This is a genomic window from Sorangium sp. So ce887 (genome assembly GCF_051521455.1).
GTDB lineage: Bacteria > Myxococcota_A > Polyangia > Polyangiales > Polyangiaceae > Sorangium.
In genome coordinates, this window is the sequence record NZ_CP150354.1 from 12247720 (window position 1) to 12304764 (window position 57045).

A 57045-nucleotide genomic window follows, 5' to 3' on the forward strand; every position below is an offset into this window, starting at 1 on the left:
CCCCGAGAAGTACCTCGCGGGCGAGCCACCGCGACCGTTCGCCGATCCGAGGCCGCCTCCGGGCTACGCGCTGTCCGCCGCCGACACGCTCGGCGAGCTCGACACGCGCATCCTCCTCGAGCGCTGCGTCGACGCGGAGATCGCCGAGCGCGCGGCCGCGGGCTGGGCGGGCGATCGCTTCGGCGTGTTCGCCGGGCCGGAGCGGCGCCTCGCGACGGCGTGGATCAGCGGGTGGGACACCGAGAAGGACGCGGAGGAGCTCGAGGCGACGCTCGGCCAGAGCGCGGCCTGCTGGCAGAAGAACGCGCTCGGTCTCGAGCAGGGCGACTACACGATCGCCGCCAGCATCGCCGTCCGCCGGCAGGGCAAGCTCGTCGCGTTCGTGCGCGGCTTTCCCGAGGGCGCCGGAGCCGCGCTCGCGTCGCAGCTCTTCACGCTCGCCGGGCCGGAGCCGAAGCCCACGCCGCTCACCGATCTCCCGATCCCGCCGCGCGTCCGCCTCCCCGAGCCTGAGCCGGGCCGCATCGAAGGCGACGTGTACCGCAACGGCTGGCTCGATGTCGTCGGCCGCGTGCCGCCGGGCATGCTTGGCCATGTGGGCGGCGACGTCGACTTCGTTGTCGAGCGGCCCGGCACGCTCGTGCGCGGCGGCATGTCGGTGTCCACGCGCATCACCAGCGATGCCGAGAACGAGAAGGCGTTCGGCGAGGTGCAGGAGTCGTTCGTCCGCGATATCGCCGCGCTCTCCATGCGCGTCGAGGCGCTCGGCGGCGGCCCGATGACGACGGCGCTCGGCGCGGGCGTCGCGCGAACGTGGCGGGTCGCCGGCACGCCGGTGGAGCTCCGGCTCGTGCTCGTCCCGATCTGCGCCGGTACCGGGTCGATCGTGTTCGTCCAGGCCTATGGCGATCCCTATGCGCGCGGCGTGCTCGACGGATGGATGGACAGCTTCCGCTGGACCGACGGGCGCAACCTCACCGCGTGTGACTTTCTCGATCCGAAGTAGCCTCCGCGCGGCCGCGGCGAGGCTGCGGGCCTCCTCACTCTTGCTCGGGCACACCCCCCGGGACGCGCGCGGGCAACGGGAGCTTGACGCCCTCGGACAGGTTGCCCTTGCCGGGGACGTGGTTGATCTCGATGCGGATGCCGTCCGGATCCTCGAACAGGATCGAGGTGTAGCCGGGCGCCCACGCGCCCTCCTGCGGCGCGTGCACGAGCTTGCCGCCGAGCGCGGCCAGCGTGCCCTCGAAGAACTCGTGGAACGCGTCGATATCCTCGCGGCTGCGGGCGCGGAAGCACAGGTGGTGCAGGCCGGGCTTGTACTGGTGAAAGCGGGTGCCGGCGTGCTCCGGGTTCACGGGGCGAATCAGCAGGCCGGTCTTGCCGCCGATGTAATAGAGCATGGGGCGTTCGTTCTCGTCGCCCGGATCGTCGTACTGGCACTGCATCTCGAAGTGCTCGCACAGCGCGCGATAGAACGCGCGGCTGCGCGGGAAGTCAGTGACCGAAAGCTGGATATGGGCAATTCCGGCGATGTTCATGGCGATCACTGTAGCCAGGATCTCCATCGAGTCGCCGGGGAAGATCGTGAAGTGGCCACGCGCTCCCGGAGGCGACTGTGATGAGCGCGAAGGACATGGCCCACGCGGAGCTCCCGGAGGCTCGGCCTGCAACAAACGAACAGAATAATTCCCATATATTGGCGTGAAGTCCAGCCTGCGGGAGGCGCTGCTGCACGTTCCTCTCCGGATGCGCCGGGCCGGAGGCGCCGAGCGCGGCGGAGCAGAAATCAACAAGCGGCTGGAGCGCCATGTGAAAGCGTTCCAGCAGGGCGCGGCGGCAGCTCGCGAGGGAGAAGAGAGCATGGCATCGAGACCGAAGCGGATCCTGGTCATCGGCAAGAGAGTCGATATCCTCGAGCGGGGCGTGGCAGCGCTGAACAAGCAGGGGTACGCGGCGGTCGGCACGGTGAGCGAGGCACCGGACACGGAGTTCCACGCCGGCGACTTCGACCTCATCACCCTCGGTGGCGGCGTGGACGCCGCCACCCGGGAGCGCCTCCACGCGCGCTTCAAGGAGCAGAACAAGGACGTGATGGTGCTGGACGTGTACGCCCCGATCGCCGCCCAGCAGATCGCATGGGCGCTCAGGAGATCTTCCGTCGAGGGAGAGCTCGGGAGCGCCTTCTCGGTGACGGAGGGGGATGACGCGATCGTCGCGCGCGCGACGATCGAGCACGCCTGTACGCTGCGCCTCGACGTCTACAGCTACCCCGGCTCCGCCCTGGAGCCGGAGGTCGCGCGCATCGTCGACACCTCCGTCTCCCCGGGAACGCACGAGTTCAGGTTCGAGAGCGAGCGGACGCGTGACGGCTTCATGGCGGTGCTGACCTTGAACGGCGAGGAGCACCACCTGCACCGCCTGCGATAGCGCCCGCGATGAGCGGGGCCCGCACCCCGCGTGCTCGCCGGAGCATGGATGCACTGGCTGAGCCCGTTGTCGCCCCGCCGGGGACCCGTTGAACATGCCGCGCTCCGGCGCCGTGGAGCTCGCGCCCGCGCGAGGCCACGGCGACGAGATGCACAGGATGCATGACGGACATGCAGCTTTTAATTTGGCAACACTATTTACAATGATCCAGATGTCCGTCGGATCGACGCCGAGCGCCGCGCCCCTGCGGGCGAGCTGGCTCGCCGCGATGGGCCTCTCACGCCGCACGCCCGCCCCGCGTGCGCGTGGGGCCCAGCATCTCCGAGAAAGGCAGTATGTTGGACAACAGCATCTCATCGACGCAAGTCACGTCTCGTCGCGCCCGGCGCGCCGCCCGTCACGGCGACGCTCTGGCCCTCTTGCTCCTCGGCGCCCTCGGCCCGGCCGTCGGATGCTCCGACGACGAGCTCGCGCTCGAGACGCCGGTCGAGGCCTCCGCTCAGGAGCTCACGAGCATCCCCAATATTTCGGACGAAGCGCTCCAGAAGACCCTGGCGCCCATCCGAGCCCTCGAGGTCCCTGGCAGGGTCTACATGAAATCCGTCGAGGAGACGTTCACCGGATCGGGGACCTTCTCGCAGGTCGTTCACGTCTATCAACCCGACGCGAACGGAGAGAGGATCCGGTTCGACCTCGCCGCGAAGACAGCGACCGGGCAGGTGGACACGAGCCACAGGTTCGAGTCCGTCAAGGTGACCTCGCGCCCGGGAGAGCCGGACCAGACCGAGCAAACGCTGTCGAACAGCAGCGGCCAGCGCGTGTACGAGCTCTCCAGCTCACGCCAGGGCTGGTATCGCTTCGAGCTCAGGTACGTCGCCCCGAACGCGGGTCGCACCCTGAGCTTCAAGGCCACCGACGTCTCCGGGAGCTCCTTGAAGATCGTCTGGGTCGACCCCCCGAGCGCCGCCGTGCAGGTCCGCGCCAAGGTCGCCGTGGACGGCTCGGCGTCCCCGGTGTTCCTCAAGGGAGGCGCCTACCGGAACACGGACCCCAACCAGTTCGCCTATGCCGACAACGTGAAGGTGAACGGCAACCTGCTCTATCGTCGCGGGTTCGATCAGGGCCGTTACAACTTCCCGCTCGGGCAGCTGAACGCAGCGGAGCATACGCTCGAGTTCTCGCTGACCGCCAGCGGCTACGATCCTGCCAAGTTCTGGTTCGGCGTCAGCGAGAAGAGCTTCGCGCCGACGGTCGCCAAGACGAGCTGGGACCGGGTCCAGCTCCTCTACCACGGCGCGATGCGCACGGGCGACTATGACGCCTGGAGCGAAGGAGTGGCCTTCGCGCAGGGCGCCACGGTCACGAATGGGGTCCGTCCTCCGCCCGTCCGCCGCGGCACGACGTTCTCGGTGGCCGTCGAGGACTCCAGCCTGAACGGCGCCACGCAGAACGCGACGCTGCGGATCCTCTCGGACGCCACGGGCGCCGAGGTCCCCTGGGCGAAGTCACTGCCCGCCGAGGTCGACTACAGGGGAGGGATCTTCACGAGCGGCGCGTTCTCCAGCCGGAACCGCGAGCACTGGCGGATCACCGCTCCGAGCGACGCGCCCGTCGGACGCTACCTGGTGCGCGCCTTCGCCCCTTCGGGCGCCAGGATCGGCCAGGACGTCGTGTTTTACGTGATCCACAACCCCTATCCGCTCGTCGCCAGCGGCGCCATCTCCAAGGCAGAGCTCGAGACGTACGGCTACGACGAGGACGAGGACGGCGTCACTCTGCACGGCGGGTACGGCAGCGATCAGGACAGCATCCGCGACCACTTCACGGTGCTCTACGAGTGGTCGCCGCCGTACGACGTGCACACGAAGCTCACCGCGGCGTTCCGCCGGACGGCAGACGAGTCGACGTTCTCGTTCCTGGATCACGCCGTGGCGGCGGCGCAGGGGACCACGAGCGAGTTCGAGTCCATGCGCCGGCTCTATCGCCTCGTCACGCAGCGTTACCGGTACAGCCAGGCGACAAACCAGGGCGACGTGTCGTCCATCTTCCTGAGCGATGGACTGGATCCCGCTGAATCGTTCCAGTACGGGAAGCCGGGCTCGCAGCTTGGCTGGGAGGACGGAATCAACGGCGCCCAGTGCTACGACTACGCTCCGGTCCTGGCGGCCATCGCCCGCAGCGCGGGTGTCCTTTCCCGGGTCGTGTCGAGCGACGGCTCCCTCGGCGGCTGGGGAAACCATTTCTTCACGGAGGCGTACATCCCGAGCGTGCCCCATCACGGCGGCAAGACGGAGAACAGCAGCTCGAGCCCGGACAGCGACGCCGATCCCTGGTACGCGTTCGATGCCACAAATCCGGATGCCTCCGGCAACACCCCGTATCAATTCCTCTGGGAGCGCTACTCGGAGGGGATCGCGCCGAGGGCGCAGTACGGCAGGGCGGCGTTCGTGCTCTCGGGGTACAAGCCTGGCGGCACGACGACGAATACCGTCACCTGGGATCCGCTGGGCCCCACGGACGACGTCGGCGCGGACGACGTCCTGTCCCTTCAGGCCGAGTACGAGTCCGGACCGGACTTCTGGCTGACGCAGAGCGGCGTCACGGGCTTCCTCGGGCGCGGCGAGAAGGACGTCTATCGCATCAGCAAGGCGACCACCGGGGCAAGGGCGGTCTCCGTCAGGACGCTCCCGGGTGGCGGGGACACCCTGCAGCCCTCGCTCTGCGTGGGACCCTACGTCGATCCCAGCGGCCCCCCCGTCGAGAACGAGCCCGGCATGGCGCCCAGGTGGACCGCCTCCGTGCCGGCGCGTTGCGCGGATCGGGCGACGACCTATCCGCTTCCCGAGGGGGAGTCGTACGTGGTCGTCTTCCACGACCATGGTCAGCCGGAGGACGCCTATCCCAACCCAGAGGACAGGCTCAAGCTGGGAGACTCTGTCCAATACGTCCTCGAGCTTCAGTACTGAACCTGCCGGGCGTTCGTCGTGGGCCCGCGTCCGCACGGCCGCCATCGCCGCCGTGGTGCCGTCGAGCACCAGCCCGCGGGCCTCGAGGAAGGCGAGTACTGCCCGCGCCGGTGGCTCAGGAGCCGGTCGTCGCGAGCAGCTCCCTGGCGTCGCCGACGGCGGCAGCGCGGCGGATCCAGCGGTCCAGCTCGGCGAGGTCGGTGCTCGCGAGGACGCGCTCCCGCACCTCGGCAGGGACCTCCAGCCCGCGGGCCTCGAGGACGGCGAGCACGGCCTGTGCCTTGGCCTCGAGGAGCCCCTGCTGTCGGCCCTTTTCCACGCCCTGCTCCACGCCCTTGGCCACGTAGCTGCGCGCGAATTCACTCTGAAACTCGTATCCGCTCTTCATCATCGCCTCCAACGTCCGCCTCGCCGCACCATTCAGCGAGGATAGCACCAGGTCCCCGTAGACGGCGCGGCGCTCCTCATCGAGCCCGGCGGCCGCCCCCAGGAACGCCACGCCGATCGCCTCCCCGGCCGCGCCCTGCCCGTGCGCCATCGCCGAGAGCACGACCACCTCGGGCGCCGCCCTCGCCTGCTCGGCATCGGTGACGACCGGGACGCCCGCCGGCCCGAGCACCAGCGGCGTCAGCGTCAAGCCGGGGTGGCCCGCGTTGATCGTGGTGGGCTTGGAGCTCTTCTTCTTCGTCGTCGTTCGGGGGGCCATGGAGTCCTCCTGGCTGGTTCAAGGTCGATGATGGGCTCGCCACCGCGGAATGATGGGTCGGCCATCATTCCACGGTGGAACGTCGTATCGGAGCCTGTTCGACCAGCGGCTGGTGGTAGGCGAGGAAGGAAAGCGCGGCAAGTTCGGGAACTTCCGGCGAAGATGACGTATCATCCCCGTGTTGAGGTGAGCTCGATGGAGGGACAGTTCTTTGGTGAAGGCCAGTCCAGGGCGTTCGAAGCGCTGCGATCCTGGCGCGAAGCGGGGCGCCCCTCGGCGTGCGTCGTCCATGGTCCCTCCGGCGCAGGGAAGAGCACGGTGGTTGAACGCTTCTTCTGCTCGATCACGGGTCCTGGCACCCTGAAGCTCCTCGTCCACGCCGGACGCGTGTTTGGCGCGGCCTTCGAGGAGGAAGCGCTCGCGCGGCTCTCAGCCGGCCCGTGGCCCGAAGGCACGGGATATGACGAGTTTCACTTCGGTGTCCGCACGAGCCTCGTGCACCGCATCATGAACTGGGACGGCGAGGACGGCCAGCCGCAGCTCTTGATTGGCTTGATCGCGCCTGACGCTTGTGTGGACTGGCCGGACGACCCTCGCCGCTCGGTGCTGGACGAGCCAGGCCCCGCCGCGCGTGTGCTGGTGGCGGTCTCCGGCACGCGCGACGTCGCCGAGCGGTGGGCAGAGCGGCTTGGTCTCCGCGCCGCGCACGTGATGTATGTTTCGGTCGACGGATTTCGCCTGGAGGACATCGGTCCATCTCTCCGCGACCCTCTCGCCTGGGCGGCGGTCGACGGTCCAGGTCCACGCGCCCATGTGGACGCGATCGCGAGATCGCTCCGCGATCGCGGCGCGGCGCCGCTGGAAGCGCTCATGACGACCCTCGCGTGCGCATTCGCGCCGCTCGACGTTACCGAGCTGGCGCCGCTCCTCGGCGCGCAGGTCGCCGAGGTGACCGGTTGGCTCGACACGCACCGCGAGGCCGTCGAGCCGGTTCTGCAGTGGCGTGAAGAGGGTCACCGGATTCGCTTTCGTCATGAAACCCTGCGCGCCGCCTGGGCGGACGGGCACCAGGAGCACGTCGCGCTCGCTGAGCAGCGGTTCGCCGAGGCTGCCCGAGCGCTCGTTCGCACCTGGGAGAGCGTCGACACAGCCGCGAGGGGCGCGGTCACCTACCTCCGCCGGTACGCCGGCGACCACCTCGTCTCCTCCGGCGCACCGCGCGCCGATCTCCTTCCGCTCTGCGCACCGCGGTGGGCATGGCCGCGCTCGCGCGAGGATCTCGCTGCGCGTCGGGCGGAGCTGGGTCGCGTGCGACGCTCGATGTCGGCGCCGCTTGGCGCCTCGGACGCCACGGAGATCCCGCCCGACGCGCTGTCGAGCTTCGTGAGGGTCGCGCTCGCGCAGGGCGCGCTCGCAACGCTGCACCGCGCGTGGCCTCCTGAAGCCGACCAGGCCGATGAGGAGGCGTGGAACGACACGACGCGGGCGCTCGCCGTCTCGCTCTTCGCTGTCGCGGCGCGCGCCTCTCCCTCGCTGCGCGCCAGCATCGAGGCGCGCGCGCTCGACGTCGTGCGGCGGACAGGCGCGGCGTGGCGCGGCGACGGCTGGGAAGATGCGCTCGCATGGCTCAACGCGGCGCGCCCTGCATCGGGCGACGAGGCGTCGACGTTCGCGCGGTGGGCGGTCTCGGCCACGTGGCGCGCAGAAGGAGGGCCCGACAGCTCCTTGAGCGCGTGGCTCACGGCCGCCGACTTCCTGCCGCAATCCGAGGCTGAAGCGCTCGTCCAGCAAGCCGTCGAGCGCGCGCTGTCGAGCGCGAAGCCGGGGCAGGCGCTCGCGCGGCTCGCCGCGGCGGAGGGGATCGGCCAGAACCAGGCGCTCGCGCGGCTCGCCACGGCGGCGGTGTCTCTTCCGCCGACGTCCCGAGCGAACGCGCTGGCGCCCCTCTTACCGGTGCTGCCCGAGGAGGAGCGGGCCCGCGCTGTCTCGATGTCCTTCGATGCGTTCCTTGCCGACTACGACGAGGACGCCGAGAGGCACGACACCGACGCGTGCACCGCGGCCCTGCTTCCCTTCCTCGGGCAGGCGGAGCTCTCCAGGCTGCTGGACGAGGCCCTCCCGCCCCCTTCCGCGCTGGCTGTGCGGTTTGCCGAGCTCGGCGCTCCGGAACGCGCGCTCGGCATCATCCGAGAGCTCTGTGGCAGCGGCATCTTCGCCGCTCGTCCGCTGCTCTGCGCCGCAGCGGCCGAGGGAGGCCGCTCCTTCGTGCAAGCGGCGCGCGACGCCGTGGCATCGCTGGATCCCCCGTGGGCCGCCGCGGGGCTCGTGTGTGATCACGCGGCCGAGGCGATCCAGGTGCTCGGGCTCGATGCCGCGGTGGAGATCGCCGAGCGAGGCGGCGGAGGTGGCTCGGAGGCCGCTCGCATCATGGCCCTCGCGGCGCTCTGTCTCGCCGCCCCCGAGCCGTCGCGCCCCGCGCTCGCCGCGCGTGCTGTCGCTGCTTACCAGGACGACCGGGGTACCGAGGGTCTGGAGAGCGTGGTGCGCTGCGCTCCCTGGATGTCGCTCGCGACGGCGGCAAGGCTGTTCGTCGTGAGCCTCGGGGACGCGGCGGAGGACGTCACGCTCGTCTCGACCCTGAGCCGCTGGGGCGGCGTGGAGCAGCTTGCGCCCCTCATCGCGCGCGTCGGCGGAGATGACGTGCTCGCCGCCGTCGCCAGCGTCCTCCCCGAGGCGCTCCGGTGGATCTCGCGGAAAAAGGGCGATTAGAAGGCGCCCTCTGGACGAGCTCCCGGAGGCTGACTGTGCAGTGAAGGCGGCATCCTTCGATGCACGGGTAAGTGGTTGATGTGTAACGCTTTCCAGGAGGCTCGGACGCCCGACCACCATCGACGCCTGCCGGACCTTTCAAGCGCGCGTCGCGGCGGACGTGCACCATCGTGCCCGCCGCGATGCCGCTGAACCCGTGCTGAAGGTTGGCCGGGCCTTGCTCCGGGGTTGACCCCGCAGGCTTCGACGATGGACGTTCCAGGATGGAATGGTGGCCGACCCATCATTCCACGGTGGCGAAGCCATCATCGACCTTGAACCAGCCAGGAGGACTCCATGGCCCCCCGAACGACGACGAAGACGAAGAGCTCCAAGCCCACCACGAAGCCGAGCAGCACCAGGCCGCCCAGGCCGCCGAGCACCCGCGAGGTGGCCGATATGCTGGGTGTGACGCTCTCGTCGCCGCCACGCCCGAGCGAGGTCAGCGGGGCCATGAACCCGCAGAACCCGACGTACCACAGCAACCCGAGCAACCGCCTCACACGACCGAACCGCCCGGGAGGCATCCAGAACGTGGGTACCTGGAGCGTGGTGGGCGATCGGTTCCAGAGGGTTACCTAGCGATGAGCGCCGTCCATGGCTTCTCCGAGGCCCTCTCCGCGCTGGCCGACCGCGCGCCCATCCGCCGCGCCTGTGACCGCCGCACGCTCGCGAAGCTCGCGCCGCCCGGCTGCCCGCCCCGCTGGACCGACGCGGCGGACCTGCTCTTCGCGCTGACCCAGGGCCGTGGCCTGCCCCTCCTTGGCGACTACGACTTCGGCGCCCTCGCCGAGTTCGACTGCAGCGTCCGCCGCCGCCGCTCTGGCCCGCCCGACCTGGTGATCGCAAGGCACGCCTCGGGCCGGCGCGTGCTCCTGACCCAGCGGGAGGGCGCTGTGTACCTCGGCAGGTACGAGAAGCTCCTCTGCAACGATCTGCGCGCGTTCCTGGAACGCATCGCCGCCGAGCTCTCGCCCACGCCCGCCCTGTACGGCTTCTCGATCCACTGGCGCGCAGGCGACGAGGCCAGGAAGCTCGCGACCAAGCTCCGCGTCACGGAGAACGGCGCCGCATCGGCGCCGCACGACGCGTGCTGGTCGGACGACCGCTGGTTCATCGTCCGGGATCGCGCCGCCGCCCGCCGCTTCGAGGACCTGCCCGCGCTGCTCGCCGCCGCCCGCGCTGCCGGCGCGGAGATCGGCCTGCACGACGGCCGCGCCGGGGCGATGCTCGTCGAGGATCTCCAGCGCGTACCTCCGGGTGCCCAGCTCCACCAGGCGATCGGCATCGCGGAGATCTCCATTCGAATCGCCGAAGGCCGGCGGATCGAGCAGGCCCTCCATTACGGGGACGTCGCCACCGAGCGAGCGGAATGGGAGGACGGCGAGCTCCTCGTGCAGCGCACGCGTCCGGCGACCGAGCTGTTTGCCCCGATCCCCGAGCTGCAAGAATACCTGTTCGCCCGGCGTATCCACCGCCTGGATCGCTTCCGGCGCTCCGAGGAGGACCTGCGTAGGCTCTTCAGCGACGACCTTTGGCCGATCCTCTCCTCGGTGGAGCGGGACCACGGCGGCGTCATCGCGGAAGATGATTTCGCGCCGTGGAGTCTGCTCGGCGTGGCGCCGCTCATCGCGCCTGGATATGTCGCGGCGACCGTCCCGGGCAACCAGCGGATCAAGGACATCCAGGGCAAGCCGGTGCGCCAGATAGGCAAGGTCGACAAGATGCGCTGGCTCTGCATCGACGAGGAGGGGCGCTGCTACGTGACAGGAAGCCTCGGCGAGGACCTGGAGCCCGGCGGCGACGACCTCGAGTCGACGTTGCTGCGCCTCGCGCTCGACTGGAAGCTCCAGCGCTGGCGCACCGAGACCAGCATGGGCGGGTTCCTCCAGCCCGCCGACGCCGAGCGCCTGCTCAAGGAGCTGCATGGCGCGGTCGAGCGAAAGCTTGACACCTTCGGGCACACCCATCATGCCGGCCCCGGCTTCGTGCTGCGGCACCGCAAGGCGGCGCTGGGCCAGGGCCCCTACTTTCAGCTCATCGCCACCTCGACCAAGCGCTTCTGCGAGCTACTGCACCCACTCGCCGCCGAAGGCCGTCCCGTGCGCGTCCTGCAGGACACTGAGTCCTTCCCGACCGACGAGGAGCTCGCCGCATGCGCCCGCGCAGGGGTGGTCATCTCCGATCACTAACCCAGGGCAGGTCCCGCAGTTGGGGCTTGACGCCTCCCAAGCGCCTGGACTTGCTTAGGCGCCAAACCCCCGCAGCCGAAGGATTTCAGCGTGTCGATCAAGGACCATCTCTCCCTCTCGCCCAAGGTCAGGAAAGCGCTCACCGACGGCCGGCCGGTGGTGGCGCTGGAATCGACCATCATCACGCACGGCATGCCTTATCCGCAGAACCTCGAGATGGCGCAGCGCGTGGAGGCGGTAGTCCGCTCGAACGGGGCCGTGCCGGCGACGATCTCCATCATGGACGGCGAGCTCAAGGTGGGCGTGAAGGCGGAAGAGATCGAGCGGCTGGCCAAGGTGGGCGGCAAGGCGGCGAAGGCCTCGCGGCGCGACGTGGCGGCGCTTCTGGTCTCGGGCGCGATGGCCGGAACGACGGTGGCGACCACGATGATGACGGCGGCCTGGGCCGGTATCCGGGTGTTCGCCACGGGTGGCATCGGCGGCGTGCATCGCGGGGCGGAGACGACCTTCGACATCTCCGCCGACCTCGAGGAGCTGCGTCAGACGCAGGTGGCGGTGGTCTGCGCGGGGGCCAAGTCGATCCTCGACATTCCCAAGACGCTGGAGACGCTGGAGACCCATGGTGTGCCGGTCCTGGGCTACAAGACAGAGGATTTCCCAGCCTTCTGGGCGCGGCAGAGCGGGCAGAAGGTGGACCACAGGGTCGCGAGCGCCAAGGAAGCGGCCAAGGTCATCGCGCTGCAGTTCGAGCTCGGCATGGGTGGGGTCCTGGTGGCCAACCCGATCCCCGAAAGCCATGCCATGGACGCCAAGGCGATGGAGGCGCGGATCGAGGAGGCGATCAAGGGCGCCGAGGCAGAGGGCGTGAGCGGCAAGGACCTGACGCCGTTCCTCTTGAAGCGCATCTTCGAGCTCACCGAGGGCAAGAGCCTCATCGCCAATATCGCTCTGGTCGAGAACAACGCGGCAGTGGCGGCGGAAATCGCGGTGGCGATGAGCAAGCTCGGGGCCAAGCCCAGGGCAAAGCCGAAGGCCAAGGCATGAGAGAGGCCGACCGCGTGCTCGTGGTGGGCGACGTGATGACGGACGTGATCGTCCGTCCCGAGGGGCCGCTGGTGCGCGGCTCGGACCGGCGCGCCAAGATCGAGAGCCGGCCGGGAGGTTCGGGGGCGAACCAGGCCTGAACTCCACCGACCGATCCGCGACGCGAAAGCCCGGCGATGATCCAGCCGCGGAGAGGATCCGGTCGGCCCCGACGGGGTTGACTCCTGCCCCAGCCCGGCGACGATGCTGGCATTGCGCTCCACCTGGTCACAACCTGATTCGAGAGGAATGATGAAGCAACATGAACGCCTGGGCCCGCGCTTTGCTGCTATGGCGTGCCTGGCCACTGCTCCGGTACTGGCTTGCTCCAGCACGACAGAAAGCGGAATGGCCCAAGTTGCCAGTCCGCCGGCCGCTTCCCCAGCTCAAGTCGCCTCATCGACGGCCGATAAATCCGTCTGTGCTGCGCCGCTTCGAGTGCTTCTCTTTCCCTACGTTCCTTCATGCAAACCCAACGATTCGTTTGTTCACATGCGACTCCGCATGGAGCGCGAGTTTTTCGAAACGACGAAGCACTGCGTGAGCATCACGGTGGCCGACCCGAACGACGCCCTTTACTCGCCGGACGTCTTGGTCAAGTACATGGGAACCAACGAACCGCATTTTGACGTCGTTGAGCTGGACACCATTGTCCTTGGTGAAGTCAAGGACCGCGACGTCATCAAAGCCTGGCCAGCAGATGTCGATACTGGGGACTGGCTCGCGCCGGCGAAGGAAGCTTCTACCGTCGATTCTCAGATGTACGGGGTGCCCCACCTGATGTGTAGCGAGTTCATCCTCTCTCGAAGCAGGCAAGTCCTCGAGGCAAAGACGGCGAGCGATCTCGTGAAGGCCCTCAAGGCATCTGGCGGCGCAGCGCCTTCATTGGTCGGAGATGCGGCTGGAAGTTGGACGTTGCCCAGCCTCTACCTCGACGCATGGCGGGACACATATCCCCAAAGAAATATGGCGAACGCGATATCCGCAACGCTGGACATGTCTGTCATCGGATCCCTGAAGAGCACGCTCGGTCAATGCGAGGCCACCGGTTCCAACGTGTGTATCACCGCGGCCGGCAAGTACGACGACACCACCAAAGCTGCCGAGGAATTTGGCCAAGGCCAGGTCGCGGCGACCTTCGGTTACTCGGAACGTCTTCACGCTGCGCTCCGAGTCGCCAAGGACCCGGAGAACATTGGCATCGCGCCGGCGCCCTTTGGCAATGGTCGTAATCTTCTGCTGTTCACGGACGCCTTCGTGGTTCGAAAGGGTTGCAGCGACGAGTGCATGGCCGCCGCGCGAAATTTTGTAAAATACATCAACGAACCTGCTACCATGAAATGGTATTTGTTCGCGGAGGAGTGTGCCGAAAAGGTCCCTCCACGATATCTCATTCCTGCGACGAGGTCGGCCTTCGAGTTGCCGGAGGTGAAGGGTGACAGGCACTACTCTTCGATTCGAGGTGCTATTGAAGCCGGTGCGCCCTTTCCAAACCGTGGTCTCTACGCGGTCAGGAAGAAGATGCGAGACGACCTCCTGAAGCAACTGAACGTCTCATTACCGCCCTGATGGGAAAGACCATGTGATGGCTCTCCTCCTCGGGTCGGGAGGACTGCGCAAGAAGCCGAGCCGCGCCAGGCCGGCCAGGCCGCCGCGCACCCGCGAGGTGGCCGACCTGCTGGGTGTGACGCTCTCCCCGGGGGGACGACGATCAACGGTCAACGCTCGCAACTCATCCCTTCGGCGTCACGAAGAAGGGGGTCACGACTGACGACAAGGTCACCTGTTCCGGGCACAGGTCCTCGTCCAGGCGTGGAGCGTGAAGGAGCTGCTCCGCGTCCGTCGTGTCCGCCGCCTCTACGACTGCGACGCGCGCCGCTGGATCGACTACCATGGCAACCCGATGTGGAGTGCTGGACGAGGGGGCATGAGCGCGGCGCCGCGATCGCGCTCCGTTCACTGGCTCGATCACGCGGCCGCCGTCCTGTCGCGCCGCCGCCGGCTGTTCGCGGGCGGCTGGGGAGACGAGGGGGTGCTCGGCCGGGTGCCGGCCGTCGCGCGGTTCGCGGAGCCGCCGCGCGCGGCGGACGTCACCTGGGGTCGGGGGCGGCGGGCAGGGCCCCTCGAGGTGACCGACGGCTGGTTCGCGGCTGCGTGCCCCGGGCTGCCGCCCTGCGCGAGCACGGCGTTCGTGCGCCGCATCGCGCCGGCGGCGCCCGAGCGGGGCCGCCGGCGGCCGGTCTACGTGGCGCTGGCGGCGTCCGGCGAGGAGGGCTTCGCGGCCCGGACGCGGCTGTGGCGGCCGCTCGCCGCGCGCGAGGGCATCGAGGTGATCCTGCTGGAGAACGCCATGTACGGGCTGCGCCGGCCCGCGGGGCAGCGCGGCACGGCCATCCGCACGGTGGCCGAGCATCTGCTGATGAACCTCGCGACGGTGGAGGAGACGCGGGCGCTCGTGGAGCACCTCGCCTGCGAGGGGTACGAGCGCATCGGCGTCGTCGGCTTCAGCATGGGCGGGGTGTCGGCCGCGCTGGCGGCGGCGGTGACGGCGCGGCCGCTCGCGGTGGCGGTCCTCGGCGCGGGGCGCAGCGTCGTGCCGGTGTTCACCGAGGGGATGCTGTCGGTCAGCATCGAGTTCGAGGCGCTGGGCGGAGCGTCGGCGGCGCGGGCGCGGCTCGGAGCGCTGTTCGGCGCCGCGGATCTCGACCGCCACCCGGCGCCGCGGCGGTCCGATGCCGTGGTCATCGTGGGCGGGCGCCACGACGGGTACGTGTTCCCCGAGCAGGTCGAGGAGCTCCACGCGCTCTGGAGGGCGAGCGAACTGCGGTGGCTCGACACCGGGCACGCGGGTGCGGTCGTCTATCAAGGGGAGGCGCTCCGGCGCGCGGCGGTCGACGCGATGGAGCGGCTGGGGCCGTAGTGTCGGAGCGACAGCGCGAGCCGACCCAGGTTGGGTCGCGCCTACTCCAACCCGGGTTGGTTCACCATTGACAGGTTTTCACCATGGGGATGTTCGACTGGTATACGCCGGTAAACGCTGGCGATCTCGTGGCCGCAGTCTTCACCGATCACCCCCGCCCAATCAGAGCCCTCCGAGCGCGGTCGTCGCCACGCACCGCCCGTTCCTGCACGTCGCGCCCACGGCGGGCTCGAAGGCGCAGCCGACGACCGGGCAGCGCGGCGGGCGCGTGCAGGTCTTCTCGAAATTCGCCTCGAACGCGGCGCGATGGTCGCGGTGGATCGCGTGCCGGCATCCGCACGACCACCCGCAACAACCCGCAGGCTCCGGGCACGACAGCACGCAGTCGGTGGGGCTCTGGCAGGCATAGGGGTCGCTCGACGGGGGCGTGCTCTGCGAAGGGACGGAGGGCGGCGGGGAGCTCGGCGGTGACTGCGGGCGCGCAGCCCCAGGCACATCGAGGACAGCCTCCGCGGTGCAGACGGACACGGTCGCGGTGCGCACGCCGGCGTGCACCACGTGCTGGCCCGGCGGCAGCGCCGAGGTGCACGGAGGCGCGCCTCGGAGCGCGATCGTCGCTTCCGCGATCGGCCGCGCTTCGCCGGGGCCGAGCTCTATACGACGCGCCGAGCTCACGCCCAGGCACGGCCCCGCGTTGCACGTCCCGTAATAATCGTAGCCCGGCCCGAGCCCCTCGAACTCGACGAGCCCGTTCGGGCATCGCTCCGGCAGATCGAGCGCGAGCGGCTGACCGGTCGCGTTCTCGGCCACCACGCGGAGCAGCCGTCGCTCCCCGGCGACCGGCGTGATGTCGAGGCGGAGCCTCACCGCGCATCGAAGCCCGTGCGCGCCGCCCGGATCGATCCTCATCGGCAGGGCCGGAGGCGCGTGGGGCTCCGGCGGCTCCTCCGGCATATACGCCCCGGCGCTCCCGCCCAGGTTGGGGCCGCCCGCATTGGGGGTGCCCGGATAGACCACGCGGCCCGACGGGGGTTCTTGAACGCACCCCAGGGCCGAGGAGAGGATGAGCAGCGAGAGAATACGAGTCGATTGATGGATGAGCATCTGCGCCTCTTCGCCCGATCGGCGAGCGGGCCGCCGTGCGCGTCCCTGCGGCCGTCGCCGGCTCCCCGCCGTTCGGTTCGTCGCGTTCGACGCGAGCATACCCAAGAACGGCGCCGATTTGCCGCTGATGCCTTCTGAGCCGGTATTCTATTGTGATTCTCGTTCCTTACGGCCGCGCGCGTTCGGCGCCGTCGGGTCGGACGGCGTAACGCCCGGCCCTCCGCGGCCGCCGGACCGATGCCGCGAGGCCCGCCGATGATCAGGGCTACTCCCTCGGCACCCGCAGCCAGAGCAATACCCTGCGCTGCGATCCGCGCTGTTCATCGCCGCTCAGCGCTGGTAGACGCGCACGTAGTCGACGAGCATCCGCTGCGGGAAGGACGTGGACCCGTTCGGCGATCCCGGCCAGTTGCCGCCGACCGCCACGTTGAGCAGCATGACGAAGGGGTGATTGTACACCCAGGGGGCGCCGGCGGGCACGTCCGCGGGAGTTCGCGTCTGATAGAGGTTGCCGTCCAGATAAAAGCGGATCGCGTTCGGCTCCCATTCCACCGCGTACGTGTGGAAGGCGTCCGCCAGCGCCGCCCCGCCCGGGAGGTTCGTCCAGCCCGTGAGCGGATTGCCGCCGGAATACCCGGGACCGTGCAGGCTGCCGTGGAGCGTCGACGGCTCGTAGCCGACGTTCTCCATGACATCGATCTCGCCGCAGCTCGGCCACCCCGCCGAACCGATATCGTTCCCGAGCATCCAGAACGCCGGCCACAGCCCCTGCCCGCGCGGGACCTGGATCCGCGCCTCCACCCGGCCGTACGTGAACTCGAACTTGCCCCGGCTCACGATGCGCGCCGAGGTGTACTGGCAGGCGCCATACCAGCAACCGTATTGATCGGCGCCCTGCGGCGTCGCGGTGATCACCATCGCCCCGCTCTCCTGGCGCACGTTCTCGAGCCGGTTCGTGTAGTGCTGCAGCTCGCTGTTGCCCCAGCCGTGGCCGCCGGTCTCGGCCGACCACTTCGAGCCGTCGATCGCCGACCCGCTCGGCCCGTTGAACTCGTCCGAGAAGACGAGGCGCCAGCCGTCGACCTTCTCGAAGCTCCAGCGCTGGTTGGCGCTGCCGAACCAGGTCCATTGCTGGATCCGCGCGCCCGCGGCGGTGCTGACGTCCTTGACGTCGAGGACCTTGCCGCTGTGCCGCGCCCGGATGCCGTACTGGCCGCTACCGGCGTCGAAGGCCTCGAACTGCTGGTTGGCGCCGCCCCCGTACCCCCACTGCTGGATCGGCGCGCCGTCGGCCGTGCTCACGTCGGTGACGTCGATGGCCCTGTTGCTGTTCACGTTCTCGATCTTGACGAAGCCGTCGCTCACGGAGCTGACGCGGAACTTCTGGGCGTCGGTCCCGTTGCAATCCCACTGCTGCACGGCCACGCCGTCCGCGGTGCCGGACGACCGCACGTCCAGGCATTTGCCGCTGTGCACAGCCTTGATGACGTAAACACCCTCGGCGATGGCCGTGACGCCTTGCTCGAGCACGTCCAGCCCCTCGTCGTCCTCCAGGGCCCCATCGTCGATTCCACCGCAACCAGCGAGAAGGAGAGAGAAGGCGGCAGCGTAGGTGTTCTTGGCATTCATCTTCGATTCTCCTCGAAAGGTGAGCGTGGGAGCGAAGTGAATTCGGACCCCATGGCCCGACGAGGTTCGCCCGTGGTTGGCCCATGGCCAGAGCACGACCCGTTCCATCACCGGTTGACGCGAGAGAAGGCGGGATCTGCCGCGAATTCGCCGTGTCTCGCGGCGCCGCCGCGAGGAGGGGCGATCCGACAGATCACCCGTGCGGTGAGCGACGAGGACGCGGGCGATCACGGAGATCACCCCCGGGGGATCGCGGGCGGCGCGCGCCCGGAGGCCGTGCCGCGGTGGCCACGCCTCGGCGGGGCGCGCGATCGCCTCGAGCGCCCTCCGGGCCTGCGCGGAGCGGACCGGCGCCGTGAAGGGCACGGACAGGGGCTCCGGGCTATGCTGCTGCCGCGACGCCAGCACGAGAGCTCATGACCCACCCCACGACAGCCTCAGCACCGATGGGCCCCGGCGCGCCCGCCCTGCGCCCTTACCAGCGCGCCGCCGTCGACGCCGTCCTCGCGGCCCGCAGGCGCGGCGTCCGGCGCATGGTCGTGTGCCTCCCCACCGGCGCTGGCAAGACGGTCATCTTCTCCCATCTCGCCCGCCTCGCCAGGCGGCAGGTCCTCGTCCTCGCTCACCGCGAAGAGCTGCTCTTCCAGGCCAAGGACAAGATCGAGCGCGCCCTCGGCGGACAGGCCACGGTCGCCGTCGAGCAGGGCGACCTCCGCGCCTCGTCGGACGCGCGCGTCATCGTCTGTTCCATTCGCTCCCTCCACGAGAAGCGGCTGGAGCAGGTCACCGGCGGCCGCGATATCGGCCTCGTGATCTACGACGAATGCCACCACGCCCCCGCCGAGGACAATCGCCGCGTCCTCCGCCAGCTCGGCGCCTTCGACCCCGCGTGGACAGGCACCCTCCTCGGGTTCACCGCCACGACGGCCCGCGGCGACGGCAAGGGCCTCGACGATATCTTCGAGGCGATCGTCTACAGCCGCACCCTCCCCGAGATGATCGCGGACGGCTACCTCGCCCCCCTCACCGGCTACCGCGTCGCCACCGCCACCGACCTCTCCCGCCTCGACGCCGGCGGACTCGACTTCGCCATGGACGAGCTCGAGGACGCCGTCGACATGGAGGAGCGCAACGCGCTCGTCGCCCGCTCCATTCAAGAGCTCGCCCGCGACCGCCGCACCATCGCCTTCTGCGTCACGGTCGCGCACGCAAGGAACCTCTCGAAGGCGCTCAACCACCTGGGCGTCCGAGCCGCCTACGTCCACGGCGACATGCCCTCCGACCTCCGCGGCCGGATCCTCGCCGATTTCCGGGAAGAGCGCGTCCAGGTCCTCACCAACGTCGCTGTCCTCACCGAGGGCTTCGACGACCCTGGCGTCTCCTGCATCGCGATGGCCCGCCCCACCCGCTCGGACGGGCTCTATGCCCAGTGCGTCGGGCGCGGCACCCGCCTCCATCCAGGCAAGAAGGATTGTCTCATCCTCGATTTCGTCGACCTCTCCTCGCTCCATCTGTGCACGCTCCCCTCGCTCTTCGGCATGCCCCGCGACCTCGATCTCGAGGGCAGGGACGCCGCGGAGGCGGGCCGCTTCTATCGGCAGGTGGCCTTCGACTACCCCGGGTTCGAGGTCGAGGCGGGTCGCATCACGCTGCGCGAGATCCAGGAGCGCGCCGCGCACTTCGATCCCGTGAGCCTCCGCGTCGACCCCGAGGTGCTGGCCATCTCGCGCAATGCGTGGGCCTCTCTCGGCCGCTTCGGCCTCACGCTCCATTTCGAGAGGAAGCCCGGAGCGATCAGCGAGGTCGTCGTCCTTGCCCGCGGGGGTCGCGGCAAGCGGTGGCACGTCCTGCTGGATGGCGAGCTTGTCGAGCGCTTCGCCATCCTCGAGGAGGCGGTGGCCGCGGTCGATTACGAGGTCACGCGCCGCGGCCCCGCGGCCTGCGCTTCGGCGCGCCACGACGCGCCATGGCGCAGGGGAAAGCCCCCCGTGCCCCTGCCGGCCGAGCCCCCGAGGGGCCATGCCCCGCCGAGCACCCTGGAACAGGCCATGATCCTCGCGGTGTGGGCGAGGGTCGCCGCGCCGCGCGAGAAGCGATGAGCCGATCCCCCGGGGCCGAGGAGCTTCAGACGCAGCTGCGCCGCCGCGAGCACGGCGTTGTCAGCGGGTCGGGCACGCCGCGAGGGACGGCGGCACGGACGGAGAGCGGGCCCCGCGGAGCCGCATCTCGGCGGCTCCGCGCGGGGGGTGGCGGGGGATCAAGCTGCCCGGCGCGCCCTCAGTGGGTCGCCGAGCCGCCGAGCGTGGGGGCTCGCTCCGCGCTGCCCAGGGGGGCATCGGCGCTGGCGGCCGAGAAATCGGCGCTGGCGGCCGAGAAATCGGCGCTGGCGGCCGTCGAGGAGCAGGCCTCCGCGCACGCGTGCTCCTCGATGAAGGACGTGAGGATCTGCGCGCGGTGGGGGAGGAACTTGAACTGGAGGGGATCCGAGATGTTGCCCTGCTCGTCGACGTGGACGAACGTGGTGGGCGGGTCGGCCGCGGTGGGCGGGTCGATCGGCGTGAAGTGCGCCGGCCACACGTGCAAGCCGCCGAGGTTGTTGCCGTTGCTCAGCTGGTGGCACCCGGCGCACGACTGGGTGGTGGCGCGATCGGCGGCGTTGTCCGCCGTGACCGTGCCAGGCAGGAGGCCGCGGCTCTGGACGAGCGGCACGAGCGCCGCCTCGATGTCGGCGATGAACGCGGTGTTCCCCTGCAGGTGCACCCTATAGTCGTTCCGGGAGTCGACGATGCTCTCGCCCGCGTTGAAGAGGTCCGGGGAAGGCATCGTGCGGAGCGAGATGTCGTTCTCTTCGTCGCCGAGCGGCACGAGCCCGTCGAGGGCATCGAGGAAGCTGCTCTGGAATGCGTCGCGGGTGTTGCTCGGGGTGAAGGTGGAGGTGAACAGGTCGCGGAACGGGTTGTCCTTCACCGTGACCGGCTGGACGAAGAGCCTGATCGAGCTGTCTTCGGAGTCGGTGCCCAGGTCAAGCTTGAACTCGCGGAGCGTCCACTGTTGAATGCCGAAGGGTCTCAGGCGCATGAACTGGTTCGTGCGGATCTGGCCGGTGGAGGCCATGAAATTGGACGCCTGGATGACCGGCGCGAAGCCGGGCAGGCCGAAGAAATAGAACATCTCGAGCGCGGTGGAGCGCTGGGTCTCGCTCATGGTCGAGAGGCTCGCCCAGAATTCGGCTACCGGGAGGCAGGCGGCGACGCCGCACTCGGGCTGCGGGTTCGGGAGCTGGCCCTCGAAGATGATGAAGTTGCGGTTCTGGTTGTCGGTCTGGCCGGACTTCTTGGCGTAGATGATCCGGTACTCGCCGCAATGCGAGCCGTCCGTCGGCGCGAGGTCGAACCGGTTCACGAGCGCGACCGGCTCCATGAAGTCATCCCCCTCGGGATTGAACGGGTTGCTTTCGGCGAGCACGCCCTCGTTCCTGGGGCACGTGTACGGGAACCCGTTGAGCAGGGGAGCGCCATTGCCGTCGGTCACGTCGTCGCAGTGGATGGCGTCTGGATCCTCGAAGACGGCATTGGCGGCGTCGTTCTGCGTGTCCCACCAGCGCTGATAGAGATCCAGGGGCTCCTGGTCGGAGCCGACGCTCGTGATGAGCCGCTGGAGGACGAAGCTGAGCGTGAACTCGAGCATGACGTTCGGGTCCGTCTCCTTCGTGACGATGAGGGACTTCCGCATGTCGAGGATCGGCAGGGACGCGGGGCACGTCAGCGCCTCCGCGCTCTCCGCCGTGAGCTCCTGGGCCTCGCCGGCGGCGACGACGTCGTCGTCCACCGGATCGGTGCCGCCGCAGGCGCCCAGGGAGACCGACGCCGCGGCGCACATGACCGCGGCGACAAGGGGGAACTTGGAGACATAACGAAGATGCATGATCGCTCCTGTGGCGTGGGGCGGACTTGGATCGCTCCGAAGCGGCTCGCGCTCCTGCCCCAGCTCCGCCTCGCGCAGTACCTGCCGGCCGCTTCCTCGGGGCGAGCCCCGGCCGTCGCAGCCCGGCTGGCAGAGATCCATCGCAAGCGGCATGCCGCGCCGCCGCGTCAGGGCCCTTTCGACGAAATCGTGAGACGCGATGAACCGAGCGCGGCGCAGGAGCGGCTGCCGCCCAATCGAGCTCGCCCGTCAGCCCGGCATGCCGATGGCAAGACTTGCCGTCATGGCAAGACTTGCTAGCTCTGAAAGATGGGGGCATGGCAACGATTGCCGTCGCTCCACACCCCGGCGCTCCGGACACGGACCCCGGTCACATCGAGAATGTTGCTGTCTCGTCGTCGCTCTCGGTGCCGGGTTCTGGCGCCTGCGCCGTGGCGATCGCATAGACATCGCCGGCATTCGCCACCTGCGGCAAGGCACGAATGTGGTCTGCCATCTCTTGCTTGCTGCGCCAGCGCTCGAACGTCAGCTGCTGGCTCTCGCCCAGCGCGATGTCGAAGCGGTACGCGCCGAGGGTCGCGAGGTAGTCCAGACAGCGGTAGCTCACGTCACGCTGAATCGTGGTGAACTCGAAGGAGAGCGCCGGTAGCTGCCGCGTCAGGCCGGCGAGCACCTGGTCTTCGAAGCCCTCGACGTCGATCTTGATGAAGATTGGCGCGCCGTGCGTCGCGATCAGCTCGTCGAGCGTCGTCACGAGGACGTCGATCTGCCGGTCCCACACCTGTCCCTCCCAGCCGGGCTGACCGGCGGCCGCTGCGACGAAGGCTGGCGAGGCGGTGGTCACCGTGGGGTTCGCCGTGTTGACGTACATGGCGAGGCGGCCGGGCGCGGCGCCGCAGGCGGCCTCGACCAAGGTGACGTCGGGATCCGCGCCGTAGAGCGCGCGAAGGGCGCGCGCGCAGAGGGGCTGCGGCTCCAGCGCGACGACGCGCGCGCCGAGGCGGCGGAACGACGCGACGCGGTCCCCGACGTGCGCGCCGATGTCGAACGCGAGGTCGCCGGGCTTGAGAAAGCGCGCGTAGAGGCGATCCATCGCCGCGTCGCGGGCCGGGTCGCCGTAACAGAGCGCGAGCGAGCGGCCGAGCGGGATGAAGGCCGGGTCTGTGCGGAGATCGGCAGGGCTGGGCACGGCTGGGTCTCGGGGGGTTGACTGTAGAGTTTGGGCCGGCGACCGCAAGGGGACCACGTCGGCGGTGTCGAGAGCCGCGGCGGCGACGCACCCCGCGCTCCTCGACCCAGTGACACCCTCGACGTCCAGCCGGCACGCCCGCACGAGTCCATTGTCGCCTATGCTGCCGGATCCATGGTGACGTCGGCGACCTCCGGACACGCCTCGCGTCCGCCGCGGCAACCCCTACGAAGGAATGGAGTTCTTCGACGACGGAGAGCGCGAGACGCCGGCGCGGTGAAGGTGCGCATCTGCGCGGGCCATCATGGAAGTCGGCTCACGTGAGCGGTCACGTGCGCGTCGCCGGCCCGAGTCGGACGATGAGCGCGCCGGCCGCCGTCGACGAGGCGAGAGCCGTCACGGCCAGCCAGCCCCACTGGGCGAAGAGCATGCTGCCCAGCGCGGCACCGAAGGCCATGCCGACGAACATGCCGACGAAGAGCACGGCGTTGAGACGGCTACGCGCGCCGGGCTCGATGCCATAGACAAGGGTCTGATGCGCCACCAGCGCGGCCTGGATGCCGAGATCGAAGGCGACGGCACTGGCGCCGAGCAGCCACAGCCGTCCATGGGCCGACAGCGAGGGCAACAGCGCCATGGCGGCGAAGGCCACGACCGAGAGGCCGGCGCCCATGCGCGTCACCCAGGCGGGCCCGCGACGGTCGGCCATGCGGCCGGCCAGGGGCGCCGCGATGGCGCCGGCCGCTCCGGCCAGCCCAAAGGCGCCCGCCACCGAGCTGCCGAGGTGGAACGGCGCGCCGTGCAACATCACGGCGAGGGTGGACCAGAACGCGCTGAACCCCACCGACAGCAGCCCCTGGGCCAGCGTGGCGCGGCGCAAGGCGCCGTGGCGCTTCCACAGCTTGGCCAGTGAGCCGAGCAGCGCGGCGTAGCTCAGCTGCGTGGTCGGCTCGAAGTGCGGCAGGCTGCGCCACATCGCCGCGCCGAGCAGGGCGATGCTGGCCGCGGCGGCGACGAACACCGTGCGCCAGCCGAAATGCTCCGCCACGAAACCGCTGACCACGCGGGACAGCAGGATGCCCAGCAGCAGGCCGGTCATCACGGTGCCGACCACCTTGCCGCGATGCGCCGCGGGGGCCAGCATCGCGGCGGCGGGCACGATGTCCTGCGCCAAGGTCGCGGCCAGGCCGGTGACCAGGCTGGCGACCAGCAGCGTGCCGATGGCGTGAGCGGCGCCGCCGAGCAGCAGCGCGGCCGCCAGCACGGCAGCCTTGGCCAGGATGATGCGTCGCCGGTCGTAGCGGTCACCGAGCGGCGCAAGCAGCAGGATGCCCAGCGCATAGCCCAGCTGGGTCAGCGTGGGCACGAGGCCGAGCGCGCGGCCTGAGGCGCCGATGTCGCCCCCCAGCACGCCGAGCACGGGCTGGCTGTAGTAGAGCGACGCCACGGCCAGGCCCGCTCCGGTGGCCAGCAGCAGCACCAGGGCGGCGGGCAGGGGTGGCGCGGACGCGGTGGGCGGCGACTGGGTGGCGGAGGTCTTATGCGCCAGCTGCATGTTGTGCATGGTGCACCCAAGATATGAAGCATCATCCTGGCGCTGTAGTAGCGTGGGACGTACGACAGTTATACGGTTGACGTATGACCGTGCCGGCACCGCGCTCCTCCTTGTCGCTGGACCGCATCGCCTTGCTGCAGACCTTCGTGAGGATCGTCGAGGCCGGTAGCCTGTCGGCCGCGGCCACCCTGCTGGGAACGACACAGCCCACCGTGAGCCGCCGGCTGCAGGCACTGGAGCGCTCGCTGGGCCTGTCGCTGCTGCAGCGCTCCACGCACACGATGAAGCTGACCCAGGACGGCGAACGCTGCTTCGAACGAGCGAAGACACTGCTGGCCAACCTGGAGGCGTTCGAGTCGGACATCCAAGGCGACGGCGACCAGCCCGATGGGACGCTGCGCGTGGTCGTGCCGCACGCCTTCGGCCAGCACCAGCTGGTCAAGCCGTTGGTCGACTACCTGCGCCGCTACCCGCGTGTCTCGGTCGAGTGGCTGCTGCACGATGGGCAGCCGAACTTCATTGCCGACGGCATCGACTGCGCGCTCCTGGTCGGCGCAGTGGCCGATCCGGCTGTGGTGGCGATCCGCCTGACCGAGGTGCCGCGCATCGTGGCCGCAGCGCCCTCGGTGCTGGGCCGGGCCGCGCCGCCGGCCCATCCATCGGACCTGGCCGACATGCCGTGGCTGGCGTTGCGGACCTACTACCGCGACACGATCACGCTGACCCACTCGTCGGGGGGTGAGCGGGTCGAGCTCGCGATCCGCCCGCGCATGAGCACCGACAGCCTGTATGCCCTGCGCAGCGCCGCGCTGATGGGCCTAGGCGTCTGCGTGGCCTCGTCCTGGCTGGTCGCCGACGACCTGGCGCAGCGGCGGCTGCTGCACCTCGCGCCGTCGTGGCAGGCGGATCCGCTGCCGTTCCACCTGGTCTATCCCCATGCCCGCTTCTATCCGGCCCGGCTGCGGCGCTTCGTCGAGGCGATGCGGGAGTCCGTGCCGGCGGTGGTCGACGGCGCGGCGGCCCGGCGCGGCTGATCGGCCCGCGATGATCCAGGCGCGGAGAGGATCCGGTCGGACCCGACGGGGCTGACACCTGCCCCCGCCCGGCGACGCTCGATCCGACCTACCACAGCAACCCGAGCAACCGCCTCACACGACCGGACCGCCCGGGAGGCATGGCCGAGAAATTTCGACTCTGCTCGAAGGAGGACGCGTGTCCGTTGAGCCTTGCTCGTGGATGAGTGGATGAGAGATAGCGAATCGGAGAGACGCTCTCGTCGGCCGTCGCCTCAGCGCGACTTCACGGACGCCCCGGGGAAATCCTTGCGCTTGATCTTGGCGCGCCGGCCGTCGGGGTGGTGGAACACGATCCCCTCGGCGAGGTGGCCCGGGGAGAAGCGGCTCTCCAGGTGCGAGAACAGGCTGTGGAGGCCATCATAGGTCCTCGTGACCTCGTTGTAGACGGGGATCTCGAGGTTGAACGGCACGCAGAGGTGCCTGGTCAGCCCGAGCGGGTTGCCCTGAATGCTCGGTCCGAGCGCCTCGGCCGAGTGCTCGCCGTCCGGCCAGCGCTCGAAGTCGGTCTCGCGAACCGCCTCGAAGATCCACTTGTCTTCCGGTCCGTGCTCGTCCGCGTCGACGTACCAGCCGTCGATGATTCCCTGCTGCTTCTGGAGCTTGCTCGGGTTCCTGCGCTTCTCGACCCGGACCACATGGCCCGAGCGAACGGTCAGCCGCACGTTCGTGCCGTCGAGCTTCTCGGTGGGGCGGCCCTCGCCCGCAAAGACCCACTCGCAGCCCTGGCGCGGCCGCGGGAGCACCTTGAAGTCGTCGCCACGATCGAAGATCGTCGGAATCTTTTCCATGACCTGAATGCCCTTTCTCACGTGGCCGAGTAGCTCTTCCGGTGTGATGACGCCCCCGGCGAGGCCGCTCGCCAGGGCGCGGACCAGATCCGCGACAGAGGTGCTCGCCTCGAGCGCCACGCGCTTCAGCGCTTTCCGCTCCTCCGGCGAGACCCACGCGACCAGGCGTGACCAGCCCTCGGGCGGGACCCATGTCGAGAGCCTCTCTGGGTCTTTCCTCGGTCTGCCGCGCGGACGGCCTGGCGCTGCTGTCACGGAGAACAGGATGAGGCGGAATTTCTGTTGTGTCAATTGGCAAAACAGAAAATAGACGCGGCGGTTGGGGCGGGGTCGTGGCGATCGGAGCGCAGCGTGCGCGCTTCGGGAGGCTCACCGGCGCGCGGCCCCGGCGGGCGCGTTCAACCCGCCGGACGTCACCCCCGAGAGCACCAATCATGTTGAAACCGGGAGAAATTTCACAGGGAGGCGGGGAGGCGGGGAGGAAGAAAAAAAAGAATCTCTCCCTCGCCGTCTCTCCCTCCCCGCCTCCCCGCCTCCCTGTGAAATTTCTGCTTTTCCCTGGATTTCAACCCGTTTGTCGCTCGAGGCGCTGCTCGCGGCGCAGGCCGAGCAGGAGTATCTCGCCGCGCGCGAGGGATCCTCTCCGCCCGCTCAGCGCTCTATCCCAGCCTGCCTCGCCCCCTCCGCCTCCGCCGGCCAATACACCTCCTCGCGCGGGATCACGAGCCCTCCAGCTCCCCGGCCGCGCAGCGCCTCCCTCTGCTCCGCCACGAGCTCCGAGATGTCCTCCACGCCCACCGTCCACTCCTCGGCGAACCGCCGCAGCATCGCGCCTCGCAGCCCGAGCTGGATCGCCCTCCGCGCGACCGGCGCGCCCGACGGATGGTGGTCCGGATCCCACTGAAGCCTCACGTCCGAGCGCTGGAGTTCGCTCCTCCACGCCTCCTGGCTCGGGTACAGCTCGGGCACGAAGCCCGACGGCACCGCCGCCGAAAGGATCGCGTCGAACCCCGCGCGCTGGATCCGGATGGCCAGCACCGCCTCCTGGTCGGGCTTCGTGCCCCAGCCCGAGCGGTACATCATCCAGAGGAAGTTCGGCTTGATCCAGCTCATGCGGCCGAAGCTGAACTCCGGGCCTCCGAGCCGCCCGTGCAGCGCCGCGTGGCGCGCGATCGAAGGGCGGTACGCCTGATAGACCACGAGGGTCTCCTCGTCGAACTGCGCGAGGATGTGTCGCCCCGTGGCGGGCCAGCGGGCGGCCTGCGCGTCGTACGGCTCGAGATCGAGCTTCTCCATCACTCCCTCTCCTTGTCTCTCTTCCGGCCCACCGCGAGCGAGCGACGCGGCGACCCGCCACCTCGCGGATTACGTGTACTCCGTCCCCGACGACGAGATCCACCTCGCCCATGTGCGCGATCTCTCGGCGCCGGAAGTCCTCGTGTCGCTCGCGCCCCGAGCGAGCCCCGCGGCAGGGCCGCGTGCTAGAGCTCCTCCATGGAAGCGCTGGATCTCCGCGCGGACCAGCTCGCCTCGGCGGTCGGCGCGCGGCCTCTTCTGCTGCTCGCGCTGCTCCTGGCCGGGACGGTGGGGGTGCTCCTCGGGCTCGTCGCGGTCGCCCGCCTCTCCGAGCGCCACGCGCGGGCGCTGTGGGCGCGGGCCGCCGGGGCCTACCGCGCGGCGGCGGAGCACCCGGTCACGCAGCGGCTCTCGACCCGGTTCCCTGCGGTCGCGCGCGTGCTCCGCGAGCTCTCCGCGGCCGAGTACCTCGTGATCCACCTCGGCCTCGGCCTCGTGCTCACCCTGGGCGCGCTCGTGTTCGTCGCGCTCGCGGAGGCGGTGAGCGGCGGCGCGTCGATCGTTCAGGTCGATCTCGCGCTGGCGCGCGCGCTCCACGCGTCGTCGAGCAGCGCCGGCGTGACGGCGCTCCGCGCCTTCACGCACCTCGGCAGCGGCTGGGCGCTCACGGTGGTGGCGATCGTCGTGGCCGCGGTGCTGCTGAAGCGGCAGCACCGCGTCCTCGCGGTCGGCTGGCTGATCGCCCTCGCCGGGAGCGGGCTCCTCAACCGGGCGCTCAAGGCCCTGTTCGCGCGACCGCGGCCGCTGTTCGACGATCCGCTCGCGGTCGCCCGGGGGTGGAGCTTCCCGAGCGGACACTCGATGGGCACATTCGTGACCTTCGGCATGCTCTCGTACCTCGCGCTCCTGTTCCTCCGGACGCTCCGCGCTCGCCTGGTGTTCGTCGCGTTCGCGCTCGGCTGGACCGTGGCGATGGGCTTCAGCCGGATGTGCCTCGGCGTGCACTACCTGAGCGACGTGCTCGCGGGGTTCGCCGCGGGCGGCGTGTGGCTGGCCGTCTGCATCTCGGGGAGCGAGGTCGCGCGGCGCCGGCCGAGCAGGATCGACGGCCGGCCGCCCCCCGGCTGAACGCCGCGGCGCCCGCCGCCGCGGCTCACCGCTCCACGAGCACGAACCGCGTCTTCCCCTCCCGCCACGCCAGGAGCAGCACCGGCTGCTTCCCGGTCGCGTCGACCTCCTGCTTCAGCTGCTCGGGGCTCGTCAGCGGCTTCCGGTTCGCCTCCAGGACGACGTCCCCCGGCATCAGCCCGGCCCGCGCGGCAGGGCTGCCCGGGCTCAGCCCGAGGACGAGCGCGCCCTTCACGTCGGCCGGGATCTCGAACCGCCGCCGCAGGTCGTCCGAGAGCGCGGCGATCTCGATCCCGAGCGCGCCCGTCGGCGTCGGCGCCGGCGTGGGCGCTTCCGGCTTCGGCTCCGGCAGCTCGTCGAGGGTCGCGGTGAGCTCCAGGTTCCGCCCGTCGCGGAGCACGCGCATCTCCACCGGGGTGCCCGGCTTCGTCTCGGCGATGCGCATCCGCAGCTCGCGGCCGTCGGTCAGGTGCTCCCCGCGCAGCGCGACGATCACGTCGCCGCGCCGGAGGCCGGCCTTGTCGGCGGCGCTCCCCTCGGACACGTCGCTGACCACCGCGCCGCGCGTGTCCGGCGGGAGCCCGAGCGCCTCGGCGAGCGAGGGCGACACGTCCTGGATCGCGACGCCGAGCGCGCCGCGGATCACCCGGCCGTGCTCCACGATCTGCTCCATCACCGCGCGGGCGAGCTTCGAGGGCACGGCGAACCCGATCCCCTGGTTGCCCTGCGCGCCGCGCGCGAGGATGGCCGTGTTGATCCCGATGAGCTCTCCCGCCATGTTGATGAGCGCGCCCCCCGAGTTGCCCGGGTTGATGGCCGCGTCGGTCTGGAGGAAGTCCTCGTAATCGACGATCCCCATGTTGCCGCGGCCGACGGCGCTGATGATCCCCTGGGTGACGGTCTGGCCGATGCCGAACGGGTTGCCGATCGCGAGCGCGAGGTCCCCCACGCGCACCGCGTCCGAGTCGCCGAACGGCGCGAAAGCGAACTCGCCCCCGTCGAGCTTCAGCACCGCGACGTCGGTCTTCGCGTCCACGCCGACGACCGTCGCCTTCATCTCCGGCCTGCCCGGCAGGGCGACGCGCACCTGGCTGGCGTCCTGGACCACGTGCGCGTTGGTGATCACGTGGCCCTCGCGCGACACGATCACGCCCGACCCGAGGCTCTGCTCGCGCTGCACGCGCGGGCCCGGCGGCTGGCCGTCCGGTCCGCGCTGCGCGTCGCCGTCCATCCCGAAGAACTCGCGGAAGTGCGGGTTCGAGAAGAACGGGATGCGCTCGGGGACCGGCGGGCGCACGAACCGCACCGAGGAGACGTTCACGACCGCGGCGCTCACGCGCGACACGATCGGGGCGAATCCCTCCTGGAGCGAGACCGCCTCGCGGGCGGAGGGCGGCACGTCGAGCGGCCCCGGCGCAGGCGGGGTCGCCTCGGCGGTCTGCTCGCCCCGGCGCTCCCCCCGTTCCAGGCAGCCGAGCGGAAGCGCGGTGATCACGGCGAGAGAAAGAGCCCAGCGTGCACGCATGCCGGCGCCGCATTCATCTCCCATGCCCCCGCGCGCCGCGTCCGGCCGCCGGCTCGCCCCCTCGATGAGCCGGCCAGCGGCGACGACGCGCCGGCTCTCTCCACGTCCTCCGCTTCTTCCGGAGCGAGGGCAGCACCGCGGATGTCCATGGCCGCTTCCGCCGGGGCGTTTTGTCTCAGGTCCTCCCCGCGGCGCGCGGCACTGTGGCGGGCGCGCGCCGCGGGGGAGCGGCCGCCGTCACGGCGCCTCCGGCCCCCGCGGCCGCACCGTGGTCTCCCCCGGCGGCTTCTCCAGGAGGGGCGGCCCCCCGACCGGCAGCCAGACCTCGAAGACCGCGCCCCCCTTCTGGGCCTTGCGGTAGCTGATCTCCCCGCCGTGCTCGAACACGATCCGCTGCGCGATCGCGAGCCCCAGCCCCGTCCCCGTCTCCTTGCTTGTCGCGTACGGCTCGAACAGGCGCGGCACCATGTCCTCGGCCACGCCCGGCCCGTTGTCGCGCACCACGATCCGCACGCGGTCGTTCGGCAGCGGGCCGATCGTCACCGAGACGCGCGGATCGCGCCGGATCGCGCCCGCCGCGTCCAGCCCGTTCTGGACCAGGTTCGTGAGCACCTGGATCATCTGGTCCCGGTCCGCCGACACCCTCGGGATCGGGTCGGCCGCGAGCTCCACGCGCGCCGTCGCCGCGCCGCCCGTGCCGCCGCCGCCGGTCGCCTCGCCCGCCGGCGCGGCGTGCAGCGTGACCACCCCGCGCGCGACCGCCACGAGGTCGACCGGCTCCAGGTGGGGCGCGGGCAGCCGGGCGAACCGCGTGAACTCGGTCACGATGTTCGCGATCCGGTGCACCTCGTTCAGCACCGTCGACGTCGCCTCCTCGAAGTAGTCGTCGAACGCCGGATCCTCGCGCTGCCGCAGCCGCCGCAGCGTCTCCACCGCCGCGCGGATGGGCGCCAGCGGGTTCTTGATCTCGTGGGCGATCTGGCGCGCGACCTCGCGCCGCGCCGCGATCCGCTCGGTCGCCGCCAGGCGCTTGCGCATCGCCGCGAGCTCGTCGATGGTCGCGTTGAACGCCGCCGCGAGATCCGCGATCTCCCGCCCCCCGCGCCCCTCCACCCGCCGCGGCGCGCCGCTCATCACCTCGCGCGTCTCGCGGGCCAGCGCCGCGATCGGCCGCGACAGGCTGCGCGCCAGCACCACCGCGATCCCGAGCGCGATCGCCAGCACCGTGGCGCCGGTCAGGGCGATCGCGCGATCGAGCCGGGCCAGCGCCTGCTTCAGCGGCTCGCGCGACACCGAGGCGACCACGTCGAGGCCCGGGATCTCCGTGAAGTCGAGGACGCGCACCACCTCGGCCTCGCCGCTCCGGGGGGCGGGCCGCCCCTCGGTCGTCGCCGTGAGCCGCACGTGATACGCGTCGCCGATCCGCGCGAGCACCGGGCCGATCCGCCGCGCCCCCACGAGGCCGATCGTCACCCCGTGGCGCGACAGGGCGCAGTGGACCTCCAGCGACGGCTCGCCCCCCGCCTTCGCCGGCCGGAGCCGCGGCGCGCCCCCGGGGGCCTTGATCAGCTCCGCGAGCCGCGGGTCGCGGGCGCCGATGCGCGAGGCGTCCTCGGCCGCGAGGACGCTCCCGTTGCTCGCCACGAGCGACAGCTCGTCGAGGCGCAGCGCCTTGGCCTGGCTCGGGACCTGACGGCGCAGCGCGATGCGGCTGCCCGGGTCCATCGCGTCCGGGTCGCCCTTGCCCCGCTCCAGCTCGACGTGGGCCTTGTCGACGAACGTGTCGTGCTGGCAGAGCGGCGGCAGAAGATCGCGCAGCGCCTCGGCCTCCCACACGAGCTGCTGCCGGACGCCGGCGTGCGCCGCGGCGATCCGATCGGCGAAGCCGCTCTCGATGATCTCGCGCGACGCCTCGCGCAGGGTCAGGCCGACGAAGGCCGTCGCGATGATCGCGACGAGCCCGAAGGCGAGCAGGAGGCGAGCGGCGAGGGGCATGACGGGGCGGCCGCGGCCGCATGGCCACCCCGGCGGCCAGGACGGCCGGGCGGCCGCCGCGGTCTGCGGCGGTGTTCAGGGGTCGGGCGTGGAGGGAACGGCGCCCGTGCCGCGCCCCCGCGGCGCGAACCTTCTGCGCCGCATCTCCGTGCATACGCGATCGGGTCGAGGTCGTCCAAGTTCATCGCGACTTCCCCACACGCCGGGCCCTCCCGCGCGGCCCGACCCTGCGCCTCTGCCCAGGAGCGCTCGGTCCGCTGCTCGCCTGCCGGCGGCGCCTCGCCGCGTTTCTGCCGCGCGCTCTCCTTGCACCGGGGGGCACTCGCCTCTTACGCTCGGTCGTCCTCGGGGTCGTCGGGTGCACGTTGGGCCACGCACGCGCCGCTGCTCGATCGCGCTGGAACGCACGAAATGAACTCCAAGCTCTCCATCGCCATCGCCGTAATCCTCCTGCTCATCGGCTTCGGGTTGAGTCTCGCGTCGAAGCCGCTGGCGGAGTTCTCGAGCCAGCTGTTCATGTTCTTCGGCCTCTCCGCGGCGGTGGCGGTGGTGTACGCGAGCCTCGCGGGCAAGGGCGGCGTCCCCCTCGGGGGCCTGCGCGACGCGCTCCGCGCGGCCGCGCGGGGCAAGCGCCCCAAGCTGCCCGAGGACGCCCCCGCCGACGTCGCCGAGACCTACGAGCAGATCGCCGAGATCGCCGGCCGGCAGGTCGAGCTCGCGGAGGAGCGCCACGCGCTCGCGGAGGAGCGCGACAAGCTCGCGCGCGAGCGGGACGGCCTGAGCCGCGAGCGCGACGGGGTCGAGCGGCAGCGCGACGTCCTGGAGCGGGAGCGGGACGCCCTGAGCCGCGAGCGCGACGGGCTCGTGAAGGAGCGCGACACCCTGGAGCGGGAGTGCGCGACGCTCACCCGCAAGGTGAACGACCTCGCGCAGCGGGGCCCCGACATCGACGTCGACGCGCTCGTCGACGCCGTGCTGCGCGCCACCGCCGGCGAGCGGGTGCGCGTCCCTCCGGGCGCGCCGCCAGAGCTCTCGCGCCTCTACACGGAGCTCACCGGCATCGCGGAGCGGATCACCCAGGCCGAGCTGCGCGACAAGCAGCGCCGGACGGAGCTGGCCCAGGCCACCATGCTCCTCGACGAGCTCCTGCCCAAGCTCAGCGACGGCGTGAGCAGCGTCATGCACGCGAGCGAGCAGGCCACCGTCTACATCCGCGAGATGACGACCGCCCTCGCCAACATCGCCCAGTCGGTCGAGTCGCTCGCGTCGAGCGCCGAGGAGTCGAGCTCGAGCATCCTCGAGATGACGGCCACGAACGAGGAGGTCGCCGAGAACGTCGGCGAGCTCGGGTCGAGCGTGCGCGAGACGGTCTCGTCGATCGAGGAGATGGCGTACTCGATCCGCGAGGTCGCGAAGAACGTCGACGCCCTGGCGCTGACGGCCGAGGAGACGAGCTCCTCGATGAACCAGATGGACGTCTCCATCGACCAGGTCCAGTCGAACGCGAACGAGACGGCCCGGCTCTCGGAGGAGGTGGCGACCGACGCCGAGAAGGGCGCCGAGGCCATCCTGAAGACGATCGGCGAGATCTACCGCATCAAGGAGTCGAGCCAGGAGGCCGTGGCCGTCATCTCGAACCTCGGCTTCCGCATCGAGGCGATCGGGCAGATCCTGGCCGTCATCGACGACGTCGCCGAGCAGACGAACCTGCTCGCGCTGAACGCGGCGATCATCGCCGCCCAGGCCGGCGAGCACGGCAAGGGCTTCGCCGTCGTCGCCGACGAGATCAAGGACCTCGCCGAGCGCGCCGGCGGCAGCACGAAGGAGATCGCGGAGCTCATCAAGACGATCCAGTCCGAGTCGAAGAACGCGATCGCCGCCGTGGAGCGCGGCGCGCACAACGTCGACCGCGGCGTCGAGGTGTCGAACGAGGCCGAGCGGGCCCTGAAGAAGATCCTCGAGAGCTCGCAGAAGTCGACCAACATGGTGCGCGCCATCGCCCGCGCCACGGTCGAGCAGGCCAAGGGGTCGAAGCAGGTCACGGACGCGATCGGCCGCATCGCCGAGACGGTGCAGCAGATCGCCGCCGCCACGGCCGAGCAGGCGCGCGGCTCGGAGCTCATCATGAAGAGCGCGGAGAAGATGCGGACCATCACGCAGCACGTGGAGCGGTCGAGCCAGGAGCAGGCGCGCGGCGGGCGCCAGATCACGAGCGCGATCGAGCAGATCTCGAACATGGTCCACAGCCTCAACGCCTCGCACCGGAGCCAGACGCGCGGCGGCGAGCAGCTTGTCGAGGCCGGCAAGCGCATCGAGGAGGCGGCGCGGCAGCAGGATCAGGCGGTGCGGCAGCTCGTCAGCGCCGCCGAGCGGATGCGTCGCACGGCGGCGATTTGACCCTTCGCCGCCCTTCCGCGCAGAGGCAGCGTCGATGGCGTTGACGATCGTGGTGCTGGCGCCCGCCGGAGCGGGGAAGGAGGGCGGGGGCGAGCTCTCCCTGACCCTGGACGCGCCCCGCATCATCCTCGGCCGCGCGGAGGGCTGCGAGGTCCGCCTCCCCGACGCGACCGTGAGCCCCCGGCACGCGTCGATCCGGCAGCGCGGCGCCGCCTACCTGCTCCTCGACGAGGGCAGCGACAACGGCACCTACCTCGGCAAGACCCGCATCGCCCCGCGCACGGCCATGCCGCTGCGCACCGGCGACCGCATCCGCATCGGCCGCGTGTGGCTCGCGCTCCGGATCGAGGCGGCGGTCCCGCAGGGAGCCCCGGCCGCGGCCGCCAGGGAGCTCGCCCTCGAGCTCGTCGCCCGCGGCCTGGCGGCTCAGGACGAGGATCCCACGCCGCGCGTCCTCGTCGTCGACGGCCCGGACCAGGGCCGCGTCCTGCGCCTTCCGGAGTCGGCGCGGCCCTACTTCGTCGGACGCGCCAAGGACACCGATCTTGGCCTCGACGACCCGGACGTCTCCCGCCGCCATGTGGCCATTACGCGCAGGGGCGATCAATTCTCAGTTCAGGACCTCGGATCGCGCTCCGGCGCCTCGCTCGACGGCGTTCCGGTGCCTCAGTTCGATACGATCTGGCGTCCTGGACAGGTGCTCGCGATCTCGGCCGATCGGCTCGTATTCGAGCATCCGGCCGCCGAGGCGCTCGCCGAAATCGAGCGCAGCCCGTGCGAGCCGCTCCGTCCAGACGCGGTGTTCGAGCCCCCTTCGGCCGAAGAGCCCGCTGCGCATTCCACGCCGACGCCTCCGCCTGCCTCCGCGAGCACGTTATCGCCGATCTCGCGGCCTACTGCGGCGGCTCCTCGCGTCGCGCAGGGCGGCGGGTGGGGGTTCACGGAGGCGCTCATTGCGTTGCTCGCGCTGGGTGTGCTGGGTCTCAGCATTGCAGGCCTGATGTGGATGCTTGGACGCGGTTAGCGTCTTGACGTCGCGCGCGCGCAGAGGTCGAAGAGCGCAGTCCCGGAGGGTGCGCATGCGTGCGATCCGAATGAGCGCTGAAGGCGAGATCGAGTACACCGAGGCGGAGCTGCTGGCGGAAGGGATCGGGTGCGGCGCGTTCGACCCGGGCGCAGCCGCGCTGGCCTTGCAGCACATCCATGCGGAGCGTGGATGGACGGACCACGAGGAGGTCCGCCGCGACACGAGCAATCCTCGCGACGAGGCGGAGAGCGCGCGGGAGGCGGACGAGCATTGCCATCTCGGCGACGAGGTGCGGCTGTTCGTCGAGGGGCACGGCCTTTACGACATCCGCTGCATGGACGACGAGTGGCTGCGGATCTGGGTCGGCGCGGGCGATCTCGTGATCGTGCCGGCGCGGCGTTACCACCGCTTCGTGGCGAGCAAGGCCGCGGCGCTCCGCTACCTGCAGCCGTTCGGCGGCCGCCACCTGCTCATGCAGCTCTACCGCGTGTCCGACGATCGGACCCGCGCCTTCTGATCTGGAGGCCCCCGATGGCGCACCCTTACCGTCTCGTCACGTCCGCGACCCGGATCCCTGTCCCTGGTGGCAAGCTGATCGAGGAGCTCTTCGGCCGGGTGAACACCGGCACGGACGGCTTCAGCCTGGCGCACATGGTGGCCCCGCCGGGGTGGAGCGAGCCGGCGCAGACGCCCTCGTTCGGCGAGCTGACGCTCATGATCCGCGGCCGCATGCGGGTCGAGATCGCGGGCGAGACGGTCGACCTCGGTGCCGGCCAGGCCATCTGGACGGAGCCTGAACAGCGCGTCCGCTACAGCAACCCGTTCGACGAGGAGAGCGAGTACTTCGCCCTCTGCATACCGGCCTTCGCGCCGGACCTCGCGCGGCGCGACGCCGGGTGAGCTGCGCCGCGCGGCGCGCGTGCGCGGCGCGAGAGCGCGAGCGGCGCAGATCCTGGATCCCCGGTGCGCGCCGAGCGCGTACTATGTCCTATGCTCTTCGATCCCGCCGAGTTCCGGAAGGTGCTGGGCCAGTTTGCGACCGGGGTCACGCTCGTGACCACGGTGCAGGACGGTACGCCGCAGGCGATGACGGTGAACTCGTTCAGCGCCGTCTCGCTCGACCCGCCGCTCGTGCTCTTCTGCGCGGACCGGCGGTCGCGCACGAGCGCGGCCATCGAGGCGTCGGGGGTCTTCGCGGTGAACATCCTGCGGGAGCAGCAGCGGGACATCTCGGACCTGTTCGCCGGCAAGGGGACGGACATCGATCGGCAGGCGGTGCTCACCGAGGCGCATGTGGCCGACTCCGGCTGCCCGATCCTCAAGGACGTGCTCGCCTTCATCGACTGCAAGGTGGAGCACGCGTACGACGGGGGCGATCACATCATCTATGTCGGCCGCGCGCTCTCGGCCGGGCGGGGCGAGGCGGGCGCGCCGCTCCTGTATTACCGGGGCACGTACCAGGCGCTCGACGACGTCTGGCGGTGGCGTGACCGGTATGCCGCGAAGGAGCAGGCGACCCCGTTCCACGAGCTTGTCGACTTCTTCGATCGCATGCAGGCGGAGGGCCCTTATGCGACGCTCGTCGACGAGCTCGTCACGCTGGTCGATCCGGGCGTGGAGGATCGGTGTCTCGACCTCGGCTGCGGCACGGGCCGCCTGACGCGCGAGATGGGGCGCCGGTGCCACGAGGCGGTCGGGATCGACGCGACGGCGGCGATGGTGGAGCGCGCTGCGCAGCGGGCGAAGGCGCTCGGCCTGGACAACGTGACCTTCCGGGAGGCGCTCGCGACGCGGCTCCCGTTCCCCGACGCCTCGTTCGACGTGGTGACCTCGTCGAACCTGCTCCTGCACGTGCCCGAGCCGGGCCCGGTGCTGGCCGAGGCGGCGCGCGCGCTCCGCCCGGGCGGCCGCGTCGCGCTCCTGGAGCCTGCGCCGGGGATGAGCCGCGTCGCGATGGCCGGCTACCTGCGCAGCCACCGGTACAACCCGTCGACGGCCCACGCGATGCTCGCGTGGGCCGACGCGGCGGAGGCCACCTACCGCCACACCGAGGACCGGCTCAGCGCCGATCTGAGCGGCGCGGGCTTCCAGGTCGATCGCCGCGAGCGCAGGATGAACGGCCTCGCGCTGCTCTGGATCGCGCACAAGGCGTGAGCCGACGCCCGCAGGGGCTCACGCCGCTCGCCGGAGCCCCGCGTCCTCGACCAGCCGGGGCACCCAGTCCTCCGCGCCGATGGAGCGCATGTGGATGCCCGAGAGCCCCGGGATGTCGCGGAGCCCCCGGACGAGCTCCAGCGTGATCCGGTAGCTCTCCCCCTCGGCGTCGCCGCTCTGGCGCACGCGCTCGATCAGGTGTTCCGGGACCACGAGGCCCGGCACCTTCTGCAGGAAGCTCAGCCGATCCACGCCGGCGAACGGGAAGATCGCCGCGATGAAGTGCGCGCGCTCGTGGAGCCCGCGCTCGACCACCGCCGCCATCCAGCGGCGCATCGACGCGAGCTCGAACACCGCCTGCACCTGGATGAAGCTCGCGCCCGCGTCGATCTTCGCGCTGAGCCGGTCCATCGCCCCGGCGATCGCCTGCTCCGCGCACGGGAAATCGATGGTCCCCACGTGGAAGTAAGGCGCCGGCGAGATGACGTCTCCGTTGAAGAGCTTCCCCTCGCGCGTCAGCCGGCGGGTCAGCTCGATCGCCGCGAAGCTGTCGACGTCGCTCACCTCCTTGGCGTCGGGATCCGAGCCGATGGCGCACGGATAGCCGCCCAGGACGATGATGTTCGAGAGCCCGAGCGCCGCCATCCCGAGGAGGTCGCCCTGGAGGGCGATCTTGTTCTTGTGGCGGAGCGAGAACTGGAGCACCGGCTCGAGCCCCTCCTGCTTCACGAAATGGCCGACGGCCATGTTGGCGCAGCGCGCCTGGGAGAGCAGGTGATCGTTGATCTGCACCACATCGACATGTCCCGCCATGTTTCGGGCGTGCTTCAGCAGTTTTTCCAGGTCGTGGTGACGCGGGGGCGTCAGCTCGGCGGACACGAGGAACTGGCGCTCGCTGAGGAGGCGCTCCATCTTCGATTTCGACACCATAGACTGCTCCTTACGTCACTCGACGAACCTGAGGACCCGGACCTTGGCCCCGCTCTGGCCGTGGAATCGCGCGGCCACGCTCGCGATGCGCGCCGCCTCCGCCCGCGCCAGGCTGCAGGGGAACCCGTACTTCTTGAAGACCCGCTCGCTCGCGATATCGAGCGCCTTCCGGCAACGCGCCACGAAATCGTCGATTGTGTAGCTCTCCCCGACGTCGATGTGCTCTTTCACGACGAGCGACGGAGAGTAACAGACCTGGTGCTCGCCGCTCGGCCACTCGATCACGAAGCGCATCTCCGGCATACGTCGCTCTAGCTCCGGCGGGATCCCAGGAACTCACGGTAGACGCCGGCCGCGATGTGCGCCGAGCGCTCCCACGTGTACCGCGCCGCGGCCTCGAGGGCCGCGGCGCGCAGGCGCCGCCTCACGCCTTCCTCCAGGATAGCCTCCATGGCGCGCGCGAGATCCTCTGTTCTCGAGGGATCGACGAGCAGCGCGCTCTCGCCGTCTCGGAGGAACTCGGTGAAGGGAGGTTGAGCAGAGCTCACCACCGGCGCGCCCGAGGCCATCGCCTCGAGCAGGACGAGCCCGAACCCCTCGCGGACGGACGGGAAGACGAACGCGTCGGCCAGGCGGTAGAGCGGCGGGATCAGCGCGTCGGGGAGCACGCCCGCGAGGACGAGCGGCGGCGGCGGCGCGCCCGCCGGCGACGCGCCCGCCGGCCACACGCCGTGCTCCCGCGCGAGCGCCTCGAACTCGCGCTGGTAGGGCGCGTAATCGAACAGCGTCTCTCCGCCCGCGATGATCAGCTGGGCTCCGGGCAGCCGCCTCCGCACCGACAGGAACGCCTTGAGCAGGCCGATCGAGTTCTTGCGCGGCTCGACGCCGCCCACGGTCACGTAGAGCGGCGACCCCGTGGCGTTGAGCCGCGCCCGGAGCTCCGCGTCCCGTCCGTCCGGCGCCGGCGAGTAGCGCCGCAGGCTCACGCCGTTCGGGAGGATCGCCGCGTCGACGCCGAGATCGGCCCGGAGCGTCCTCCGCCACGCCTCGCTGACGACGAGGCACGCGTCCGCCTCGAGCACGGAGCGCTCCTGGCAGGCGCGCAGGTACGGGCTGTCGTAGTCGTCGAGGTGGTGCACCGTCCGGAGGAAGTGGGGGACGCGCCCCTCGGCGCGCAGCGCCGCGAGCGCGTTCGCGCTGATGCAGTCCTGGGAGTGCCAGATGTCGTGCCGCGCCCCGAGGCGGCGCAGCCCGACCTCGAGCTCCGCGATGCGCTGCCTCACGACCGCGTCGATCCCCGCCGGCGGGGGCGCGGCGGGCACGAGGACGGCGGGGCAGCGCAGCGGCCTGTAGAAGCCGCCCTGGTCCTTGTTCAGCGCGTAGATGCAGACCTCCACGCCGAGGTCGTGGAGCGCCTCGGCGAGCTCCACCGTGTGCACGACGCCGCCGCGCGGCTTCGTCGAGTAGGTGAGGAGCGCGACCGAGAGCGGCGCGCCGGTGGCGGCGCCGGCGCTCGTCGCGCCGTCTGAAGCGCCGGCGCTCGTCGCGCCGTCTGAAGCGCCGGCGCTCATCGCGCGCCCTCGCCCGCGAACCCGGTGAGCGGCTCGGCGGCGAGGTCCCAGAGCGTCTGCCGCTCGCCGGCGGCCTCCAGGGTGAGCCGCCGCGAGCCGTCGACGGCGCCGACCGCCGCGCTCGCGATGCCCCGCCGCGCGAACGCCGAGAGCACCTCGCCGGCGGCGTCGGGGCGCACGCTGAGCAGGAAGCCGTAGCTCGGGAACGCGAGCAGCCAGCGCGCGATCGACAGATCGCGCACGTCGCCCGGCCGCGGAACGGCGGCCAGGTCGAGCACCGCGCCGGCGCCGGACGTCTCCAGGAGCATGAGCAGCGTCCCCGCGACGCCGCCCATGCTGATGTCCTTGCCCGCGTCGCAGAGGCCCGCCTCGGCGAGGGCGGGCAGGACCTCGAGGTCGCCGCGGAGCCGCGCCGGGTCCGTTCCCGTCGAGGCGTCCCAGAAGGGGTGCTCCGCGTGCATCTTGCCGCGCAGGTCGATCGCCGCGACGAGCACGTCGCCGGGGCGCGCCGCGAAGCTCGTGATGAGCCGCCGCGCGCGGCCCGCGATGGCCACGGCGAGGGCGTTGTAGGGGCTGCGCGCGCTCGTATGGCCTCCGACGATCGGCACCCCGTAGGCGCGCGACGCGGCGACCATGCCTTCCCAGACCGGCTCCAGCGCGCCGGCCGAGGTCCCCCAGACGACGTCGACCACGGCGATGGGGCGGCCGCCCATCGCGTAGATGTCGCTGATGTTGACCATCACGGCGCTGTAGCCCGCGAACCGCGGATCGCCTTCGAGGAACGCCGGCCAGATCCCCTCGGCGGCGAGGAGCAGGTAGCCGTCTCCGTCGGGGATGGCCGCGCAGTCGTCGCCGAGCGCCGCGGGCCGGTCGGCCGCACCGGTTGCGCTCTTGCCGGACAGGTACCGCGCCGGGATCTGCACGTCCCGCTTCGCGAGGATGCCGAGCGCGCCCCGCAGCTGGGCCGCGATGCCGGCGAGCATCAGCGGAACCTCTGCTCGGGCAGCGGGCGGGGCTCGTCGCTCGGCGGGTAGCTCGCGAGGTCGGCCTCCATCAGGTGGTGCGGGCGATCGCGGTGCGCCCGCTCCTCGAGCGAGCGCCAGTTTTGGCTCTCGAAGAACGGGACGTTGGCCGCCTGGACGAGCGCGAGGAACCGGTGGCACCCCCAGCCGTGGGCGGTGGTGACCGCCTTCTGCACGAGGCCGCGGCCGACCACGCCCTGCTTGCGGTGGGCGCGCTCGACGGCCAGCCGGCCGCCGTACCACAGGCCGGGCTCCGCCTCGTAGATGCGCACCGTGCCGACGACCGCCTCGCCCCCCGGCGCCCCGTGCTGCACGGCGGCGATGGGGAACGCGGAGGCGTCCCAGTCGTCCTCGTCGGTCGTCTTAAACAGCCCTTGCTCGTCGCAGAAGATGGCCCGGCGCAAGCGGAGGTACGCCAGATACGTGTCCCTGCTCTGCACAAGCTCGAAGCTGTAATGTGGCGTCATCGGAGCTCTCCGAGGTTGATGTCCATGCCGCGCCGGCCTCCGGCGGCGCCGCGGCCCGGCCTTCTGCCTCGAAGCCCGAGAGCCCCGAGCAGGCGCCGCAGCGGGCGCAGCCCGCCTTCACGTCGGTCGAGCGCAGCCCCGACCGCGCGAGCAGCGGGCCGATGTGCGCGTAGAGCGCCCGCATGAAGTCCCCCGAGGGCGGCGCGCGATCGGCCGCGGGCGTCCCCGGGATGGGCACGAGCGGGACGAGGAACGGATAGACCCCCATCGCGATGAGCCGCTCGCTCGCGTCGAGCAGCGAAGACAGCGAGTCGCCGAGCCCCGCGATGAGGTAGGTCGACACCTGCCCGCGCCCGAACACGCGCACGGCCGCCTCGAACGCCTCGAAGTACCGGGCCACGCTCACCTCGGCCTTGCCCGGCATCGCGGCCGCGCGCACCTCGTCCTCGACCGCCTCGAGGTGCATGCCCAGGCTGTCGACGCCGGCCGCGCGCATCCGCTCGAACCAGGCGAGATCGTCGGGCGGCTCGCACTGCGCCTGCACCGGCAGGTCGACGCGCGCCTTGATGCCGCGCGCGCAGTCGGCGAGGTGCGCCGCCCCGCGATCGGCCGACCGCGGCGTGCCCGTGGTCAGCGTCACGTGCCGCACCCCGTCGAGCCGCGCCGCCGCCTCGGCGACCTCGCCGAGCTGCTCCGGCGTCTTCTTCGCGGTGGTGCGCCCGGCCGCGAGCGACTGCCCGATCGCGCAGAACGTGCAGGCCTTCTCGCGCTCCGTGTACCGGATGCACGTCTGGAGCACCGTCGAGGCGAGCACGTCCGCCCCGTGCAACAGCGCGATCTTGGGGTAGGGGATGCCGTCCTCGGTCGAGAGGGCATAGAAGCGCGGCGCCTTCACGAGGGCGATCGGCGCGAGCTCCCTGCCGTCCCGCTCGACGGTCCCCGCCCCGTCGCGCCCGATCCGCGCCACGAACGGCGACGCCGCGGCCTGGTCGGTGTGGATCGGGATCATCACGGTGGCGCCGCGGAGCGTCGCGGCCACGTGCTGGGTCGGCCCCGCCCCGCCGCGGCGCGAGGTCCACGCCGCGCGGCGGCCCTCACCCTCGCCGGACGCGGGCTCCTGCGGTGTCGCGGCGCCCGCGCCGGGGGCGCCCTCGGGGGCTTCAGCCAGCCTCAGGCCGAACGACTGGAGCTCGGTGATCAGCGTCTGGGTATCCATGGTCCACCGCCGCAGGATCGAGGGAGGAGGCCTTGGGGCTGCCCGCGCCGATCGTTATCGAGCGCTCTGCCGTGTCCATCCAAAGCCGCAGCAAGTCGGGCCGGGCGTAATGCCCTGCCGCATCCATCATCCGCTTTCGCTTCGTGATCAGGGCGAAGTCGAGGTCCGCGACGGCCATGCCCTCCCCGTCGGTCACCGGCGGGCACGCGTGCGCGCCCTCCGGCGTCACGATCGCCGTCATGCACCCGCCGCGCAGCGCGCCCTGCATCGGCTCGTTCGGCGCGACCTCCCGGACCTGCTCCGGCGTCAGGAAGGCCGTGGCGTTCACCACGAAGCAGCCCGACTCCAGCGCGTGGTGCCGGATGGTCACTTCCATCTGCTCGGCGAAGATGGGCCCGACCAGGGAGCCGGGGAACTGGCTGCAATGGATCTGCTCGTGCTGCGCGATGAGCGCGAACCGCGCGAGCGGGTTGTAGTGTTCCCAGCAGGCGAGCGCGCCGAGCCTCCCGACCGCGGTGTCCACGGTCCTGAGCCCCGAGCCGTCGCCTTGCCCCCAGATCATCCGCTCGTGGTAGGTCGGCGTGATCTTGCGCCGGTGGAGCACCAGGGCGCCGTCCCTGTCGAAGACGAGCTGCGCGTTGTACAGCGTCCCGTGATCGCGCTCGTTCACGCCGAGCACCACGACCACCCCGTGCGCGCGCGCGGCGGCCGCCACGGCCCGCGTCACCGGGCCGGGGACGGTGACCGCCTCGTCGTAAAGGCGCATGTGCTCCTTCCCCATGGCGGGCGGCGGGAGCACGAAGGAGAAGTAGGGATAATACGGGACGACCGCCTCGGGGAAGACGCAGAGCTCGGCGCCCTCCTTCGCTGCCCTGGCGATCGCGGCGACGACTCGCTCGGTCGTCCCGTCCCGGCTGCCGAGGACGGGACTGAGCTGCACCGCGGCCGCCCGGACTTTGCGGTTGTACTCCATGGACGGCGCTCGGGTCAGAGCGTCCAGGAGTGGACCACGAACGCGTCGTCCCGGCGGTGGATCAGCTGGATGTCGAGCACGTCGAGCGGGCTGATGGGCTTGATGCCCGGGATCAGCGCGTGCTCGCCGTGACCGTAGAGCGCCTGCAGCGCGAACCGGCACGCGTACACCTTGCCGCCCTCCTCCATGAACCGGCCGATCTGCTGGTTCACGGCGAGATGCCCGGAGAACGCCTCGCTGCCGAGCTTGGGAAAGCCGCGCTGCAGCCCCAGCGTGACGCCCGGCCCATACAGCAAGATGGATGTCTCAAACCCCTTACGCTGAAGGCGGATCGCCGTCAGCACATTGACGAGGCCGATCGAGCCCTCGAAGGCCACGGTGTGAAAGGTAACCAGCGCCTTCTCTCCCGGCTTCGCCTTGACGTCTTCGAAGACCTTCTCCTCGTAATCAACCAGGAAGTCACCAGCGTTGTAGGCGGGATACGTCGGCTTCGGCATTGGTTACCTCTCTCCTAGAATGAAATAGTTGAGACCATAGCGGTTTTCTGAACGCAAGAAAAATGCAGGAGCCCTCCCCTTTTTGAGCGGGTGTCCGCCGCGGAGGAGGTGCGATTGTGGGTCTCGTGTCGACGCGAGCCGCGCGCGGACCGAGCGGCTCGCGTCGACGCGACGCCTCAACTGTTTCGAGGGCTCGTCTCGGCGATTTCGAGGAGGTTTCGCGCGCTTGTCCGCGCGCGTGAACGTGGCTTGAGAGGTGTTGGGCGCTCGTGTGTCCGAGCGGCAAAGGCCGCGGGGAATGCCGGCGGAGAGTCGCGCCCTCGGGCGCCCTGCTACCGCTGCTTCTTTCGCACCTTGGCGCTCTTGCCGCCCTTGGCGCTCTTGCTGCCCTTGGCGCTCTTGCTGCCCTTGGCGCTCTTGCTGCCCTTGGCGCTCTTGCTGGTCGTGTCCTTGGCGGGCATCGTGCGCTTGCTGGTCTTGACACGACGAGTTGGTCGTGCGTCCGCCGCCTCGCGCCGCGCCCGGCGCGGCTTCGCCTCGTCCGACGCCGCGCCTCCGGCGAGCCTCCGCCCGTAGATGGCGCGCCGGAGGATGGCCACGTCCTCGATCTGCACGAGCATCGCGTCGCCGATGGCGATCCGGTCCCCCGACCGGCGGCCGATGACGCGCAGCCCCTCGTCGTCGATCTCGTACTGATCCGGGCCGAGCGACTCCATGCGGACGAGCACGTCGACGAACGGATCCTCGATGTTGACGTAGACGCCCGTCCCCACGATGGCCGTGACGATGCCCTCGAAGGTGTCCCCGAGCCGGGAGCGCATGAGGAGCGCGCGGTGCAGGTCGACCACCTCGCGCTCCACCTCCATCGCCTTGCGCTCGCGCTCCGACGACGTGGTGGCCGCCTCGCGCAGCCGCTCGATGGCCGCATCGCTCCTGTCGATGCTCTCGCCGCGCAGCACCGCGCGGATCGCCCGGTGCGCCGTGATGTCCGGGTATCGCCGGATGGGCGAGGTGAAGTGCAGGTAAGCGCTCGAGGCCAGACCGAAGTGGCCCACGTTGGCCACGTCGTACACCGCCTGCTTCATCGCGCGGAGCAGGAGCATGTGCAGCACCTGCTTCTGCGGGTGCGCGTCGAGCTTCTTCAGGAACACCGACAGCCGCTTCGGGTCGGTCGCGTCCTCCGGGTCGAACGCGAGCCCGAGCTCCCCGCACATCGTCGCGAAGCGCTCGAGCTTCGCCTGGTCCGGGGGCGCGTGGTACCGGAAGACGGTGGGGATGCTCTGGTCGACCACGAACTGCGCGCAGGTCTCGTTCGCCAGGAGCATCATCTCCTCGATGAGCTGGTAGGCCTTCGCCACCCCGGGGTCGTGGCTGCGCTTCTGCACGTCGACGGGCGCGCCCGTCTCCGGGTCGAGCACCACCTTCGCCTCGGGCAGGTCGAGATCGAGCGCGCCGCGCCGCATCCGCTTGCCGCGGAGCAGCCGGGCGAGGTCCCACATCACCTGGAGCTCGTTCCTGAGTGCCTCGGCCTCCGGGCTGCGCGGCGGCTCGGGCGTGAAGCCGAGCGCGCGCGCCACGCCGGGGTAGGTGAGCTTCGCGATCGAGCGGATGTACCCCTCGATGACGCGGGCGCTCCGCACCGTCGCCGCCGCGTCGAGCTCGACCTCCACGCACAGGCAGAGCCGGATCACGCCCGGCAGCAGGGAGCAGAGGTTCGACGACAGCGCCCGCGGCAGCATCGGGATCGCGCGATCGGGCAGGTAGATCGAGTTGGCCCGCCCGAGCGCCGCCTTGTCGAGCGCGCTGCCCGGCCGCACGTAGTGCGACACGTCGGCGATCGCGATCCAGACCCGGTAAAAGCCGTTCTCCTCGCGGATCACCCAGACCGCGTCGTCGTGGTCGCGGGCGTCCTCCGGGTCGATCGTCGGCATGGGCAGGTGGGTGAGGTCGGTGCGCCCCTCGAGCGCCTCGGCCGGCACCTCGCCCCCGAACGCCTCGGCCTCGGCGATCGCCTCCGGCGCGTGCTCCTCCTCGATCCCCTCGCGCATCAGGATCTTGGCGACCTCCACGTTCGGGTCGCCCGGCGCCCCGAGCACGGCCTCGATCACGCCCTCCGGGTTCTCGTCGGGCAGGTCCGGGAAGCGGACGATCGACGCGACCGCCGCCGCGCCGTCCTCGGCGTCGGGCGGCACGAGCGGCCCGCCCGGCTCGCGCGGCACGATCACGATGGGCCCGCGGACCCGCCCGTCGTCTGGCTCGAGCCAGGCGCTCCTGCCTCGCCGCCGCAGCACGCCCGCTACGCGCACGTGACGCCGCTTGATGACGCGGACGATCTCCCCCTCCACGCCGCGGCGCGAGCGCGTCGCGACGCGCACCGCGACGGTGTCGCCGTGGAGCGCGCCGCCCATCGCCTCGGGCGAGATGTAGACGTCCTCGGCCGCCCCTCCGAGCGCCACGAAGCCGAAGCCGCGCGGGTTCACGGTCAGCGTCCCCTCGTGCTCGGCGCCGCGCGCCTCGACCTGCTGGCGGCTCGTGCTGAACCGCTGGCCGGGGAAGGCGACGATGCTGCCCTCCAGCGACAGCTCCTCGAGCAGCCGCTGCAGCTTCGCGTACCGGCTCGGATCGACCCCGAGGCGCTCGGCGATCTCGTTCGTGTGCAGGGCGCGCTTGAAGGAGGACAAGAGGTCGACCACGGCGACAACGGCTTCCCGGCGACGCGCGCCGGAGCCGGTGGTCGGGGAATCTCCGCGAGATGAGGAACGCATGAAACTCGACTAGCACGAGTCTCCTCTCGCTGGCTGTCTCCGCCCCGGTCCGGTATGCCTCGAGCCCACTTCTCTACGAGCCGCCACGACCGATGCTGCTGAACTCGATCGCCCTGCTCCTCGCGCTGATGCTCCTCGTCTTCCTCGCCGGGAGGGGCAACGTCTTCGCGGTGCGTCCGGCCCGCGACAGACAGGCCGCGAGTGAATCCTTGGACCGGGCGGGCCCCGAGGCGCCTGCGCCCTCGACCGAGCAGCGGCAGGCCGGACGCGCCCGGTTCTTCGTCACGCTCTTCCGGCTCGCGCTGTTCGTCGCCATCGCGGCGAGCGCGGCCCTCGTGGTCGAGTACCAGAACGCCGGCGACCCTGCGTTCTGCGGCGTCAGCTCGGGCTGCTTCGCCGTCCGGGTCTCGCCGTACAGCCGGCTGTTCGGGGTCCCGCTGCCGAACCTCGGCCTCGCCGCCTACACCACGCTGCTCGCCGCCTCGCTGCTCGCGCGGGAGCGCTGGCACCACGTCGCGCTCGCGGCCGCGTCGGCCGCCGGGGGCCTCGGCGCCGCGGTGCTCCTCGGGCTGCAGGCCTTCGCGATCGGCGCGTTCTGCGCGTGGTGCGTCGCGGTCGATCTCGCCGCCCTCGCGGCCGCGGTCACGTCCGCCCTCGTCGCCTGGCAGGCGTGGCGCATGCCGCGCGCGGCGTTCGATCACGCCGCGCAGGGCGGGCTGCGGCGCACCACGGCGTGGGGCGCGGCCGCCGTGGCGGCGATCGGCCTGCCGTTCCTCTGGGGCAACCACCCGGTCGTCCCGCCGCTCCCGCCGGAGCTCGCGGCGCTGCAGGAGCCCGGCAAGATCACGGTCGTCGCGTTCACCGACTTCGAGTGCCCCTTCTGTCGCAGGCTGCACCCCGAGATGACCAAGATGGAGGAGCCCTACGGCGACCGCCTGCGCCACGTGCGCAAGATGGTGCCGCTCCCCAGCCACCCCGGCGCGCTCCCCGCGGCGAAGGCCTACGTCTGCACGCCCGCGGAGAAGCGCGAGCAGGCCGCGGCGCTGCTCTACAGCGCGTCGCCCGGCAGGCTCACCGACGCGCGCGTCGCGTCCGTCCTGGCGCCGCTCGGGCTCTCCGCCACGGAGCTCGCGGCCTGCCTCGCCGCGCCGGAGACGCAGGCCGCCATCGACGCGGACGTCGCGCTGTATGGGCGGATGGAGGCGCGTGGTCTCCCTGCGACCTACGTCGGTCGGCGGCTCGTGGTGGGTTACAACCCCGATCGCCTCCGCGATGCGCTGCGCCGTGAGGCCGCCGGGGATCCGCTCAGCCTGCCGCTTCCGTGGCTCTTCGTCGCCCTCTTCGGGGTCTCCGCGGCCGCCGTGGTCGTCGGCAGCAGGGATCGCCCGGCGGGCCAGGGCAGCGCGCCGCCCTCGCCGCCCGAGCGATCGTGAGCCGCGCCGCGCCCGCTGCTGCCTTTCGCGGCTGGTCGGCGGGTGACAGAATAGCTCATGAGTGATCATCCAGAGCTAACCGCCAGGCTGCCGCTGGAGTTCTTCCGCCAGCTACCCAAGACCGATCTGCACGTCCACCTCGACGGCTCCTTGCGCCTCGAGACGATCATCGAGCTCGCCCGCAGCCACCGCGTCGAGCTCCCGACGTACGAGCCGCCGGAGCTGCGCAAGGTGATGAACCTGGGCCAGAACTGCGGCTCGCTCGTCGAGTACCTCAAGGCGTTCGACATCACGCTGCGCGTCCTGCAGACCGAGGAGGCGCTCTTCCGCGTCGCCTACGAGCTCGCGGAGGACGCCGCGCGCGAGAACGTCCGTTACATGGAGGTCCGCTACTCGCCGATGCTGCACACCCGCCTCGGCCTGCGCCTCACGAGCGTGGTCGAGGCGGTGCTCTCCGGGCTCAGGGCGGCGCGCGACGCGCTGGGCATCGAGAGCAACGTCATCGTCTGCGGCATCCGCAACATCTCGCCCGAGTCGTCGCTCGAGATGGCGGAGCTCGCGGTGGCCTACAAGAGCCGCGGCGTGGTCGGGTTCGACCTCGCCGGGGCCGAGTACGACCACCCGGCGAAGCACCACAAGGCGGCGTTCCAGCTCGTGCGCCAGAACAACATCAACTGCACCATCCACGCCGGCGAGGCCTACGGCCCCGAGTCGATCGCGCAGGCGCTGCACGTCTGCGGCGCGCACCGGATCGGCCACGGCTGCCGCCTGCGCGAGGACGGCGGCCTGCTCCACTACATCAACGATCACCGGATCCCGCTCGAGTGCTGCCCGTCCTCGAACGTGCAGACCGGCGCGGTGCGCGACCTCGCCTCGCACCCGCTGAAGCTCTACCAGAGCCTCGGCCTGCGCGTGACGGTCAACACCGACAACCGGCTCGTCACCGACACGACGGTGTCGCACGAGCTCTGGCACTGCCACACGAAGATGGGATTCGGCCTGAAGGACATCAAGTCGACCATCGTGGCCGGCTTCAAGAGCGCCTTCTTGCCGTTCCACATCAAGCAGGCGTACCTCCGCCGCGTCACCGACGAGCTCGAGCGCTTCTCCGCCGACGGCTCGATCCGCGCCGCCCCGCCCCAGGCGGCCCCTGGCCACGAGGTCCTCGAGGTCGCCTCGCCGGACGGGAAGGACGGCAGGCAGGGGGCCCACGCGTCCGTGGAGAAGGCCGCCAACTGACGCGCCGCCGCCGCCGCCCGGGCGGGGCTCAGCCGCCCTTCCACTCGGTCCGCTGCACCACGGGCAGCTGCAGCGCGCGCTCCCGGTCGAGATCGAGCGACCCGAGGTGAATCGCGATCGGCGACTGCACCCACTTGAAGATCGATCTCGAGAACAGGATCGCGAACTTCTCGGCCCACGCCCCCAGCGCGGCGGGGTCCTTGTCGGGGAACAGGCTGGGGAGCGCGGCCGCCAGCTCGTCGGCGGCGAGCTTCTCCGCGCCGTAGAGGTAGAGGCACGCGTCGAGGACCTCGAACGGCATGAGCTCGGCTTCCCCGGACTGATTCTCGGCGAGCTCGGGCCCCGCGGTCGTGGCGAGCGTCTGCTGGATGCCCTTGAAGCCGAAGCGCTGCGAGAGCCGCTCGAGCAGCGCGATGACCACGGTCTTCGGGACGTTGGCGATGACGCTGAACGCCCCCTCGAGATCGCCGCCCACCGTGGTGTAGCCGAGCGCCTTCTCGCTCATGTTCCCCGTCTGCAGGAACAGCGCGCCGCTCGTGTTCGACCAGTTCCACATGCGCCCGCCGCGGATGCGCGCCTGCACGTTCTGCCTCGTGAGCTCGGTGAGCTGCCGGTCGCCGCCGACCATCGCCTGGGCGGCCTCGAGCTCCCGGGGGAACGCGTCCTCGATCGGGATCACCGCGAACGACGCCCCGAGCTCGTCGGCGATCTGCGCGGCGGCCCGGTGCGTCGCGTCGCTGGAGTAGCGCGAGGGCATGAAGAACGCGTGGAGCGACGTCTTCATCCGCTCGCGCAGCGCCTCGCCCTCGAGATCCGGGTGGAGCAGCTGCACCGCGCGCCAGGCGACGAGCAGCGTGAGGAGCGAGTCGCGGCCGCCCGAGAGCGCGAGGCCGATGCTCCTGAAGGCCCCGATCTTGCGGTAGTAATCGGCGACGCCGAGCGCGAGCACGTCGTAGAAGTCGTCGAGCAGCTCGTCGCGCGCCGAGATCGCCGGCCGCGTCGCCGAGGGCAGGAACGGGGTCGTGCCCGGCGGCGGGGCAGGGTAGGCGAGGCGCGAGCGGTCCGCGGTCTCCCCGCCGATCCGGACCACGTCCACCATGTGCGGGGAGGCGCGGCGGAACTCCTCGAGGTCGCTGCGCCAGGTGCTCGCCTCGCGGCGGCAGCGCGTCGTCCGGTCGAGGTCGACGACCGCCGTGGAGAACCCCTCGCGGAACCGCGGCGCCTCCAGCATCGGGCGGCCGTTCTGGTTGACGAACCCGCCGCCGTCGAAGACGAGCCCGTCGTTGCCGCCGACCAGGTTCGCGTAGGCGATCGTGCACTGGTTGTCCGCCGCGCGGGTCGCGATCATCTCGCGCCGCGTGCCGGTCACCCCGGCGCGGAACGGCGACGCCGAGATGTTGCAGACGATCTCGGCGCCCGCGTAGCAGCGGCGCCGCATCGGCCCGTCGGGCGACCAGATGTCCTCGCACACCTCGACGGCGATCGTCCCGAAATCGAAGGCGAAGATGCGGTCGCCGCAGAACACGCCGTCGGCGTCGAGCTCCATGAACGGCATGCCGCGCGAGAACGTCCGCGCCTCGTAGAAGATGTTGTACGTCGGCAGCTTCTCCTTCGGGGAGAAGGCGAGCACCTCGCCGGCGTGGACGATCGCGCCGGCGTTGAAGAGGTCTCCGCCCACGCCGACGGTCACGCCGATGACGAACACGGTGCGGAGCGACGCGGTCTCCTCGGCGAACCGGCGGAGCTCGCGCTGCTGGCTCGCGACGAACGCCGGCCACTGCACGAGGTCCTCGGGCGCGTAGCCGCCGATCACCTGCTCCGGGAAGACCGCCAGGGTGACGTCGTCGCGTGCCATCGAGCCGGCGAGCGCGAGGCACCGGTCCGTGTTCGAGCGGACGGCGCCGACGGTCGCGTTGACGCTGGCGATTCCGATCTTGACGAGTCGCATCGGGCGGCAGCCTAGCGCGGCAGCACGGCGCTGAGCAGGGTGAAGAGCTTGTCGAGCTCTCCGGGCGTCACGCGCCGGTTCGCTTTCACCCGGTCTTCCTCGGCGAAGAACCCGATCGGATCGACGACCCGGACCGTCACGACGGCGATGCGGAACGAGGTCGTTCGGTCGATCTCCTCGTTGAGGAAGGCCGCGTCGCGGGCGGCGTGCTCGTGGCTCTCGCTCGCGCCGTCGAGCGCGACCAGGGCGCCGCCGTCCTTGGTCAGCGTCACGGTGGCCTCGAGCGACCTCAGGGTGGGCGGCACGCGGGGCGCCTGGCGCGGGCCCTTCAGCGTCCGCGCCGGGTCGATCGCCGCGGCGATCGCGGCCTCCGCGCCGATCGGGTCGGGGAAGCCGCCCGTGCCGATGAAGCGCCGCGCCTCGCGCGCCCGCGTCACCGGCAGCACCACGAGGAAGTTCGGCTCCACGGTCGCCACGACGCGCGTGTGCCCCTTGATGGTCACGCGCACGGCTGGCACGCCGAGCCCGCTCTCCTCGGTGCCCGGCGGCTGGCTGCGCGAGAGGAGCGTGTCGATCCCCGACTCCAGCCTCTCCGGCGGCACGTTGTGCTCGAGGACGATCACCGCCTCATGGGCCGCGTCCGCTCGCGGCGCGGTGATGAAGGCGCGCTCGAGGTCCCGCTCCGGATCGAGGCCCGTGCCGGCGAGCACGGGGCCCCACAGATCGAGGGCCGCGAGCCGCGGCATGATGGGGTGGCCCCGGGTCCTGTCGGCGTAGACGAGCACCGAGACCTTCCCCCGGGCGATCGACTGCGCGATGGCGGCCGCGTTGCGCGGCCTCGGCGGCGGCGCCGTCTCCGCGCTGACCGGCGTCGCCGACGACGCGGAGCCGCACGCGACGACGGCGAGGGCGAGGCCGATGACGATGAGCCGCAGCGGCGGAAGGCGCATCGCGGCGAGGAGCCCTTGACGAACGAACGGCATCACCCGGGCGACGTTACCGGCACCTACTCCATCCTGCCAGCGGGGCAAGCCCTCCCTGCGTGTCGGTGCGCGTCCGCGCGGCGTCGCGTGCCCCTGCGTCGAGCCACCGATGTGCGGCGCACCGCGGCGCGGCGACCCGGCGGCGATGCGAGAACGTGCGCGGGATCGCGGTCCGCCTCGCGCCTCGCGGCGGGGCGGCCATCCCTCTTCCTCGCGTGGGAACCTGGAGTAGGATGCCGCTCCCGCGGTCCACGCCGAGCCGTGCGCGCCGCAAGGATCCGTGTCTCGCAACGCTGCGGACGCGGAGCCCGACCCACGTTGAAGAGGAGTGTCACCCCATGGCGGTCCGTCCTTCCGACCTGCACGCGATCCCCCTGTTCGAGAGAATCACGGAGGACCACCTCGACGAGCTGATGATGGCGTTCCAGCGCCAGGAGGTCCCATCCGGCCAGGTGCTCTTCGAGGCCGGGAGCGCGCCGGCGCACTTGCTCCTCCTGGTCCAGGGCGAGGTCGCGCTGCTCGAGGGGGGCGAGACGCGCTTCCGGCTGAGCCCCATCTCGCCCATCGGCGAGCTCGGCGCGCTGACCGGCTTCCGGCGGACGACGACCGCGGTGACGACGCAGCCCTCGGAGATCTGGCGCATCGGCGTCGCCGAGCTGCGGGACTTCTTCGAGGAGCACGGGGACGTCGCGTACCCGTTCTACAACAACCTGCTCAACGTCGTGGCCGGCAAGATCCGGCGCGACGCGCGGCGGCTCGAGGAGGTGCGCGCGAACCTCATCCGCACGCAGAAGGCGATGAAGCGGCTGCTCGAGCTCGTGCTCGACAGCGAGGAGACGCCGCTGAGCAAGGTCATCTGCGCGACGCTCGAGGAGCTCATCGAGAAGAACCGGCGCTCCCACTACATGGTCGAGCCGGCGCACACGCTGAAGAGCTCCGTCCGGCTCGACAGCGGCGCGCTCGTCCCTGTCGTCGAGCTCTCGGACGGCTGGCTGCGCCTCGCCGGGCTCCGCGACGCCGCGAAGGGCGCCGACTGGAGCGGCGTGCTCGTCCTGCCCGCACGCGAGATCCCGGTGAGCGGGACCATCGATTCGGTCGACAATCACGGCGCGCTGGTGCAGCTCGATCTCCTGATCGACGAGTACGCCGCCGCGCTCCAGGACTACCTGACGCGCCTCCAGATGCTGGATTTCGTGGTGTGAGCTCGCGCCGCGCGGCCTCGGCGCCGGGCCGCGTCGCTCCCTCGCTCTCCTCGCTGCTCCCGGACCGTTCCAGACCGTTGCGTCAGACCGTTGCCAGGGTCGTGCCCGGTGATCTACGGTTCCCGGAGCGCACGGACATCGGAGCGCTGAGCCGAAGTGGCGGAATGGCAGACGCGGCGGATTCAAAATCCGCTGTCCGCAAGGGCTTGTGGGTTCGAGTCCCACCTTCGGTACTGGTACGGAATCCTTGGACGAGGCGCATGAGCGCGGATTTCGTCCGCTGTTGGTGAAATCGCTTGCAGTTCCCGGCCCTTCAGGCGGGGTGGGGTCCGCCGGCGGTCGACCGTTGGGCGTCGTGGTCGCCCGACGGCGCGGCGGGGGCCGGCCGCCCGTGACGCTGCGTGGGCTGGACGCCGCGCTCCGCCGGAACAGCGGGCCGTGAGGCTGCTACGCTCGGCGCGCATGGCGCGTCGGAGCGGAGGTATCGAGCGGCTGGGCGCGATGATCCAGCGGCAGTCCGCGCTCGCGGCGCCGGCGGAGGTCGACACCGCGCCGATGCCGTTCCGCGATTGGGAGGCCGCCGTGGGGTCCCGGATCGCCGCGCGCGCGCGGCCGCTCAAGCTGGAGCGCGGCGTCCTTCACGTCCGTGCGGCGAGCTCGACGTGGGCGCAGGAGCTCTCGATGCTCGGCGATGTCATCACCGAGCAGCTCCGGGCGCGCGGTCTCCCGGTGCAGTCGCTCCGCTTCCGCGTCGGCAAGGTGGAGGCGGTCGCGCGGCCGCCGTGGCGCGAGGAGGTCCGCTCGGCGCCGAAGCAGGCGCCGCTTCCGTTCGAGGTGCGGCGGGAGCTCGGGAAGGTCGCGGACCCCGATCTGCGCGACGCGATCGCGAAGGCCGCCGCGACGAACCTCGGCTGGCAGGAAGCGGAGGCGAGCGCGCGCCCTCGCAACGCGCCGCCGCCGGCCCCCTCTGCGGCCGCGCCGCCGCCCTCGCGTGGGACGGCGGCGCCGGCGGTGGCGGTACGCCCGGCCGTGTCGCAGGCGTCACGCGCGACGGCAACGCCGGCTCCACGCGCGACCGCGTCACGTGGGCCTGCGTCGCCGGCCTCGCGTGCGACTGCGTCGCCTGCGTCACGTGGGCCTGCGTCGCCGGCCTCGCGCGCGACCGCGTCGCCTGCGTCACGTGGGCCTGCGTCGCCGGCCTCGCGCGCGACCGCGCCGCCGGCCCCGCGCGTGTCGCCGCGGGCCGCCGCGGCGGATCCCGCGGCGCCGGACGACGAGGCGGAGGCCGCTACTTCGCCGCGACGAGCCGCTCGAGACCCTCGATCCGCTGCATCAGAAACCGCTCGGTCGGACCGAACGAAGGAGCCATCCGGCGCAGGTCGTCGAGGTAGATCCTGAGCGGCTGGATATCGAGCGTCTTGACGCGGCGGACCACGGTGTAGAGCTCGTCGACGACGGGGCCGGGCAGCGGGCGGCGCGCGATCGTGAAGAGCTCGAACGCGTAGTTGACCCAGGTCCCCTTGGTCGTGGCGCCCGCGAGCCGGGCCGCGTAGCGCGCGGCGAGCTCCGCGGCGGGCATCTCCAGCGGCACGTTCGTCCGCGCGCGGCTCAGGATGTCGATCAGCACGGTCTGCAGGATGCGCTCGGCCTCCTCGCTCCGCCCCATCGCGAGCGCCTTGTCGGCGAGGCTCGCGAGCAGGCGCAGCGACTGGAAGCCCTTCGATCCGCCGTCGCCCGTCGGGCTCGTGAGCTCCGTCGGGTCGTCCGACATCTTGCGCATCTCGGTCAGCGCCATCGCGCCGAGCGTCGCAGTCGCGCGCCGGAACTCGACCCCGTAGGCGTCGTGGGGCCGCGACTCCTCGCCGCCGTAGAGCAGCATCTCCTGGCTGCCGATGATGATGCGGTCGCCGTCGGTCAGCTCGCGCTGGCCGGAGATGCGCGTGCCGTTGACGTACACGCCGTTCCTGCTCTCGAGATCGAGCACGGCCACGCCGTCGTTGCGCACCTGCAGCGTGGCGTGGCGGCGCGACACAAGCGGATCGTCGAGCGAGAGCTGACAGTCGCCGCTCCGGCCAATCACGAAGGGACCTTCGGGGAGCTCGAAATCGTGCGCCAGGTACCGGAGGCGGAAAGGCATGGTCTATTTCAGTGCGCCGAGGCGCTCGAGCCCTTCGATTCGCTGGAGGATGAACCGCTCCGCCGGGGTACGTTCTCCTGCACGCTCGCGGAGCCGCTTCGCATAGCCACGGAGAATGGACATGTCGACGGCCTTCACCTTGCGCAGGACACTATACAGCTCATCGACGAGGTAGGCGGGAAGCAGGAGCTCGAGCCGCGTATTCAGCTCGAAAATGTAGTTGATCCACGCCCCCCGGCCGGTGGCCGCGGCGAGTCGGGTGGCGTACGTGCTGGCCTTCTCGACCAGCTCGGGCTGGACGGCGCCGACGCCCCCCTCCCGCGCCTTGGTGAGGATGTCGGCCAGCGAGCGCTGGAGGATGCGCTCGGCCTCGTCGACCCGCCCCAGGGCGAGCGCCTTGTCGGCGACGCTGCCGATGAGGCTGAGCGCGTGCACGCGCTTGTCCGGGTGCTGCGGGATGAGCCCGGGCAGCGACCTGCGCGAGGCGATGGCCGTCGCGCCGTCGTCCTCGCCCGACGACAGCTCGCTCATGTCGACCGTGCGCGCGTTCTGCTGCCTCGTCCAGAGCGGCGCGCTCCGCGGAGAGTGCGTCGAGCTCGGCTCGATCGCCCCGAGCAGGAACATCTCCTGCCCTCCGATCGCGATCTTGTCGCCGTCCGACAGGAGCTGGCGCCCCGTGATCCGGGTCCCGTTGATGAGCACGCCGTTGCGGCTGCCGAGATCCTCGATCGCGACGCCGCCCTCGCCGACGGTCAAGAGCGCGTGCTTGC

Annotated in this window: 45 protein-coding genes, 1 tRNA gene and 1 pseudogene (2 of these 47 cut by a window edge); 23 read left to right on the top strand and 24 right to left on the bottom strand. The window is 71.0% G+C overall.

What is annotated here, in order from left to right:
• Positions 1-1006, top strand: partial view of a hypothetical protein gene (locus WMF36_RS45950; protein WP_437577210.1) — the 3' portion only. Its footprint begins 872 nt before the window's first position; only the last 1006 of its 1878 coding nucleotides appear in the window; the start codon falls outside the window, past its left edge; the stop codon is at positions 1004-1006.
• Positions 1007-1040: 34 nt separating this feature from the next.
• On the opposite strand, the gene WMF36_RS45955 is transcribed toward WMF36_RS45950, so the two are convergent.
• On the bottom strand, positions 1041-1541 hold the full coding sequence (locus tag WMF36_RS45955; RefSeq protein ID WP_437577211.1) for a VOC family protein: 501 nt from the start codon (positions 1539-1541) through the stop codon (positions 1041-1043).
• A 322-nt stretch (positions 1542-1863) separates the two neighbouring features.
• Here WMF36_RS45955 and WMF36_RS45960 point away from each other — a divergent pair, with 322 nt between their 5' ends.
• Both WMF36_RS45960 and WMF36_RS45965 read left to right on the top strand, forming a co-directional pair.
• Positions 1864-2430, top strand: coding sequence for a hypothetical protein (locus tag WMF36_RS45960; RefSeq protein WP_437577212.1), 567 nt, complete (start codon positions 1864-1866; stop codon positions 2428-2430).
• A 335-nt stretch (positions 2431-2765) separates the two neighbouring features.
• Positions 2766-5396, top strand: a complete 2631-nt coding sequence (locus WMF36_RS45965; protein WP_437577213.1) for a transglutaminase-like domain-containing protein — start codon at positions 2766-2768, stop codon at positions 5394-5396.
• A 115-nt stretch (positions 5397-5511) separates the two neighbouring features.
• Here WMF36_RS45965 and WMF36_RS45970 read toward each other — a convergent pair.
• Positions 5512-6054, bottom strand: a pseudogene (locus tag WMF36_RS45970) (hypothetical protein); the annotation flags it as partial.
• Positions 6055-6420: 366 nt separating this feature from the next.
• On the opposite strand from WMF36_RS45970, the gene WMF36_RS45975 reads away from it, so the two are divergent.
• The 7 genes from WMF36_RS45975 to WMF36_RS46005 all read left to right on the top strand — a co-directional run bounded on the left by WMF36_RS45975 (position 6421) and on the right by WMF36_RS46005 (position 15105).
• Positions 6421-8871, top strand: a complete 2451-nt coding sequence (locus WMF36_RS45975; protein ID WP_437577214.1) for a hypothetical protein — start codon at positions 6421-6423, stop codon at positions 8869-8871.
• Between the two features lie 336 nt (positions 8872-9207).
• Complete coding sequence (locus WMF36_RS45980; RefSeq protein ID WP_437577215.1) at positions 9208-9492, top strand: hypothetical protein; 285 nt, start codon at positions 9208-9210, stop codon at positions 9490-9492.
• A gap of 2 nt (positions 9493-9494) precedes the next feature.
• A complete protein-coding gene (locus WMF36_RS45985; protein ID WP_437577216.1) occupies positions 9495-11102 on the top strand; it encodes a hypothetical protein in 1608 nt (535 codons plus the stop codon).
• 90 nt (positions 11103-11192) lie between these two features.
• Positions 11193-12146 carry a pseudouridine-5'-phosphate glycosidase gene (locus WMF36_RS45990; protein ID WP_437577217.1) on the top strand — a complete coding sequence of 318 codons (954 nt, stop codon included), beginning with the start codon at positions 11193-11195 and terminating at the stop codon, positions 12144-12146.
• Positions 12143-12286 (top strand): hypothetical protein, encoded by a 144-nt coding sequence (locus WMF36_RS45995; protein WP_437577218.1) that lies wholly within the window; start codon positions 12143-12145, stop codon positions 12284-12286. The genes WMF36_RS45990 and WMF36_RS45995 overlap by 4 nt, the downstream gene beginning before the upstream one ends.
• A 148-nt stretch (positions 12287-12434) precedes the next feature.
• Entirely contained in the window at positions 12435-13754 is a 1320-nt protein-coding gene (locus tag WMF36_RS46000) for an extracellular solute-binding protein (protein ID WP_437577219.1), read from the top strand.
• 250 nt (positions 13755-14004) lie between these two features.
• Positions 14005-15105 carry an alpha/beta hydrolase family protein gene (locus WMF36_RS46005; protein ID WP_437577220.1) on the top strand — a complete coding sequence of 367 codons (1101 nt, stop codon included), beginning with the start codon at positions 14005-14007 and terminating at the stop codon, positions 15103-15105.
• Between the two features lie 162 nt (positions 15106-15267).
• On the opposite strand, the gene WMF36_RS46010 is transcribed toward WMF36_RS46005, so the two are convergent.
• Positions 15268-16209, bottom strand: coding sequence for a hypothetical protein (locus WMF36_RS46010; protein ID WP_437577221.1), 942 nt, complete (start codon positions 16207-16209; stop codon positions 15268-15270).
• Positions 16210-16539: 330 nt separating this feature from the next.
• A complete protein-coding gene (locus WMF36_RS46015) occupies positions 16540-17838 on the bottom strand; it encodes an RICIN domain-containing protein (RefSeq protein ID WP_437577222.1) in 1299 nt (432 codons plus the stop codon).
• A 416-nt stretch (positions 17839-18254) separates the two neighbouring features.
• On the opposite strand from WMF36_RS46015, the gene WMF36_RS46020 reads away from it, so the two are divergent.
• On the top strand, positions 18255-19937 hold the full coding sequence (locus tag WMF36_RS46020) for a DEAD/DEAH box helicase (protein ID WP_437577223.1): 1683 nt from the start codon (positions 18255-18257) through the stop codon (positions 19935-19937).
• Positions 19938-20115: 178 nt separating this feature from the next.
• On the opposite strand, the gene WMF36_RS46025 is transcribed toward WMF36_RS46020, so the two are convergent.
• The 3 genes from WMF36_RS46025 to WMF36_RS46035 form a co-directional block, all read right to left on the bottom strand.
• A complete protein-coding gene (locus WMF36_RS46025; protein WP_437577224.1) occupies positions 20116-21762 on the bottom strand; it encodes a hypothetical protein in 1647 nt (548 codons plus the stop codon).
• Between the two features lie 370 nt (positions 21763-22132).
• Positions 22133-22951, bottom strand: a complete 819-nt coding sequence (locus tag WMF36_RS46030) for an FkbM family methyltransferase (protein ID WP_437577225.1) — start codon at positions 22949-22951, stop codon at positions 22133-22135.
• A gap of 328 nt (positions 22952-23279) precedes the next feature.
• On the bottom strand, positions 23280-24506 hold the full coding sequence (locus WMF36_RS46035; protein WP_437582048.1) for an MFS transporter: 1227 nt from the start codon (positions 24504-24506) through the stop codon (positions 23280-23282).
• Positions 24507-24589: 83 nt separating this feature from the next.
• Here WMF36_RS46035 and WMF36_RS46040 point away from each other — a divergent pair, with 83 nt between their 5' ends.
• Complete coding sequence (locus WMF36_RS46040) at positions 24590-25540, top strand: LysR family transcriptional regulator (protein WP_437577226.1); 951 nt, start codon at positions 24590-24592, stop codon at positions 25538-25540.
• A gap of 254 nt (positions 25541-25794) precedes the next feature.
• Here the strand turns inward: WMF36_RS46040 and WMF36_RS46045 are convergent, their stop codons facing one another.
• Both WMF36_RS46045 and WMF36_RS46050 read right to left on the bottom strand, forming a co-directional pair.
• Positions 25795-26370 (bottom strand): hypothetical protein, encoded by a 576-nt coding sequence (locus tag WMF36_RS46045; protein ID WP_437577227.1) that lies wholly within the window; start codon positions 26368-26370, stop codon positions 25795-25797.
• A gap of 651 nt (positions 26371-27021) precedes the next feature.
• The gene (locus WMF36_RS46050; protein ID WP_437577228.1) at positions 27022-27666 is read right to left on the bottom strand and encodes a DUF4291 domain-containing protein; all 645 of its coding nucleotides are present in this window, start codon (positions 27664-27666) and stop codon (positions 27022-27024) included.
• Between the two features lie 198 nt (positions 27667-27864).
• On the opposite strand from WMF36_RS46050, the gene WMF36_RS46055 reads away from it, so the two are divergent.
• Positions 27865-28794 carry a phosphatase PAP2 family protein gene (locus WMF36_RS46055; RefSeq protein WP_437577229.1) on the top strand — a complete coding sequence of 310 codons (930 nt, stop codon included), beginning with the start codon at positions 27865-27867 and terminating at the stop codon, positions 28792-28794.
• A 25-nt stretch (positions 28795-28819) separates the two neighbouring features.
• On the opposite strand, the gene WMF36_RS46060 is transcribed toward WMF36_RS46055, so the two are convergent.
• On the bottom strand, positions 28820-30289 hold the full coding sequence (locus WMF36_RS46060) for a Do family serine endopeptidase (protein WP_437577230.1): 1470 nt from the start codon (positions 30287-30289) through the stop codon (positions 28820-28822).
• Between the two features lie 267 nt (positions 30290-30556).
• The gene (locus tag WMF36_RS46065; protein WP_437577231.1) at positions 30557-32314 is read right to left on the bottom strand and encodes a sensor histidine kinase; all 1758 of its coding nucleotides are present in this window, start codon (positions 32312-32314) and stop codon (positions 30557-30559) included.
• Between the two features lie 411 nt (positions 32315-32725).
• Between WMF36_RS46065 and WMF36_RS46070 the strand changes: the two genes are divergently transcribed.
• The 5 genes from WMF36_RS46070 (at position 32726) to WMF36_RS46090 (ending at position 37892) form a co-directional block, all read left to right on the top strand.
• The gene (locus WMF36_RS46070) at positions 32726-34711 is read left to right on the top strand and encodes a methyl-accepting chemotaxis protein (RefSeq protein WP_437577232.1); all 1986 of its coding nucleotides are present in this window, start codon (positions 32726-32728) and stop codon (positions 34709-34711) included.
• Between the two features lie 34 nt (positions 34712-34745).
• Positions 34746-35735, top strand: coding sequence for an FHA domain-containing protein (locus tag WMF36_RS46075; protein ID WP_437577233.1), 990 nt, complete (start codon positions 34746-34748; stop codon positions 35733-35735).
• 70 nt (positions 35736-35805) lie between these two features.
• Positions 35806-36255 (top strand): hypothetical protein, encoded by a 450-nt coding sequence (locus WMF36_RS46080; protein ID WP_437577234.1) that lies wholly within the window; start codon positions 35806-35808, stop codon positions 36253-36255.
• A gap of 14 nt (positions 36256-36269) precedes the next feature.
• Entirely contained in the window at positions 36270-36638 is a 369-nt protein-coding gene (locus WMF36_RS46085; protein ID WP_437577235.1) for a cupin domain-containing protein, read from the top strand.
• 90 nt (positions 36639-36728) lie between these two features.
• Entirely contained in the window at positions 36729-37892 is a 1164-nt protein-coding gene (locus tag WMF36_RS46090; protein WP_437577236.1) for a flavin reductase, read from the top strand.
• A gap of 18 nt (positions 37893-37910) precedes the next feature.
• Here the strand turns inward: WMF36_RS46090 and WMF36_RS46095 are convergent, their stop codons facing one another.
• From WMF36_RS46095 to rnr, 9 genes are all read right to left on the bottom strand, one after another.
• Entirely contained in the window at positions 37911-38822 is a 912-nt protein-coding gene (locus tag WMF36_RS46095) for a methylenetetrahydrofolate reductase (protein ID WP_437577237.1), read from the bottom strand.
• 15 nt (positions 38823-38837) lie between these two features.
• Complete coding sequence (locus WMF36_RS46100) at positions 38838-39125, bottom strand: MSMEG_0570 family nitrogen starvation response protein (protein WP_437577238.1); 288 nt, start codon at positions 39123-39125, stop codon at positions 38838-38840.
• An 8-nt stretch (positions 39126-39133) separates the two neighbouring features.
• Positions 39134-40393, bottom strand: coding sequence for an MSMEG_0565 family glycosyltransferase (locus WMF36_RS46105; protein ID WP_437577239.1), 1260 nt, complete (start codon positions 40391-40393; stop codon positions 39134-39136).
• Positions 40390-41376: a sll0787 family AIR synthase-like protein gene (locus tag WMF36_RS46110; protein WP_437577240.1), complete on the bottom strand. Its 987-nt coding sequence runs from the start codon at positions 41374-41376 to the stop codon at positions 40390-40392. Before WMF36_RS46110 ends, WMF36_RS46105 begins: the two co-directional genes overlap by 4 nt.
• A complete protein-coding gene (locus tag WMF36_RS46115; protein WP_437577241.1) occupies positions 41376-41882 on the bottom strand; it encodes an MSMEG_0567/Sll0786 family nitrogen starvation N-acetyltransferase in 507 nt (168 codons plus the stop codon). Before WMF36_RS46115 ends, WMF36_RS46110 begins: the two co-directional genes overlap by 1 nt.
• Positions 41779-43098, bottom strand: a complete 1320-nt coding sequence (locus WMF36_RS46120; RefSeq protein WP_437577242.1) for an MSMEG_0568 family radical SAM protein — start codon at positions 43096-43098, stop codon at positions 41779-41781. Before WMF36_RS46120 ends, WMF36_RS46115 begins: the two co-directional genes overlap by 104 nt.
• Positions 43043-44071 carry a Nit6803 family nitrilase gene (locus tag WMF36_RS46125; protein ID WP_437577243.1) on the bottom strand — a complete coding sequence of 343 codons (1029 nt, stop codon included), beginning with the start codon at positions 44069-44071 and terminating at the stop codon, positions 43043-43045. Before WMF36_RS46125 ends, WMF36_RS46120 begins: the two co-directional genes overlap by 56 nt.
• A gap of 14 nt (positions 44072-44085) precedes the next feature.
• Positions 44086-44568 (bottom strand): MSMEG_0572/Sll0783 family nitrogen starvation response protein, encoded by a 483-nt coding sequence (locus WMF36_RS46130; protein ID WP_437577244.1) that lies wholly within the window; start codon positions 44566-44568, stop codon positions 44086-44088.
• A 332-nt stretch (positions 44569-44900) separates the two neighbouring features.
• Complete coding sequence (gene rnr / locus WMF36_RS46135; RefSeq protein ID WP_437577245.1) at positions 44901-47261, bottom strand: ribonuclease R; 2361 nt, start codon at positions 47259-47261, stop codon at positions 44901-44903.
• Between the two features lie 164 nt (positions 47262-47425).
• Between rnr and WMF36_RS46140 the strand changes: the two genes are divergently transcribed.
• Together WMF36_RS46140 and add are read left to right on the top strand one after the other, a co-directional pair.
• On the top strand, positions 47426-48766 hold the full coding sequence (locus WMF36_RS46140; RefSeq protein ID WP_437577246.1) for a vitamin K epoxide reductase family protein: 1341 nt from the start codon (positions 47426-47428) through the stop codon (positions 48764-48766).
• 57 nt (positions 48767-48823) lie between these two features.
• A complete protein-coding gene (gene add, locus WMF36_RS46145; RefSeq protein ID WP_437577247.1) occupies positions 48824-50005 on the top strand; it encodes an adenosine deaminase in 1182 nt (393 codons plus the stop codon).
• A gap of 28 nt (positions 50006-50033) precedes the next feature.
• Here the strand turns inward: add and nadE are convergent, their stop codons facing one another.
• Together nadE and WMF36_RS46155 are read right to left on the bottom strand one after the other, a co-directional pair.
• On the bottom strand, positions 50034-51953 hold the full coding sequence (gene nadE / locus WMF36_RS46150) for an NAD(+) synthase (protein WP_437577248.1): 1920 nt from the start codon (positions 51951-51953) through the stop codon (positions 50034-50036).
• Between the two features lie 11 nt (positions 51954-51964).
• A complete protein-coding gene (locus WMF36_RS46155; protein ID WP_437577249.1) occupies positions 51965-52936 on the bottom strand; it encodes a hypothetical protein in 972 nt (323 codons plus the stop codon).
• A 338-nt stretch (positions 52937-53274) separates the two neighbouring features.
• On the opposite strand from WMF36_RS46155, the gene WMF36_RS46160 reads away from it, so the two are divergent.
• The 3 genes from WMF36_RS46160 (at position 53275) to WMF36_RS46170 (ending at position 55536) form a co-directional block, all read left to right on the top strand.
• Positions 53275-54138 carry a Crp/Fnr family transcriptional regulator gene (locus WMF36_RS46160; protein ID WP_437577250.1) on the top strand — a complete coding sequence of 288 codons (864 nt, stop codon included), beginning with the start codon at positions 53275-53277 and terminating at the stop codon, positions 54136-54138.
• 150 nt (positions 54139-54288) lie between these two features.
• Positions 54289-54371 (top strand) — tRNA-Leu (locus WMF36_RS46165).
• Positions 54372-54693: 322 nt separating this feature from the next.
• Complete coding sequence (locus WMF36_RS46170; protein ID WP_437582049.1) at positions 54694-55536, top strand: DciA family protein; 843 nt, start codon at positions 54694-54696, stop codon at positions 55534-55536.
• On the opposite strand, the gene WMF36_RS46175 is transcribed toward WMF36_RS46170, so the two are convergent.
• Together WMF36_RS46175 and WMF36_RS46180 are read right to left on the bottom strand one after the other, a co-directional pair.
• On the bottom strand, positions 55427-56275 hold the full coding sequence (locus WMF36_RS46175) for an FHA domain-containing protein (protein WP_437278710.1): 849 nt from the start codon (positions 56273-56275) through the stop codon (positions 55427-55429). The two genes, WMF36_RS46170 and WMF36_RS46175, sit on opposite strands and share 110 nt — an antisense overlap.
• A 3-nt stretch (positions 56276-56278) precedes the next feature.
• On the bottom strand, positions 56279-57045 hold the 3' portion of the coding sequence (locus WMF36_RS46180; RefSeq protein WP_437484597.1) for an FHA domain-containing protein. It continues 112 nt past the right edge of the window; only the last 767 of its 879 coding nucleotides appear in the window; its start codon lies beyond the right edge, outside the window; its stop codon occupies positions 56279-56281.

What these genes read in the sequence shown, in the direction of transcription:
- WMF36_RS46095 (WP_437577237.1), bottom strand. Translation starts at nt 38,822, where the DNA reads ATGGTGTCGAAATCGAAGATGGAGCGCCTCCTCAGCGAGCGCCAGTTC.
- WMF36_RS46085 (WP_437577235.1), top strand. Translation starts at nt 36,270, where the DNA reads ATGGCGCACCCTTACCGTCTCGTCACGTCCGCGACCCGGATCCCTGTC.
- WMF36_RS46125 (WP_437577243.1), bottom strand. Translation starts at nt 44,071, where the DNA reads ATGGAGTACAACCGCAAAGTCCGGGCGGCCGCGGTGCAGCTCAGTCCC.
- WMF36_RS46160 (WP_437577250.1), top strand. Translation starts at nt 53,275, where the DNA reads ATGGCGGTCCGTCCTTCCGACCTGCACGCGATCCCCCTGTTCGAGAGA.
- nadE (WP_437577248.1), bottom strand. Translation starts at nt 51,953, where the DNA reads ATGCGACTCGTCAAGATCGGAATCGCCAGCGTCAACGCGACCGTCGGC.
- WMF36_RS46090 (WP_437577236.1), top strand. Translation starts at nt 36,729, where the DNA reads ATGCTCTTCGATCCCGCCGAGTTCCGGAAGGTGCTGGGCCAGTTTGCG.
- WMF36_RS46115 (WP_437577241.1), bottom strand. Translation starts at nt 41,882, where the DNA reads ATGACGCCACATTACAGCTTCGAGCTTGTGCAGAGCAGGGACACGTAT.
- WMF36_RS45995 (WP_437577218.1), top strand. Translation starts at nt 12,143, where the DNA reads ATGAGAGAGGCCGACCGCGTGCTCGTGGTGGGCGACGTGATGACGGAC.
- WMF36_RS46035 (WP_437582048.1), bottom strand. Translation starts at nt 24,506, where the DNA reads ATGCAGCTGGCGCATAAGACCTCCGCCACCCAGTCGCCGCCCACCGCG.
- WMF36_RS45960 (WP_437577212.1), top strand. Translation starts at nt 1,864, where the DNA reads ATGGCATCGAGACCGAAGCGGATCCTGGTCATCGGCAAGAGAGTCGAT.
- WMF36_RS46000 (WP_437577219.1), top strand. Translation starts at nt 12,435, where the DNA reads ATGATGAAGCAACATGAACGCCTGGGCCCGCGCTTTGCTGCTATGGCG.
- WMF36_RS46130 (WP_437577244.1), bottom strand. Translation starts at nt 44,568, where the DNA reads ATGCCGAAGCCGACGTATCCCGCCTACAACGCTGGTGACTTCCTGGTT.
- add (WP_437577247.1), top strand. Translation starts at nt 48,824, where the DNA reads ATGAGTGATCATCCAGAGCTAACCGCCAGGCTGCCGCTGGAGTTCTTC.
- WMF36_RS46080 (WP_437577234.1), top strand. Translation starts at nt 35,806, where the DNA reads ATGAGCGCTGAAGGCGAGATCGAGTACACCGAGGCGGAGCTGCTGGCG.
- WMF36_RS46175 (WP_437278710.1), bottom strand. Translation starts at nt 56,275, where the DNA reads ATGCCTTTCCGCCTCCGGTACCTGGCGCACGATTTCGAGCTCCCCGAA.
- WMF36_RS46105 (WP_437577239.1), bottom strand. Translation starts at nt 40,393, where the DNA reads ATGAGCGCCGGCGCTTCAGACGGCGCGACGAGCGCCGGCGCTTCAGAC.
- WMF36_RS46025 (WP_437577224.1), bottom strand. Translation starts at nt 21,762, where the DNA reads ATGCATCTTCGTTATGTCTCCAAGTTCCCCCTTGTCGCCGCGGTCATG.
- WMF36_RS45980 (WP_437577215.1), top strand. Translation starts at nt 9,208, where the DNA reads ATGGCCCCCCGAACGACGACGAAGACGAAGAGCTCCAAGCCCACCACG.
- WMF36_RS46055 (WP_437577229.1), top strand. Translation starts at nt 27,865, where the DNA reads ATGGAAGCGCTGGATCTCCGCGCGGACCAGCTCGCCTCGGCGGTCGGC.
- WMF36_RS46015 (WP_437577222.1), bottom strand. Translation starts at nt 17,838, where the DNA reads ATGAATGCCAAGAACACCTACGCTGCCGCCTTCTCTCTCCTTCTCGCT.
- WMF36_RS46010 (WP_437577221.1), bottom strand. Translation starts at nt 16,209, where the DNA reads ATGCTCATCCATCAATCGACTCGTATTCTCTCGCTGCTCATCCTCTCC.
- WMF36_RS46040 (WP_437577226.1), top strand. Translation starts at nt 24,590, where the DNA reads ATGACCGTGCCGGCACCGCGCTCCTCCTTGTCGCTGGACCGCATCGCC.
- WMF36_RS46065 (WP_437577231.1), bottom strand. Translation starts at nt 32,314, where the DNA reads ATGCCCCTCGCCGCTCGCCTCCTGCTCGCCTTCGGGCTCGTCGCGATC.
- WMF36_RS46050 (WP_437577228.1), bottom strand. Translation starts at nt 27,666, where the DNA reads ATGGAGAAGCTCGATCTCGAGCCGTACGACGCGCAGGCCGCCCGCTGG.
- WMF36_RS46170 (WP_437582049.1), top strand. Translation starts at nt 54,694, where the DNA reads ATGCCGTTCCGCGATTGGGAGGCCGCCGTGGGGTCCCGGATCGCCGCG.
- WMF36_RS46045 (WP_437577227.1), bottom strand. Translation starts at nt 26,370, where the DNA reads ATGGAAAAGATTCCGACGATCTTCGATCGTGGCGACGACTTCAAGGTG.
- WMF36_RS45955 (WP_437577211.1), bottom strand. Translation starts at nt 1,541, where the DNA reads ATGAACATCGCCGGAATTGCCCATATCCAGCTTTCGGTCACTGACTTC.
- WMF36_RS46110 (WP_437577240.1), bottom strand. Translation starts at nt 41,376, where the DNA reads ATGCTCGCCGGCATCGCGGCCCAGCTGCGGGGCGCGCTCGGCATCCTC.
- WMF36_RS45965 (WP_437577213.1), top strand. Translation starts at nt 2,766, where the DNA reads ATGTTGGACAACAGCATCTCATCGACGCAAGTCACGTCTCGTCGCGCC.
- WMF36_RS46140 (WP_437577246.1), top strand. Translation starts at nt 47,426, where the DNA reads ATGCTGCTGAACTCGATCGCCCTGCTCCTCGCGCTGATGCTCCTCGTC.
- WMF36_RS46070 (WP_437577232.1), top strand. Translation starts at nt 32,726, where the DNA reads ATGAACTCCAAGCTCTCCATCGCCATCGCCGTAATCCTCCTGCTCATC.
- WMF36_RS46155 (WP_437577249.1), bottom strand. Translation starts at nt 52,936, where the DNA reads ATGCCGTTCGTTCGTCAAGGGCTCCTCGCCGCGATGCGCCTTCCGCCG.
- WMF36_RS45985 (WP_437577216.1), top strand. Translation starts at nt 9,495, where the DNA reads ATGAGCGCCGTCCATGGCTTCTCCGAGGCCCTCTCCGCGCTGGCCGAC.
- WMF36_RS46075 (WP_437577233.1), top strand. Translation starts at nt 34,746, where the DNA reads ATGGCGTTGACGATCGTGGTGCTGGCGCCCGCCGGAGCGGGGAAGGAG.
- WMF36_RS46120 (WP_437577242.1), bottom strand. Translation starts at nt 43,098, where the DNA reads ATGGATACCCAGACGCTGATCACCGAGCTCCAGTCGTTCGGCCTGAGG.
- WMF36_RS46100 (WP_437577238.1), bottom strand. Translation starts at nt 39,125, where the DNA reads ATGCCGGAGATGCGCTTCGTGATCGAGTGGCCGAGCGGCGAGCACCAG.
- WMF36_RS46020 (WP_437577223.1), top strand. Translation starts at nt 18,255, where the DNA reads ATGACCCACCCCACGACAGCCTCAGCACCGATGGGCCCCGGCGCGCCC.